50 protein-coding genes, 1 pseudogene and 1 riboswitch are annotated in these 57,671 nt (G+C 68.6%); of the genes and pseudogenes, 17 read left to right on the forward strand and 34 right to left on the reverse strand.

Annotated features, from left to right (window positions below; all coding sequences use genetic code 11):
- The 6 genes from AC1DEY_RS16480 to fabF all read left to right on the forward strand — a co-directional run.
- Positions 1-1,684 (forward strand): transketolase-like TK C-terminal-containing protein (locus AC1DEY_RS16480; RefSeq protein WP_476868908.1); only part of this gene is annotated, 1,684 nt, incomplete at its 5' end.
- A gap of 199 nt (positions 1,685-1,883) precedes the next feature.
- Positions 1,884-3,128 (forward strand): PucR family transcriptional regulator, encoded by a 1,245-nt coding sequence (locus tag AC1DEY_RS16485; RefSeq protein WP_441407656.1) that lies wholly within the window; start codon positions 1,884-1,886, stop codon positions 3,126-3,128.
- Between the two features lie 87 nt (positions 3,129-3,215).
- The gene (locus AC1DEY_RS16490; protein WP_476868909.1) at positions 3,216-4,145 is read left to right on the forward strand and encodes an ACP S-malonyltransferase; all 930 of its coding nucleotides are present in this window, start codon (positions 3,216-3,218) and stop codon (positions 4,143-4,145) included.
- Positions 4,142-5,203, forward strand: coding sequence for a beta-ketoacyl-ACP synthase III (locus AC1DEY_RS16495; protein ID WP_476868910.1), 1,062 nt, complete (start codon positions 4,142-4,144; stop codon positions 5,201-5,203). The genes AC1DEY_RS16490 and AC1DEY_RS16495 overlap by 4 nt, the downstream gene beginning before the upstream one ends.
- Before the next feature lie 202 nt (positions 5,204-5,405).
- Positions 5,406-5,651: an acyl carrier protein gene (locus AC1DEY_RS16500; RefSeq protein WP_079554778.1), complete on the forward strand. Its 246-nt coding sequence runs from the start codon at positions 5,406-5,408 to the stop codon at positions 5,649-5,651.
- Positions 5,652-5,818: 167 nt separating this feature from the next.
- Positions 5,819-7,054, forward strand: coding sequence for a beta-ketoacyl-ACP synthase II (gene fabF / locus AC1DEY_RS16505; protein WP_476868911.1), 1,236 nt, complete (start codon positions 5,819-5,821; stop codon positions 7,052-7,054).
- A gap of 242 nt (positions 7,055-7,296) precedes the next feature.
- Here the strand turns inward: fabF and AC1DEY_RS16510 are convergent, their stop codons facing one another.
- The 5 genes from AC1DEY_RS16510 to AC1DEY_RS16530 form a co-directional block, all read right to left on the reverse strand.
- A complete protein-coding gene (locus AC1DEY_RS16510; protein WP_476868912.1) occupies positions 7,297-7,800 on the reverse strand; it encodes a DUF3145 domain-containing protein in 504 nt (167 codons plus the stop codon).
- A gap of 416 nt (positions 7,801-8,216) precedes the next feature.
- A complete protein-coding gene (locus AC1DEY_RS16515) occupies positions 8,217-9,143 on the reverse strand; it encodes a tyrosine recombinase XerC (protein WP_476868913.1) in 927 nt (308 codons plus the stop codon).
- 78 nt (positions 9,144-9,221) lie between these two features.
- Positions 9,222-10,409, reverse strand: coding sequence for a DNA-processing protein DprA (gene dprA, locus AC1DEY_RS16520; RefSeq protein ID WP_476868914.1), 1,188 nt, complete (start codon positions 10,407-10,409; stop codon positions 9,222-9,224).
- A 48-nt stretch (positions 10,410-10,457) separates the two neighbouring features.
- Positions 10,458-12,002: a YifB family Mg chelatase-like AAA ATPase gene (locus tag AC1DEY_RS16525; protein WP_476868915.1), complete on the reverse strand. Its 1,545-nt coding sequence runs from the start codon at positions 12,000-12,002 to the stop codon at positions 10,458-10,460.
- The gene (locus AC1DEY_RS16530; protein ID WP_476868916.1) at positions 12,003-12,359 is read right to left on the reverse strand and encodes a YraN family protein; all 357 of its coding nucleotides are present in this window, start codon (positions 12,357-12,359) and stop codon (positions 12,003-12,005) included.
- Between the two features lie 254 nt (positions 12,360-12,613).
- On the opposite strand from AC1DEY_RS16530, the gene AC1DEY_RS16535 reads away from it, so the two are divergent.
- Entirely contained in the window at positions 12,614-13,036 is a 423-nt protein-coding gene (locus tag AC1DEY_RS16535; RefSeq protein ID WP_476868917.1) for an HAD domain-containing protein, read from the forward strand.
- A 100-nt stretch (positions 13,037-13,136) separates the two neighbouring features.
- On the opposite strand, the gene AC1DEY_RS16540 is transcribed toward AC1DEY_RS16535, so the two are convergent.
- The 13 genes from AC1DEY_RS16540 to AC1DEY_RS16600 form a co-directional block, all read right to left on the reverse strand.
- Positions 13,137-13,463 carry a DUF2469 domain-containing protein gene (locus tag AC1DEY_RS16540; RefSeq protein WP_018773443.1) on the reverse strand — a complete coding sequence of 109 codons (327 nt, stop codon included), beginning with the start codon at positions 13,461-13,463 and terminating at the stop codon, positions 13,137-13,139.
- A 151-nt stretch (positions 13,464-13,614) separates the two neighbouring features.
- Positions 13,615-14,280 carry a ribonuclease HII gene (locus AC1DEY_RS16545; protein WP_476868918.1) on the reverse strand — a complete coding sequence of 222 codons (666 nt, stop codon included), beginning with the start codon at positions 14,278-14,280 and terminating at the stop codon, positions 13,615-13,617.
- A gap of 10 nt (positions 14,281-14,290) precedes the next feature.
- The gene (lepB, locus tag AC1DEY_RS16550) at positions 14,291-15,319 is read right to left on the reverse strand and encodes a signal peptidase I (protein WP_476868919.1); all 1,029 of its coding nucleotides are present in this window, start codon (positions 15,317-15,319) and stop codon (positions 14,291-14,293) included.
- On the reverse strand, positions 15,320-16,000 hold the full coding sequence (gene lepB, locus AC1DEY_RS16555; protein WP_476868920.1) for a signal peptidase I: 681 nt from the start codon (positions 15,998-16,000) through the stop codon (positions 15,320-15,322).
- A 107-nt stretch (positions 16,001-16,107) separates the two neighbouring features.
- Positions 16,108-16,467 carry a 50S ribosomal protein L19 gene (gene rplS, locus AC1DEY_RS16560; RefSeq protein ID WP_441407644.1) on the reverse strand — a complete coding sequence of 120 codons (360 nt, stop codon included), beginning with the start codon at positions 16,465-16,467 and terminating at the stop codon, positions 16,108-16,110.
- A 234-nt stretch (positions 16,468-16,701) separates the two neighbouring features.
- Positions 16,702-17,571 (reverse strand): tRNA (guanosine(37)-N1)-methyltransferase TrmD, encoded by an 870-nt coding sequence (trmD, locus tag AC1DEY_RS16565; protein ID WP_476868921.1) that lies wholly within the window; start codon positions 17,569-17,571, stop codon positions 16,702-16,704.
- Positions 17,572-18,159: a ribosome maturation factor RimM gene (gene rimM / locus AC1DEY_RS16570; protein WP_476868922.1), complete on the reverse strand. Its 588-nt coding sequence runs from the start codon at positions 18,157-18,159 to the stop codon at positions 17,572-17,574.
- A gap of 135 nt (positions 18,160-18,294) precedes the next feature.
- A complete protein-coding gene (locus AC1DEY_RS16575) occupies positions 18,295-18,537 on the reverse strand; it encodes an RNA-binding protein (RefSeq protein WP_476868923.1) in 243 nt (80 codons plus the stop codon).
- 1 nt (position 18,538) lies between these two features.
- The gene (gene rpsP / locus AC1DEY_RS16580) at positions 18,539-18,964 is read right to left on the reverse strand and encodes a 30S ribosomal protein S16 (RefSeq protein ID WP_026266438.1); all 426 of its coding nucleotides are present in this window, start codon (positions 18,962-18,964) and stop codon (positions 18,539-18,541) included.
- Between the two features lie 218 nt (positions 18,965-19,182).
- Complete coding sequence (locus tag AC1DEY_RS16585) at positions 19,183-19,620, reverse strand: hypothetical protein (RefSeq protein WP_476868924.1); 438 nt, start codon at positions 19,618-19,620, stop codon at positions 19,183-19,185.
- A gap of 424 nt (positions 19,621-20,044) precedes the next feature.
- Complete coding sequence (locus tag AC1DEY_RS16590) at positions 20,045-20,920, reverse strand: VOC family protein (RefSeq protein WP_476868925.1); 876 nt, start codon at positions 20,918-20,920, stop codon at positions 20,045-20,047.
- Between the two features lie 80 nt (positions 20,921-21,000).
- Entirely contained in the window at positions 21,001-22,083 is a 1,083-nt protein-coding gene (locus AC1DEY_RS16595) for an amidohydrolase family protein (protein WP_476868926.1), read from the reverse strand.
- 3 nt (positions 22,084-22,086) lie between these two features.
- Positions 22,087-22,587, reverse strand: coding sequence for a GNAT family N-acetyltransferase (locus AC1DEY_RS16600; protein ID WP_476868927.1), 501 nt, complete (start codon positions 22,585-22,587; stop codon positions 22,087-22,089).
- Positions 22,588-22,664: 77 nt separating this feature from the next.
- Positions 22,665-22,772, forward strand: a riboswitch (TPP riboswitch).
- On the opposite strand from AC1DEY_RS16600, the gene thiC reads away from it, so the two are divergent.
- Entirely contained in the window at positions 22,768-24,588 is a 1,821-nt protein-coding gene (thiC, locus tag AC1DEY_RS16605) for a phosphomethylpyrimidine synthase ThiC (RefSeq protein WP_476868928.1), read from the forward strand. It overlaps the preceding riboswitch by 5 nt.
- On the opposite strand, the gene AC1DEY_RS16610 is transcribed toward thiC, so the two are convergent.
- Complete coding sequence (locus AC1DEY_RS16610; protein ID WP_476868929.1) at positions 24,585-25,319, reverse strand: alpha/beta fold hydrolase; 735 nt, start codon at positions 25,317-25,319, stop codon at positions 24,585-24,587. The two genes, thiC and AC1DEY_RS16610, sit on opposite strands and share 4 nt — an antisense overlap.
- A gap of 70 nt (positions 25,320-25,389) precedes the next feature.
- Entirely contained in the window at positions 25,390-26,979 is a 1,590-nt protein-coding gene (gene ffh, locus AC1DEY_RS16615) for a signal recognition particle protein (RefSeq protein ID WP_476868930.1), read from the reverse strand.
- Positions 26,980-27,131: 152 nt separating this feature from the next.
- On the opposite strand from ffh, the gene AC1DEY_RS16620 reads away from it, so the two are divergent.
- The gene (locus tag AC1DEY_RS16620) at positions 27,132-28,520 is read left to right on the forward strand and encodes a glucose-6-phosphate dehydrogenase (protein WP_476868931.1); all 1,389 of its coding nucleotides are present in this window, start codon (positions 27,132-27,134) and stop codon (positions 28,518-28,520) included.
- A gap of 129 nt (positions 28,521-28,649) precedes the next feature.
- Here the strand turns inward: AC1DEY_RS16620 and AC1DEY_RS16625 are convergent, their stop codons facing one another.
- Together AC1DEY_RS16625 and AC1DEY_RS16630 are read right to left on the reverse strand one after the other, a co-directional pair.
- On the reverse strand, positions 28,650-28,988 hold the full coding sequence (locus AC1DEY_RS16625; RefSeq protein ID WP_028276847.1) for a P-II family nitrogen regulator: 339 nt from the start codon (positions 28,986-28,988) through the stop codon (positions 28,650-28,652).
- Positions 28,985-30,355, reverse strand: coding sequence for an ammonium transporter (locus tag AC1DEY_RS16630; RefSeq protein ID WP_476868932.1), 1,371 nt, complete (start codon positions 30,353-30,355; stop codon positions 28,985-28,987). Before AC1DEY_RS16630 ends, AC1DEY_RS16625 begins: the two co-directional genes overlap by 4 nt.
- 248 nt (positions 30,356-30,603) lie before the next feature.
- Here AC1DEY_RS16630 and AC1DEY_RS16635 point away from each other — a divergent pair, with 248 nt between their 5' ends.
- Entirely contained in the window at positions 30,604-31,854 is a 1,251-nt protein-coding gene (locus tag AC1DEY_RS16635) for an MFS transporter (protein ID WP_476868933.1), read from the forward strand.
- Positions 31,855-32,015: 161 nt separating this feature from the next.
- Entirely contained in the window at positions 32,016-33,728 is a 1,713-nt protein-coding gene (locus AC1DEY_RS16640) for a hypothetical protein (protein ID WP_476868934.1), read from the forward strand.
- 98 nt (positions 33,729-33,826) lie between these two features.
- On the opposite strand, the gene ftsY is transcribed toward AC1DEY_RS16640, so the two are convergent.
- Positions 33,827-35,044, reverse strand: a complete 1,218-nt coding sequence (ftsY, locus tag AC1DEY_RS16645; protein WP_476868935.1) for a signal recognition particle-docking protein FtsY — start codon at positions 35,042-35,044, stop codon at positions 33,827-33,829.
- A 54-nt stretch (positions 35,045-35,098) separates the two neighbouring features.
- A complete protein-coding gene (gene smc / locus AC1DEY_RS16650; RefSeq protein WP_476868936.1) occupies positions 35,099-38,713 on the reverse strand; it encodes a chromosome segregation protein SMC in 3,615 nt (1,204 codons plus the stop codon).
- Positions 38,714-38,982: 269 nt separating this feature from the next.
- On the opposite strand from smc, the gene AC1DEY_RS16655 reads away from it, so the two are divergent.
- The 3 genes and pseudogenes from AC1DEY_RS16655 to AC1DEY_RS16665 form a co-directional block, all read left to right on the forward strand.
- The gene (locus tag AC1DEY_RS16655) at positions 38,983-40,005 is read left to right on the forward strand and encodes a 3-oxoacyl-ACP synthase III (RefSeq protein WP_476868937.1); all 1,023 of its coding nucleotides are present in this window, start codon (positions 38,983-38,985) and stop codon (positions 40,003-40,005) included.
- Entirely contained in the window at positions 39,999-42,665 is a 2,667-nt protein-coding gene (locus tag AC1DEY_RS16660) for an alpha/beta fold hydrolase (RefSeq protein WP_476868938.1), read from the forward strand. Before AC1DEY_RS16655 ends, AC1DEY_RS16660 begins: the two co-directional genes overlap by 7 nt.
- Positions 42,662-43,624: pseudogene (locus AC1DEY_RS16665) on the forward strand (NAD-dependent epimerase/dehydratase family protein); the annotation flags it as partial. The gene AC1DEY_RS16660 and the pseudogene AC1DEY_RS16665, both read left to right, overlap by 4 nt.
- A gap of 96 nt (positions 43,625-43,720) precedes the next feature.
- Here the strand turns inward: AC1DEY_RS16665 and mutM are convergent.
- The 5 genes from mutM to coaD form a co-directional block, all read right to left on the reverse strand.
- On the reverse strand, positions 43,721-44,728 hold the full coding sequence (mutM, locus tag AC1DEY_RS16670) for a bifunctional DNA-formamidopyrimidine glycosylase/DNA-(apurinic or apyrimidinic site) lyase (RefSeq protein ID WP_476868949.1): 1,008 nt from the start codon (positions 44,726-44,728) through the stop codon (positions 43,721-43,723).
- 8 nt (positions 44,729-44,736) lie between these two features.
- Positions 44,737-45,459, reverse strand: coding sequence for a ribonuclease III (gene rnc / locus AC1DEY_RS16675; protein WP_441407624.1), 723 nt, complete (start codon positions 45,457-45,459; stop codon positions 44,737-44,739).
- A 21-nt stretch (positions 45,460-45,480) separates the two neighbouring features.
- Positions 45,481-45,684 carry a 50S ribosomal protein L32 gene (rpmF, locus tag AC1DEY_RS16680; protein WP_056738282.1) on the reverse strand — a complete coding sequence of 68 codons (204 nt, stop codon included), beginning with the start codon at positions 45,682-45,684 and terminating at the stop codon, positions 45,481-45,483.
- Between the two features lie 36 nt (positions 45,685-45,720).
- The gene (locus tag AC1DEY_RS16685) at positions 45,721-46,245 is read right to left on the reverse strand and encodes a YceD family protein (RefSeq protein ID WP_441407623.1); all 525 of its coding nucleotides are present in this window, start codon (positions 46,243-46,245) and stop codon (positions 45,721-45,723) included.
- 174 nt (positions 46,246-46,419) lie between these two features.
- The gene (gene coaD, locus AC1DEY_RS16690; protein WP_390204783.1) at positions 46,420-46,920 is read right to left on the reverse strand and encodes a pantetheine-phosphate adenylyltransferase; all 501 of its coding nucleotides are present in this window, start codon (positions 46,918-46,920) and stop codon (positions 46,420-46,422) included.
- 48 nt (positions 46,921-46,968) lie between these two features.
- On the opposite strand from coaD, the gene AC1DEY_RS16695 reads away from it, so the two are divergent.
- Both AC1DEY_RS16695 and AC1DEY_RS16700 read left to right on the forward strand, forming a co-directional pair.
- Complete coding sequence (locus AC1DEY_RS16695; protein WP_476868939.1) at positions 46,969-48,180, forward strand: aminotransferase class I/II-fold pyridoxal phosphate-dependent enzyme; 1,212 nt, start codon at positions 46,969-46,971, stop codon at positions 48,178-48,180.
- Between the two features lie 2 nt (positions 48,181-48,182).
- On the forward strand, positions 48,183-48,968 hold the full coding sequence (locus AC1DEY_RS16700) for a spermidine synthase (protein WP_476868940.1): 786 nt from the start codon (positions 48,183-48,185) through the stop codon (positions 48,966-48,968).
- Between the two features lie 13 nt (positions 48,969-48,981).
- Here AC1DEY_RS16700 and rsmD read toward each other — a convergent pair whose 3' ends face one another.
- From rsmD to AC1DEY_RS16725, 5 genes are all read right to left on the reverse strand, one after another.
- On the reverse strand, positions 48,982-49,617 hold the full coding sequence (gene rsmD, locus AC1DEY_RS16705; RefSeq protein WP_476868950.1) for a 16S rRNA (guanine(966)-N(2))-methyltransferase RsmD: 636 nt from the start codon (positions 49,615-49,617) through the stop codon (positions 48,982-48,984).
- A 24-nt stretch (positions 49,618-49,641) separates the two neighbouring features.
- Entirely contained in the window at positions 49,642-51,915 is a 2,274-nt protein-coding gene (locus tag AC1DEY_RS16710) for an ATP-dependent DNA helicase RecG (protein ID WP_476868941.1), read from the reverse strand.
- Positions 51,905-52,993: a DAK2 domain-containing protein gene (locus AC1DEY_RS16715; RefSeq protein ID WP_476868951.1), complete on the reverse strand. Its 1,089-nt coding sequence runs from the start codon at positions 52,991-52,993 to the stop codon at positions 51,905-51,907. The genes AC1DEY_RS16710 and AC1DEY_RS16715 overlap by 11 nt, the downstream gene beginning before the upstream one ends.
- A 22-nt stretch (positions 52,994-53,015) precedes the next feature.
- Positions 53,016-54,086 carry a thiamine-phosphate kinase gene (gene thiL / locus AC1DEY_RS16720; protein ID WP_476868942.1) on the reverse strand — a complete coding sequence of 357 codons (1,071 nt, stop codon included), beginning with the start codon at positions 54,084-54,086 and terminating at the stop codon, positions 53,016-53,018.
- Positions 54,087-54,204: 118 nt separating this feature from the next.
- A complete protein-coding gene (locus tag AC1DEY_RS16725; RefSeq protein WP_476868943.1) occupies positions 54,205-56,859 on the reverse strand; it encodes a hypothetical protein in 2,655 nt (884 codons plus the stop codon).
- Positions 56,860-57,069: 210 nt separating this feature from the next.
- Here AC1DEY_RS16725 and AC1DEY_RS16730 point away from each other — a divergent pair, with 210 nt between their 5' ends.
- Positions 57,070-57,645: a YdcF family protein gene (locus AC1DEY_RS16730; RefSeq protein ID WP_476868944.1), complete on the forward strand. Its 576-nt coding sequence runs from the start codon at positions 57,070-57,072 to the stop codon at positions 57,643-57,645.
- Positions 57,646-57,671: the final 26 nt, after the last annotated feature.

Consider the following 57,671-nt stretch of genomic DNA (forward strand, 5'->3'; position numbering starts at 1 on the left):
CCAGGACCTCACCGATGACCAGATCTGGAACCTCAAGCGCGGCGGCCACGACTACAACAAGGTCTACGCCGCGTACAAGGCCGCGACCGAGTTCAAGGGCAARCCCACSGTCATCCTGGCCCACACGGTCAAGGGCTACGGCCTGGGCACCCACTTCGAGGGCCGCAACGCGACCCACCAGATGAAGAAGCTCACCCTCGCGGACCTCAAGGCCTTCCGCGACCACCTGCGCATCCCGATCACGGACGASCAGCTCGAAGCGGACCTCTACCGGCCCCCGTACTACCACCCCGGCATGGACTCCCCGGAGATCCAGTACCTCATGGGCCGCCGCAAGGAACTCGGCGGCTTCGTCCCCGAACGSCGCTCCAAGCACGTCGACGTCACCCTCCCGGATGAGAAGGTCTACGAAGTCGCCAACCGCGGCTCCGGCAAGCAGCAYGCCGCCACCACCATGGCGTTTGTCCGCCTGCTCAAGGACCTCATGCGGGACAAGGAGTTCGGCAMGCGGATTGTGCCGATCATTCCGGATGAGGCACGGACCTTCGGCATGGACGCGTTCTTCCCGACGGCCAAGATCTACAACCCGAACGGCCAGAACTAYCTYTCCGTGGACCGCGAGCTCGTCCTSGCSTACAAGGAGTCCATCTCCGGCCAGATCGTGCACGCCGGYATCAACGAGGCCGGYTCCGTGGCAGCCTTCACCGCCGCGGGCACCTCCTACGCCACCCACGGCGARCCRCTGATCCCGGTCTACGTGTTCTACTCGATGTTCGGSTTCCAGCGCACCGGCGATTCCTTCTGGGCCGCCGCSGACCAGATGACCCGCGGGTTCATCATCGGCGCCACCGCAGGCCGCACCACCCTCACCGGCGAAGGCCTGCAGCACGCCGACGGGCACTCCCCCATCCTCGCCGCCACCAACCCGGCMGTCGTCACCTACGACCCGGCATACGGCTACGAGATGGGCGTCATCGTCCGCGACGGCCTCAACCGGATGTATGGTCCCGRCGAAGCCGGAAAAGAAATTGCCGACAACGMCCCCTCGCGGAACGTGATGTACTACATCACGGTCTACAACGAGCCGATCGTGCAGCCGCCGGCACCGGCGGAACTCGATGTCGAAGGCATCATCAAGGGYATCTACCTGCTGGCGCCGGCCAAGATCGACGGCCCGCGCACGCAGATCCTTGCCTCCGGYGTGTCCGTCCCCTGGGCCCTCGAGGCCCAGCGGATCCTCGCCGAGGACTGGGGCGTCTCCGCCGATGTCTGGTCCGTGACCTCCTGGACCGAACTGCGCCGCGACGCCATGGCMGCCGAGGAAGAAGCCTTCCTCAACCCCGGYSAGCCCGCCCGYGTCCCGTTCGTSACCCAGCAGCTCGCCGGCGCCACCGGTCCGATCGTCGCGGTCACCGACTACATGAAGGCCGTGCCSGACCAGATCCGCCAGTTCCTCCCGAACGAGTTCGCCTCSCTCGGCGCCGACGGCTTCGGCTTCTCCGACACCCGCGCCGCGGCMCGCCGCTTCTTCAAGAACGACATCCACTCCGTGGTGGTCCGTTCCCTGCAGATGCTCGCCCGCCGCGGCGAAGTCGACGCCCAGGCGCCCGCCCAGGCCATCGAGAAGTACCGCCTGCACAACGTGAATGCCGGCACCACCGGCAACGCAGGCGGCGACTCCTAACCTGACGCCCTGCCGGGCCGTGAGGCCAGGCATCGTACTCGACGGCGGCTCYCCACCGATTGGTGGGGGCCGCCGTCGGGCGTTTAACMGTCYTAWCGGCCGTTCCGYCCAAMGCCGCCGGSCGCTGTGACGCAGGACAACGGCAGTTGTAGCCTTCGCACAAATGGAGCTTGGGCGGCGCGCCCCGTATGCTCAATGCATGGCAGAGCCGATCACCACTCCCGAAAAACGCAAGCCGGCCTCGAGGGCGATGACTCCGGAGAAAGCCGARACCCTCAARAAGCTCCGCGCCAGCGTGGGCCAGCTGTCGACGACGACGCTGCGCCAGTTGGAGAAGTCCCTGCCGTGGTACGGCCGGCTGAACTCGGACGAGCGCTCCGCGCTGGGCATGGTGGCCCAGAACGGCATCGCGGCTTTCGTYACCTGGTATGAGCGGCCGAGCTCGCCGTCGTGGATCCTYTCCGACGTCTTTGGCACCGCGCCCACCGAACTGACCCGCTCCATCAGCCTCCAGAAGGCGCTCCAGCTGATCCGGATCGTCGTGGAAGTGGTCGAAGACCAGGTCCCGGTCATAGCCCCGGAAGCGGACCAGTCAGCCCTCCGCGAAGCCGTGCTGCGCTACTCGCGCGAGGTCGCCTTCGCGGCTGCCGACGTCTATGCCCGCGCCGCGGAATCCCGCGGMTCCTGGGACACCCGCCTGGAAGCCCTGATCGTCGACGCCATACTCCGCGGCGAAAACACGGACGCRCTGCGGTCCAGGATCGCGGCSCTGGGCTGGAAGGCGCAGGAGCGCTTCACCGTCATGGTCGGAAATTCCCCGTCCGAACCAAGCGCCAGCTACGTCAGCGAACTGCGGCGCACCGCGGGGCGTTTCGCCGAGGACGCCCTYGTGGGGATCCAGGGCGACCGGCTCATCCTCATCCTCGGMGGTGTCCACGACCGGGAGACCGCGTACCTGAAACTCAGCGAACTCTTCGCCCCCGGCCCGGTGGTCTACGGCCCGGAGGCCGGGTCCCTGCTCGAGGCCAGCGGCTCCGCCCAGTCGGCMTTTGCCGGYCTGACSGCGGCCCGCGCCTGGCCSTCCGCGCCGCGCCCGGTGGCGGCCGATGACCTGCTCCCCGAGCGGGTGATCTCCGGCGACGACGCCGCCCGCCGCTCCYTGGTCAAGAACATCTACCGCCCCYTGCTSGCCGCCTCCAACGGGCTMGTGGAGACCCTCGGCACGTACCTTGAACTGGGCCATTCGCTCGAGGCGACWGCCCGTGAGCTCTTCGTCCATGCCAACACGGTCCGCTACCGGCTCAAGCGCGTCTGCGACGTCACGGGCTGGGATCCCCTGCTGCCGCGGGAGGCGTTCGTGCTCCARACCGCCCTCGTCGTGGGCCGGYTGTCGGCYCCTCCGAAGGCCCCCACGGAGCGGCAGCCTCCCCGCAACGGCTCCTGATCCGTTGTAGACTTCCTACAAACTGACCCAGTGAGCTTGGTGCATGAAAACACGAATGTTCACGCCGTAATTTGGAAAGCTGGTTACGTGCTTGCAATCGTCTGCCCTGGACAGGGCTCCCAGACCCCTGGTTTTCTGGCCCCCTGGCTGGAACTGCCACCCGTCGCAGGCCTCCTGGCCTCCCTCAGCGAAATAGCAGGCATCGACCTCACCGCCCACGGCACYACCTCCGATGAGGAGACCATCAAGGACACTGCCGTCGCGCAGCCCCTGATCGTCGCCGCCGGACTGGTGACCGCAAAGTCGCTCTTCGACGTCGAACTCGGAACCCTTCCGGTGGTCCTCGCCGGTCACTCGGTCGGCGAAATCACCGCGGCCTCGCTGGCCGGTGTCCTGACGGAAACCGAAGCCATGACGTTCGTCCGCGAACGCGCCAACAGCATGGCCGCGGCCGCGGCCGCCACCCCGACCGGCATGAGCGCCGTCGTCGGCGGCGACCCGGCCGAGGTCCTGGCCGCCATCGAGGCAGCCGGCGCCACCGCCGCCAACGTCAACGGGGCCGGCCAGACCGTCGCCGCCGGGACCCTGGAACAGCTCAAGGCCCTGGCCGAGAACCCGCCGGCCAAGGCCCGGGTCATTCCGCTGAAGGTCGCCGGCGCGTTCCACACCTCGCACATGGCTCCCGCCGGCGCGGCCCTGAAGGCCCTGCGCCCGTCGCTGCAGCCGCAGAACCCGCTGGTGCCGCTGCTGTCCAACTTCGACGGCGCGGAAGTCACCGACGGCGGCGCCGCCGTCGACAGCCTGATCGCCCAGGTCTCCCGCCCCGTCCGCTGGGACCTGTGCATGGAGACCATGGTGCAGCGCGGCGTGACCGGCGTGATCGAGCTGGCCCCCGCCGGAACCCTGGCCGGCCTGGCCAAGCGCGGCATGCCCGGCGTCAAGACTGTCACCGTCAAGACCCCGGACGACCTCTCCGCGGCCCTGGCCYTATTTGCAGAATTGGAGGGAGGGGCATGAGCGTTCCCACTCTGAAGCAGGCGCCCGTRCAGGAAAACACCCGCATCATGGGTGTCGGCGCCTACCGGCCCAGCGTGATCGTGACCAACGAGGACGTGTGCCAGTGGATCGATTCCTCSGATGAATGGATCCGCCAGCGCACMGGCATCATCACCCGGCACCGCGCRCCSGCCGATGTCAGYGTGATCGACATGGCCGAGGGCGCCGCCCGCGAGGCGCTGCAGAGGGCCGGCATCGAGGCCTCCCAGCTCGGCGCCGTGATCGTTTCCACGGTCACGCACCCATATGCCACCCCTTCSGCTGCCGCGAGCCTCGCCGACCGCCTCGGCGCGACCCCGGCCCCGGCCTTCGACATCTCCGCGGCCTGCGCCGGCTACTGCTATGGCATCGCCCAGGGTGACGCCCTGGTGCGGTCCGGCGCGGCCGCCTACGTCCTGGTCGTCGGCGCCGAAAAGCTCTCCGACGTCATCGACAACACGGAACGGACCATCTCCTTCCTGCTCGGCGACGGCGCGGGCGCCGTCGTGATCGGCCCCTCCGACACGCCGGGCATCGGCCCTTCGGTGTGGGGTTCGGACGGCAGCAAGTGGGATGCGATCGGCATGACCCACTCGATGCTGGATATCCGCGAGCTCGCCCTGACCGGCAAGCACGGCGCCGCTGTCAGCGACGAAGAAGCGGCAGTGACCGACGCGTCCCTGTGGCCGACCCTGCGCCAGGACGGCCAGACCGTCTTCCGCTGGGCCGTATGGGAAATGGCCAAGGTGGCCCAGCAGGCCCTGGACGCCGCCGGCATCCGGTCCGAGGACCTCGCCGCGTTCATCCCGCACCAGGCCAACATGCGGATCATCGACGAGATGGCCAAGAAGCTGCAGCTGCCCGAGACCGTCAAGATCGCCCGCGACATCGCGGACGCCGGCAACACTTCGGCGGCGTCCATCCCCCTGGCCACCCACCGCCTGCTTGAGGAAAACCCCGAGCTCAGCGGCGGGCTGGCGCTGCAGATCGGCTTCGGAGCCGGACTGGTCTTCGGCGCCCAGGTGGTCGTGCTTCCTTAGGCAGCCACCCGCTTTTCCGAACTAAATACGTTCCGCCCGTTTCACCTTTGCACSGCATGTACTTCGCGTTCAGGGCTTGTCCCCATGCGGTGCACAGCAAGCATTCCCGCACCAAGCCGAACCCTCGGTTTGATTCATTTCCGCCCCCGCATGCAGGCATTCGACCGGCAGGCGGGGGCAACAACTAGAAAAGGAGCCTTCAATGGCTAGCAACGAAGAAATCCTGGCCGGCCTGGCTGAAATCGTCAACGAAGAGACCGGCCTGGCCACCGAAGCCGTCGAGATGGACAAGTCCTTCACCGAGGACCTGGACATCGACTCCATCTCCATGATGACCATCGTGGTCAACGCCGAAGAGAAGTTCGGCGTCCGCATCCCGGACGAAGAGGTCAAGAACCTCAAGACCGTCGGCGACGCCGTCAGCTTCATCTCCAACGCCCAGGCCTAGTCTGGCTTCCGCCGGCAACGGCGGACCCGGTGACCGGTCCGGGCGCTGCAGTAGTGCCCGGACCGGACCACCACCAAGTGCACGACCCCAAAGTTTTCCCCTCGCAGGCCCCGGCCATCCCGTTCGCGGTCCCGGATACGGCAGGCGCACCGACAGAGAGTGATCCCATGGCACGCAAAGTAGTCATTACCGGTCTGGGTGCCACCACACCCATCGGCGGCGATGTCCCCACGATGTGGAAGAACGCGCTCAAGGGCGTCTCCGGCGCGCACACGCTCGAGGACGACTGGGTGGCCAAGTACGAGCTGCCGGTCCACTTCGCCGCACGCGCCTCCACCCCGGCCCTCGATGTCCTGACCCGGGTCGAAGCCAAGCGCATGGACCCGTCCACCCAGTTCGCCGTGGTCGCGTCCCGTGAGGCGTGGGCCGACTCCGGCATCACCGAAATCGACCACGACCGCCTGGCAGTGGCCTTCGCCACCGGCATCGGCGGCGTCTGGACCCTCTTGGACGCCTGGGACACCCTGCGCGAAAAGGGCCCCCGCCGTGTCCTGCCCATGACCGTGCCGATGCTGATGCCCAACGGCCCGGCCGCGGCAGTCAGCCTTGACCTGGGCGCCCGCGCCGGCGCCCACACCCCTGTCTCCGCCTGCGCATCCGGCACCGAGGCCGTGCACGTGGGCCTGGACCTGATCCGCGCCGGCAAGGCAGACGTCGTCGTCTGCGGTGGCGCCGAAGCGGCCATCCACCCCATGCCGATCGCCGCCTTCGCCTCCATGCAGGCACTCTCCCGCCGCAACGACGATCCCGAGCACGCCTCACGTCCCTACGACCGCGACCGTGACGGCTTCGTCATGGGCGAGGGCGCCGGCGCTCTGGTGCTCGAGGCCGAGGAACACGCCCTGGCCCGCGGCGCACGGATCTACGCCGAACTGGCCGGCACCTCGGTGACCGCCGACGCYTACCACATCACCGCCCCGGACCCCGAGGGCCTCGGCGCCACCCGCGCGCTGAAGGCCGCGATGTTCGACGGCCGCATCCAGCCCGAGGACATCGTGCACGTCAACGCGCACGCCACCTCCACCCCGGTCGGCGACAAGCCCGAGTACGCGGCCCTSAAGGCCGCCCTGGGCAAGCACGTGGACARCGTCGCRGTCTCGGCCACCAAGTCGCAGATGGGKCACCTGCTSGGCGCCTCCGGTGCGGTRGARGCCGTGCTGACSGTCATGGCCGTCTACGACCGCAAGGCGCCGGTGACCATCAACCTCGAGAACCAGGACCCGGAGATCCCGCTCGACGTCGTCACGACGGCCCGGGACCTGCCCGCCGGCAGCATCGCCGCGCTGAGCAACTCGTTCGGCTTCGGCGGCCACAACGCCGTGATCGCGGTACGCAGCGTGTAAGTGCTCCGCGCACTCCCCCGCCCATATGACAGATGGCGGCGATGTTCTCAAGGAACATTGCCGCCATCTGCCGTTTGGGTCCTGGTTGGGGCCGTAGTCGTTGATCACGACGCGATCCTGCGCCGGCCGCCCGGGGCCCCTCCCGGAATGAGCGATGGCGGCAATGCTCGTCCTGAACATTGCCGCCATCGCTCATGGGGCGCCTAGCTATGGAGTTGCTGCGGGCAGCCCCTGGCCGGTCCTTAGCCGACCTGGTGGAGCCARCGCACGGGCGCGCCTTCGGCTGCGTGGCGGAAGGGCTCSAGTTCCTCGTCCCAGGCCTCGCCCAGGGCGAGCGAGAGTTCGTGATAGACGGCGGAGGGGTCGCCTGCSCCGGATTCGTAGGCGTACCGGATRCGGTCCTCKGACACCATRATGTTGCCGTGGACGTCKGTGGTGGCGTGGAAGATTCCSAGCTCCGGGGTGTGCGACCAGCGKCCGCCGTCGACTCCCTGGCTCGGTTCCTCGGTGACTTCGTAGCGCAAGTGCGCCCAGCCGCGCAGAGCGGACGCCAATTGAGCCCCCGTGCCCGGCGYTCCGGTCCACGACAGCTCGGCCCGGAACATTCCGGGCGCGGCAGGCTGAGCGGTCCACTCCARGTCCGTCCGCTTGTCCACGACAGACCCTATGGCCCACTCGACGTGGGGGCACAAGGCAGTCGGGGCCGAGTGAACGAACAACACACCTCGGGTCAGTGCAACAGACATTCCATCCTCCATAGCTGTAGGTACGTCTTCCCCAACGACCTCTGCCTGGATGTCTGTCTGTTGCGCGGATCCGAWTTCATGCCGGCGGTCCCTGCCAGACTACTAATATACAACCGGGTTYGAARCTGGGACGTGGTGCATTCCAGCTTCAAGTTCAACTTGAAACTTCCCGGGCGTGAGTTTTATTCTGCCCTACCCCTCCTAATTACGCCAGTGCGATTCGGCGCGTCTTTTCCCGGCGCGCCGTGGCCGGTTGCATGGGSCRCCCGGCGGACCCTGGTCCGCTTGGCGGAGGGCAGATCTATGGGCGGATTCCCGKGCAGGAATCAGGGTCCAATGGCGGGCCCCTGGCGGTCGGACGCGATGGCGGGCCCTTGCCGGGCCCCTGGCGGCCGGACGTGATGTGCCGGCGATCCTCAGGCCCTGGGGTGCGCCTGCTGGTAGCTCTGCCGCAGCCTCTCGACGGACACGTGGGTGTAGATCTGGGTGGTGGCCAGGCTGCTGTGTCCGAGGATTTCCTGTACGGCGCGCAGGTCTGCGCCGCCGTCGAGGAGGTGGGTCGCGGCGGAGTGCCGCAGGGCGTGCGGACCGGTGGCTGCGGTGTCCCCCAACCGCTCCAGCATCTCCTTGACCACGCTGCGGACTTGACGCTGGTCCACCCGGCCGCCGCGTGCGCCCAGGAAGAGGGCGGGGCCGCTGGTTCCGGTGGCCAGGGCCGGCCGGCCGCGGCGGAGCCAGTCGTCCACCGCGAGCGCCGCCGGCAGCCCGTATGGGACCGTGCGTTCCTTGTTGCCCTTGCCGATCACCCGCAGCGTCCTGCGGTCCGGGTCGAGGTCATCCACGTCCATGCCGGCCAGCTCGCCCACTCGGACACCGGTGGCGTACAGCAGCTCCACCATRGCGCGGTTGCGCAAAGCCAGTGGTTCTCCCTCGGCCGAGGCGGCTTCGGCGTCGTCCACGAGCCGGAGGACCTGCTGSTGGTGCAGGACACCGGGCAGGGTCTTCTCCCGCTTGGGCGCCTTGAGCCGCAGGGCAGGGTCGGCCTCGATCAGTTCCTCGCGGACCGCCCAGGCGGTGAAGGCCCGGGCGGTAGCGGCGCGGCGGGCCAGGGTGGCGCGGGACTTGCCGGACTCGCTCTGGGCGCCCAGCCAGCGCCGCAGGGTCCCGAGTTCCAGCCCGGCAAGGTCCTGGACCCCCTCGGTCGCAGCGTGCGCCAGCAGGCTTTCGACATCGGAGAGGTAGGCCCGCACGGTGTGGGCGGAGCGGCCCCGCTCGGCGTCGAGGTAGCGGCCGAAGCGGGTGGCGGCGCCGTCCAGCGGGGCAGGGAGTTTCTGTGTAGACACCTTCCTACTCTGGCATTATTCCCGGGGCATTCAAGGAGCGCTCCGGCGAGCCGCGCCATGCCGGCGGCGCTCATCATGTCAGTTGGCCTTCCCCGAACGTTTCCAGCCGCCGTGCCGGGATTCGGCCAGGCCCAGCAGCCCCAGCCGGCCGAGCCCCGCGCGGACCGACTCCGGGCTCAGTCCGGCCACCGTGGCGAGCTTCTCGACGGAGCTGGTGGTCCGCAGCGGCAGGGCGTCGAGCAAGATTAGGTCCTCCAGGGTCAGTCCGTCGTGGGCTTCCGAGCGGGTTGACTTGTCCGAGGGCATCGCGTCGCCGCTCGGGGAGGCGAGCTCGGCGATTTCCCCCGCATCCGTGACGCACACCGCTCCGCCCTCCCGCAGGAGCCGGTGGCAGCCGGCGGAGTTGGCGCTGTGGATGGACCCGGGCACGGCGCCGACGGCCCGGCCCAGGCTTTCGGCATGATGGGCCGTGTTGAGGGCCCCGGAACGCCACCGGGCCTCGACGACGACGGTGACGGCGGCCAACGCCGCGATGAGTCGGTTACGCTGCAGGAAACGGTAGCGGGTGGGCGCGGAGCCGGGCGGAACCTCAGCAAGGACGGCCCCGTGGTCCGCCACAGCCCGGAGCAGGTCCTCATTTCCGGCAGGGTAAAAGCGGTCCACTCCCCCGGCCATGACAGCGATGGTGGGCATGCCGCCTGTACTTCCGGCCAGTGCCGCCCTGTGGGCGTGGGCGTCGATCCCGTAGGCGCCACCGGAGACGATCGTGAAGCCCCGTTGGGCCAGTGAGTAGGCGAGGTCGCCGGTCACSGACGCCCCGTAGCTGGTGCTGTCCCGGGAGCCCACCAGGGCTATGGTCTTGGCCGCCGGCGGCACCTCCTGCTCCATGCCCCGCCACCATAGGCACAGGGGTTCCTGCAGGCCGAGGTCCGCCAGCTGAAGGGGCCAYAATGCATCGGTGGGAATGATGATCCGTCCGCCGAGCCGCTGCATGGTGGCCAGGTCCCTCTCGGGGGCGAGGTCGGGTACCCGCGGTGCCCAGCGCTTGAGGGCGGCGCCCAGTCCTGACCAGGTGCCGCCGGGGCCGCTGTCCGCCAGGATTCCGGTGATCTCCTGTTCGAGCCCGGGACCGGCGGCGAGTCCGCCGGTGGCGATCCGGAGGGCGTCCTGCGCCCCCGCGGCCTGCACGAGTGCCAGCGCCGCCGCGTCCTGTGGTTCGAACAGTCGGGACAGCGCGGCCCGGGCTGTCCGTTCGTCATCCCTCATCGTGGTTCCTTTCGCGTGGCGGTGGGGGCGTAATTCGTGCCGGCGGGTTCACAGGGAGGCCGCCGCGGCCTGGCGGAGACCCAGCGCCTGCCCGACGTCGTCCGCGTCCGGTGCATCGTGCAGGGACAGATCCGCAACGGTCCAGGCGAGGCGCAGCACACGGTCATAACCGCGTGCTGTCAGCACGCCGCGCTCCAGCGCGTAGTCCAGGATGCGGGTGGTGGGGGCGCCAAGCCGCAGGGCCCCGCGCAGCAGCCGCCCCGGGACTTGGGCGTTGGTTTCCATCCCATACGGCAGCAGCCGGTCCAGCTGACGGCTCCGGGCCGCCCGGACGCGTTCGGCGATGCTGGCGGTCCCTTCCTCCTCCGCGGGCTGGCCGAAACCGGCGAGCGACACCCGCTCGACTTCGAGTTGGATATCGACCCTGTCCARCAGCGGACCGGACATCCGGGCCTGGTACCGGCGGCGCATGGTGGGAGTGCAGATGCAGTCCACCCCTTTGCCCGTTGCCTTGCCGCAGGGGCAGGGGTTGGCCGCGAGGACCAGCTGGAACCGGGCGGGATAGGCCGCGGACCCGGCCGAACGGTGGATGACCAGCTCGCCGCTTTCCAGCGGCTGCCGCAGGGCGTCCAGGACGCCACGGTCATACTCTGGGGCTTCGTCCAGGAAGAGCACGCCGCGGTGTGCACGGGACGCTGCCCCTGGCCGCGGCAGCCCGGACCCGCCGCCGATGATGGCCACGGCGGTCGCGGTGTGGTGCGGGTTCTCGTAGGGCGGACGGCGCAGCAGCTGCACGGAGCCCGACGGCAACGAACACAGGGAATGGATGGCCGTCACCTCCATCGCCTCGGTGTCACCCAGGTCCGGCAGCAGGCCCGGCAGCCGCTCGGCGAGCATGGTCTTCCCGGCGCCCGGCGGCCCCGTCAGCAGCAGGTGGTGGGCCCCGGCGGCAGCCACTTCCAAGGCACGCCGCGCCGCGGCYTGGCCGGAAACATCGCACATGTCCGGCGCCAGGGCAGGGCCGGGGCTAGTACCGGGGCCGTCATCCTCGGGCTCGGGCGCGAAGTCGAGGGCCAGGTCCTGCGGGTCCGCGCCGCAGTCGAAGGCGAGCCGGGCCAGGGTGGCATACCCCCGGACGCGTGCTCCGGGCACGAGCTCTGCCTCCGCGACGTTGGCCCGCGCCACGACGACCTCGGGGTAGCCGGCCCGTACTGCTGCCATCACGGCCGGGAGGATGCCCCGCACKGGCCGCAGCCGGCCGTCCAGGCCGAGCTCTGCAATGAAGACGATGCGGCCCGTGGGGCGGATGTCRTCTGCCGCCAGCAGCACGGCCATGGCGATGGCAAGGTCGAAGCCCGAGCCGCGTTTGGGCAGCGACGCCGGGATGAGGTTGGCCGTGATCTTCCGGCGGCTGAGCGGTATCCCCGAGTTCTGGGCCGCSGAGCGGATCCGTTCTTTGGCCTCGTTGAGCGACGCGTCCGGCAGGCCCAGGATGACGAACGCCGGGAGGGTCTGGCCGATGTCGGCCTCGACCTCCACGATGTAGCCGTTGAGGCCTACCAGGGCCACGGAATAGGTCCGTCCCAGGGACATCTAGCCCACACCCTTGAGGTGCTCGACGGCAGGCTCGCCAATGCCGTCGTCCAGCACGGCGACGACGTCCACGCGGCACAGCGGCGCCCGCAGCCCCTGGACGCGGCACCACGCCGCCGCGAGCCGGTGGAGCCGGGCCAGCTTGTCCGCACCGACGGCCTCGAACGGATGCCCGTACGCGAGGGATCTTCGGGTTTTCACCTCGGCRATGACCAGTGCGTCGCCGTCGAGCGCGACAATGTCGATCTCGCCCTCGGGACAGCGCCAGTTCCGCTSCACCACCCGCATGCCCTGGGCTTCCAAGTAGCCCGCCGCGAGGTCCTCCCCTCGCCGGCCCAGCACATCCTTAGCTCTCATGCCTCCATCGTGGAGCGCAGCCACGGACGAACACAGGGCACAATTTGGCTATGTGGAAACCTGGCAAACCGAGGAATCTGCCTGCCATATCACGGACGAGCTGTGCGCGGCCGATCAGTTCGACGCGGCGAGACCCGGTACTACATCCAGCAGTGGTTACACGGGCACAATCCAAATGATACGAGTGTCCGAAGCGCGTTCAGCAGTGCGGCCCATAATCAAAGCCGGCGAGGCGAACTGTGGGAGCAACAGGAATGAAGGTACTTTTCCTCGATATTGATGGAGTCGTCAACCGCGTGGGTACGAGACAGCGCTTTCGGGGCTTCATGGGCATCGATCCTGTCTTGGCATCCAAGGTCGGCAAGATAATCCTCGACACTGACGCAGCCATYGTCCTTACGTCCACATGGCGGCACTTCCAAGGCGGCCGTGAAGAAGTCGACCGACACGTTTACAAGACCTTTGACGTCACTCCGACAGCAGACACAGGTTTTCGTGGCGAGGAGGTGAAGATGTGGCTGGACCAGCATCCGGAAGTTACRCGGTATGCAATTGTCGACGATGACACTGACTTCTATGCCGGTCAGCCCTTGTTCAAAACGAGCTGGCARACGGGAATCACCGACGAGGTTGCGCAGCAGGTAACAGAATTTCTAAACAGAGGAGATAACCCRTGAGGGAACATCTACCAACGCTGCGCCGAAGCGGCGTTGACAGGACGTGTTGAYGCGATTGTSAGCCAACGAAACGTAGCAATCGGGCGTTAGGAAACCAGGCTCAGTTGCCCAGGTCCTCGACCTTGGGCAGGGCGAGTTCCTCGCTGCGCGGCAGTTCCTCAACGTTGACATCCTTGAACGTGATGACGCGGACGCTCTTGACGAACCGGGCCGAGCGGTACACGTCCCACACCCAGGCGTCCTGCAGGGTCAGGTCGAAGTAGACCTCGCCGTCGGCGCTGCGCGCCTGCAGGTCCACGTGGTTGGCAAGGTAGAAACGCCGCTCGGTCTCGACCACATAGCTGAACAGCCCGACGACGTCGCGGTATTCGCGGTAGAGCTGTAGCTCCATGTCGGTCTCATAGTTTTCAAGGTCCTCGGCACTCATGGTTCCATCTTGCACCATCCRGCGCCGGCCGCGCGCCACGGCCCTGCCGCCGCTCCGCCAAGGCGTTCCGCCGAGGCGCTCCGCCAAGGCGTTCCGCCGAGGCGCCCCGCCGATCCGGGCAGCACCTGCCCGGGCCGGCCGCACCCGCGCGCTAGAGCAGCTGCCAGCTGACCCTGTGGTAGGGCGTGGGACCGGCGGCCCGCAGGGCCTCCTTGTGCGCCGTGGTGCCGTAGCCCTTGTTCTCGTCCCAGCCGTAGGCCGGGTATTGGGTGTGCAGCTCGCACATCATCGCATCGCGCTCGACCTTCGCCAGGATGCTCGCCGCGGCGACGCTGAGGCACTGCATGTCCGCCTTGACCAGCGTGTGAACGGGGGCGTCGCAGCCGGGTTCCGCGGGGGCATCGTCAAACAGTGAGGGCTGCAGATCCGGCGAGAGCCAGTTGTGGCTGCCGTCCAGCAGGACCACCTCGGGCCTAACACCCGTGGCCAGGACGGCGAACCAGGCGCGGTTGCCGGCCAGCCGGAGGGCGCCGATGATCCCGAGCTCGTCAAYCTCATTCGCGGACGCATGCCCGACGGCGGACGCGACGCTCCAGTCCCGGACCAGCGGCACCAGCCGCTCCCGGTCCGCGACCTTGAGCAGCTTGCTGTCCCGGACATCGGCCAGAAGCTTCTGCTGTTGCAGGTCCACGACGACGATCCCCACGCTGACGGGCCCGGCGAGGGCACCGCGGCCCACCTCGTCGATGCCCGCGAGGAGCCGGGCGCCGGAGCTGCGGAAGCGGTGTTCGTAGTCGAGGGTGGGGGCGACGGACATGGCGGGAGGCTTACTTTCCGTTCGGGGCCGGCACGCTGCGGAAGACGTTCGGATAGTTGTCGAGCGCGGACATCCTGTTCAGCGGCCAGGCGATGACGGCGGCTTTGCCTTCGATGTCGGACTCGTTGACGAAGCCGCCGTTGGTGTCCATGTGGGCGCGGGAATCCGCGGAGTGGTTGCGGTTGTCGCCCATGACCCAGACCTTGCCCGCGGGCACGACGACGTCGAAGTCTTTGACCTGGGGAATCTCCGCGGCGTTGATGTAGGTCTCGTCCAGCGGCGTGCCGTTGACGGTGAGCTGGCCGCCGGCGTCGCAGCAAACCACGTGGTCGCCGGGGAGGCCGATGACGCGCTTGACGAGGTGCTGTTCGGAGTTGTCCGGCAGCAGGCCGACAAAGGTCAGGCCGTCCTGCACCCAGGTGAACGGGCCCTTCGTCTTCTCCGCTGCGGGGGCCAGCCAGCCCTGGCTGTCCCGGAACACCACGACGTCCCCGCGTTGGAGCGCCATGGGCTCGGGCACGAGGAGGTTGACGAAGATGCGGTCGTTCACGTCCAGGGTGTTGACCATGGATTCAGACGGGATGTAGAAGGCCCGGAACAGGAAGGTCTTGATCAGGAAGGACAGCACGATCGCCACGATGACTACTGTGGCAACCTCCTTCAGCCACAGGAACAACGGGCTGTGCCCTTCACGGGCTTGCGCCCTCCGTGCCCGCCGGGAGGATGGCTCGGCGTGGGCGGGCCCGGAGGGCCGCTCCCTGCCGCTCCGATCAGCCCGCCGCGCTCCGGCGCTTTCGCCCTGCGACGGCCCAGGCGGCGACGYCGGCGCAACAGCCGGCRCAGCACCGTCACCGTTTCCTGCMACCGCACCTGCACCCTGGCSGGCTTCCGCMCCGGCGKCGGGCTCGTCCGCGACCCGYGCCTGCGGCAGCCGGGTGGTGGGGTGTTCCGCCGGCTCGTCCCCGGGAATCGCCGAGGCRGTAACCCGGGGTCCGTCCTGGCCCTGCGGATCAGGAGTGCGCGGTTCGGTYTCGGGCATCTACTGTCCGTTCGTCGTCGTCGTTGTCGCGGCYGGTTCGGGCCGCGCTACTGCTGCAAATCTATCAAGCGGCCAGATGATCTGTACCGGCCTGCCGATCACGCGTTCCAGCGGCACCATSCCGCCGCCKGGGGCGCCGAGGAGGCTCCGGGAATCGGCCGACATGGAGCGGTGGTCCCCCATCAGCCAAAGCCGCCCGGCCGGCACCTCAACACTGAATTTCATYTCGCTCGGGGTGTCCCCCGGGTACACATAGGGTTCCGCAACTTGCTGGCCGTTGACTGTGAGCCGGCCGCCGGCGTCGCAGCACACCACGCGGTCGCCGGGCAGTCCAATGACGCGCTTGACGTAKGTYGTGTCGCTGCCCGCGAGGCCAAGCCAGTGTCCGGCGTCGGMGAKGGCATCCACGACGGGGCCGTTGCCRCTGTTGAGCGGGGCGAAGGAGCCGCGGCCGTCGAAGACGACGATGTCTCCCCGGCCCAGGGGCTCAGCCTGGAAACCGGTGCGCGCCACCACGATCCGGTCCCCGGTGMGCAGCAGCGGTTCCATGGARGCGGACGGGATGAAGTAGATGTCCAGCCACAGCGAGCGGACCACAGCGCTGATGGCCACGGCGAGCACCAGGGCCAGCAACGCAAAACGCCAGCCCGGTTTCCTGGGCTGGCGTTTTGGCTGTTCCATGTTCCGTATCCCCTGGCGCTGTTGTGAACTAATGTGCGCTGTTGCGGATAGTTCCGGCAACAAGCCGGGGACGGTCCGTGGACCCGCGGTAAAAGTCCCGGAGGGACTTACTTGCCGGTCTGGAAGTCSCGCTTTTCCTTGATCTTCGCGGCCTTACCACGCAGGTTACGCATGTAGTAAAGCTTGGCGCGGCGCACGTCACCCTTGGAGACGAGCTCGACCTTGTCGATGATCGGGGAGTGCACCGGGAAGGTACGCTCTACGCCGACACCGAAGGAGACCTTGCGGACGGTGAAGGTTTCGCGGACGCCATCGCCCTGGCGGCCCAGGACGAAGCCCTGGAAGACCTGGACGCGGGAATTCTTGCCTTCGATGATGTTCACGTGAACCTTGATGGTGTCACCCGCGCGGAACTCGGGAACATCGGTGCGCAGCGAGGCTGCATCTACGGAATCGAGGATATGCATTGATCCACTCCTGGTGAACGCCACAGGTCACTCACGTTGGGTTACGGCGGTCAAGCCCGGGAGCCTTGGCCGCCCGGAAATTCCGCCGAAAGTTTGTCGATCCGGCCCTGTCAGGAATAGACGGGACCGGGGTGCCCGGCTGTTGGCAGCGCTCCCCCTGTGGCAGGTTCGCGACCCAGCAGGCACAAGKMCTAATTTTGCCACATTTTCTGCGGGTTAGCCCAATCCCGGCGGTTAGGCGTCGGGACGGCGCACCAGGTGGCCGTCGACGACGTCGTACCCCAGGTCCGCGAACGCCGTGCGGTCCGCGCGGGGCAGCTTGCCGGCGTCGAACTCCGCAAGGAGGTCGGGGCGGCGTTCGGCGGTGCGCCGGTACTGTTCGTGCCGGCGCCACTGGGCGATCTTGCCGTGGTTGCCACTGAGCAACACCGCCGGGACGTCACGGTCCCGCCAGCTGGAGGGCTTGGTGTAGACGGGGTACTCGAGCAACCCGTCCGAGTGGGACTCCTCCACGAGGGACTCGGGGTTGCCGACGACGCCGGGCAGCAGCCGCCCGATGGCCTCCACCATGGCCAGCACGGCGACTTCGCCGCCGTTGAGCACGTAGTCCCCCAGGCTCATGGGCCGGACGGTGAAGTGGTCCGCGGCCCATTCCAGGACCCGCTCATCGATACCCTCGTACCGGCCGCAGGCGAAGACCAGCTGGTCCTCCTCGGCGAGTTCGTGGGCTGTGGCCTGGGTGAACCGCTCCCCCGCCGGCGACGGGACAATGAGCACGGGCTTGCCGGCGGACCCGACTTCCCCGGCGTCGTTGGCTTCGGTGGCTTCGTTGGCATGTTCGCCGGCAGCGTCTGTGCCTTCGGCGCGCCCGGCGGCCACGAGGGCTACGGCGGTGAGCGCCTGCGCCCAYGGCTCGGGCTTCATGACCATGCCGGCTCCGCCGCCGTAGGGGGTGTCATCCACCGTCCGGTGCCGGTCGGTGGTGAACTCGCGCAGGTCATGGACCCTCAAGTCCAGCAGGCCGTCCTGGCGGGCCTTGCCGATCAGCGACAGTTCCAGCGGGGCCAGGTACTCCGGAAAGATGCTGACGACGTCGATTCTCATCTACGCGTTGCCCTGCTCGTCGAGGTCCCCGGCGGATGCGCCCTGCGCTTCGGGCTTCTGCTGCTCGGGCGCCTCGTCGGTGTTGACCTCGAACAGTCCGGGCGGCGGGGTGACGAGGACGTACTTTTCGCCCACGTTGACCTCGGGGACGATCTGCTCGACGAACGGGATCAGGACTTCCGCGCCCTCGGCCGTGGTGACCACCAGCAGGTCCTGGACCGGCAAGGTGTGCAGCGCGGAGACCTTGCCGACGACGCTGCCGCCGACCCGGACCTCCAGGCCCACGAGCTCGTGCTCGTACCAGCCCTCATCGTCGTCGTCGGCGCCGATGTCCTCGGTTTCGATGAAAAGTTTCGCCCCGCGCAGGCCCTCTGCCTCGTTGCGGGTCTCAATCTCATCGAAGGCCAGCAGCAGGATGTCTTTGTTCCAGCGGGCGCTGAACACCGTCAGCGGCCCGGCCGAGGCAGGCTCCACGATGAACTTCGTGCCGGGGACAAAGCGGTCGCCGGGCGCGTCGGTGAGCACCTGGACGGTCACTTCGCCGCGGATGCCGTGGGGCTTGCCGATTCGTGCCACCTGGAGCTGCATCTGTTCCTCTGTTCGGGGTTGGTGAATCTGTACTGCTGGTGCGTAAATACAGGAAAGTAATAGGGGAAAACAGTCCGGCCCCTCCACCGTTATCTGGTGAAGGGGCCGGACTTAAGACAAGTACTGCTGAACGCGTTACCGGCGGCGGTCGGTGTCGACGACGTCGACCCTGACCGRCTCGCCGTCCGCCAGCGCCGCAACCACAGTGCGCAATGCGCGTGCGGTCCGGCCCTGCCGGCCGATCACCCGTCCGAGGTCGTCCTGATGAACGCGCACCTCGAGGGTTTCCCCGCGGCGGTTGTTCTTCGCACTGACCTTGACGTCCTCGGGGCTGTCAACAATCCCGCGGACCAGGTGTTCGAGCGCTTCTGCCAGCAATTTACTCAGCCTCGGTGGTCTCTGCTTCGGCGGCGTCGGCGGGAGCCTCGGCAGCTTCGTCCTTCTTGGCCTTCTTGGTGATGGCTTCCGGGATGATCACGGAACCCTTTTCCGGGGTAACGAAGGCAGCCTTGGGAGCCTTGGTCTTCAAGGTTCCCTCCTGGCCGGGSAGACCCTTGAACTTCTGCCAGTCACCGGTGATCTTGAGGATCGCGGCAACCTGCTCGGACGGCTGTGCGCCGACGCCGAGCCAGTACTGGGCACGGTCCGTGTCGACCTCGATGTACGAGGGCTCTTCGGTCGGGTGGTACTTGCCGATCTCTTCGATGGCACGGCCATCACGCTTGGAGCGTGAGTCCATGACGACGATGCGGTAGTACGGTGCGCGCATCTTACCGAAGCGCTTAAGGCGAATCTTTACGGCCACTTTTGTGGTCACTCCTGTTTCTGAAACGGGGTCGAGCCCGGCGTTCTGCACCCGTGGGGCGGGCCGTACTTGGGGGTTCTAAAGGACAAGATCCGGACGCGGAGAGAGGGGCCACGCAGATCGAGTACCTGTTCATTGTGCCAGATCACCGGCAGGATTTCGACTTGACACGGGCCCAGCCCGGCGGAACGGGTCCTGCAGGGGGCGATCCGGGCCGGTCAGGAGGTCCAGACGTAGAGACCGGACTTGGTGGCGGGGTCCACTCCGGCGGCGAGCTCGGCGATCCGGCGGACATAGCCCCGGGCCGCGTCCGGACCGAAGGGCATGTCCTCCTCGGCGGCCCAGTTGGCCGCGACGTCCTCGAGGACGTCCCCTTCCCCTTCGGTTTCGTAGCTGAGCAGCTCCGCCAGCGTGCGGATCATCGCGGCGGGCACGCCAAGCAGCGAGTCGCTGGCCACGTCAACCATCGCCAGTTCGTAGTCCGCGCCGGGGGCGTGCACGGCCACGCCGGCGAGGTCGCCCAGCCGCTCCACCTCAAAGTCACTGATGTCCGGGATGCGAACGGCCTCCGGCGTGGCCGGGCCGCCGCCTTCGAGTGCGCCGGCGCGCTTGAGGGCTCCTTCGTGGGTGGACACAAAGATTTCGGTGAATCCCATGCAGCTCGTCCTTAGGGTTCGGCGGTACGTGGTCCGCTGTTTTCGCACGTCACTTCAGCCTAGCGCTTCGGCCCGGCTGCGCCTGGACTGGACATGCCCTCCGCTGGCCGCGGCCAATGGACATAGCGGCACTATGTCCACTCGTGGCCACGGCAAATGGACATGTCCCGCGGCCCGGCCAGCCACACGGGGACACGGGACACGGGGACACGCCCACTGCTGGCCCCGGCCACGCGCCCGGGCTGGCCCTGACACGCCGCCACCTCCCGCGGATATGCCCTCCGCTCGCCCCGGCCAATGGACATATAGGCGCTGTGTCCACTGGTGGCAGCGGCAAATGGACATGTCCCTCGGCCCGGCCAGCCGGATGGGGACATGTCCACCTCTGGCCCACTGCGCTGGGCAAGTCCCTCAGGGCTCGGACTTAGCGAACCGCGACGCGGATCCGGTTGCGCCAGGGGTCCTCGAAGCGCAGCTCGGCGCCGGTGTGGTGCGAGTCGACGCCGGCGGCTTGGAGCCGCTCCGCCAGGGCTCCGACGTCGTCGCCGGACGGCACTTCGATCAGCACCTCGCCCAGGCCCAGCGTGTCGCGCCGGGGGCCGGCACCGCGGCTGTTCCACACGTTCATGGCCATGTGGTGGTGGTAGCCGCCGGCCGAGACGAACAATGCCTGACCGTGCCAGCCCGCGGTCTTCTCGAAGCCGAGCGTGCCGACATAGAACTCTTGCGCCGACGCGACGTCGCCCACCTGCAGGTGGACATGCCCGACGCCGGCGGCGGCCTCGCGCTGGCCGGCCACGGACGCCTCGGTCAGGTGCTGCTGCAGGTAACGCTGCGGCGGCAGGGCGAGGCTGTCCATGACGACGTTCTTGCCCTCCCAGGACCAAGCCTCCCGCGGCCGGTCCCAGTAAAGCTCGATGCCGTTGCCTTCGGGGTCGTTGAAGTAGAAGGCCTCACTGACGAGGTGGTCCGCGCTGCCAGTGAAGGACTGGGGCTCGTACTGGGCGGCGCTGGCGATGGTGGCCGCCAGGGAGTGCTGGTCCTCGAAGAGCAGGGCGGTGTGGAACAGCCCGGCCTCGCCACGGGAGGGCAGGTTCAGGCCCGGCGCGGGGGCCAGATGGACCAGCGSTTTCTGCCGGCGGCCAAGGTAGAGCCCGCCGTCCTGTTCGGCCACCGCCTCCAAGCCGAGGGCGCGCTGGTAGTAATCGGTCATGAGCTTCATGTCGCCGACCTTGAGCATCACGGTGCCCATGGTGAGTTCGGCAGGGAGGAGGTCCTGGGTGCTGGCTTCTGCGGTCATTGAAACGCTCCGGTGTTCTGGGGCCACCGGCTCTCGGTGACCTGTCATAGAGTTAAATTACTTGAAGCTTCAATTTATTCCTAGCGGATGAGGTGGCCGCGCAACACAATGTGCTTGAGTTGCCGCAGCGTCGCCGGATTTTTCCGCGGATCCTCTGGCGTGACCAGGACATCGGCGCTTGCGGCTTCGCCGATGGAGTCCGCGCCGAGCCASGTCCTCGCGGACCAGCTCGCRGYGTCGAGGGCGGCRGCGGCGGGMAGGCCGGCTGCGTGCAGGGCCTGGATCTCGTCGACAATCCGGCCGTGGCTGATGACRCTGCCGGCGTCGGTSCCGGCATAGATGGCCAGCCCGGCCTCGTRGGCTTCGAGGACCCGCTCGGCGCGCCGCTCCCACAGCGAGCGCATRTGGGCGGCRTAGCGSGGAAACTTGGCCTCCGCCCGCGCCGCGATGTCCGGGAACGTGGCGATGTTGATCAGGGTGGGCACGATCGGGACGCCCTGTTCGAGGAAGCGCGGCAGGTGCCGCGGCAGCAATCCGGTGGCGTGCTCGATGCAGTCGATCCCGGCGTCGAGCATGTCATCCAGGGTGTTTTCGGCGAAGCAGTGCGCGGTGACGCGGGCCCCTTCATCGTGGGCGGCCTGGATGGCGTCCTTGACCGTGCGGGCCGGAAAGCTGGCGGCGAGGTCGCCGACGTCGCGGTCGATCCAGTCCCCCACCAGCTTGACCCAGCCATCGCCTGCACGGGCCTGCTTCCGTACGGCCTCGACGAGATCGCCGGGCTCGACCTCGACGGCCAGGCCGCGCAGGTAGCGCCGGGCCCTGGCGATGTGCCGGCCGGAGCGGATGATCCGGGGAAGGTCCTGGCGCTGCTGGAGCCAGCGGGTGTCGTGGACGGCGCCGGCATCGCGGACCAGCAGCGTCCCGGCGTCGCGGTCCGCCAGGGCTTGGGATTCMGCGGTGGCCTCGGAGACGTCCCCGCCCGGGCCAAGGCCGATGTGGCAGTGTGCGTCCACGARCCCGGGCAKGACCCAGCCGTCCAGCACGCGGTCCGGCGCGTCGGCGGGACGGTCGAAGGTCAGCAGGCCGTCCACCGCCCAGAGCCCGCGGCGTTCCTGGTCCGCCGCGGTGAGGATGGGGCCGGTGAACTCGATGATGCTGGTCATGGCCTACAGCCTAATCCGCATGACGATCCGCCGGCCCAGCCCATCCAGGCCCAGTTGCGCTTCGTGGATCCGCAGGGCGSCCAATGCCGGCCCCGGCTCGGCGAGTTCCTCAAAGCCGCAGCTTGCGTAAAACGGGGCATTGAACGGAACGTCCGCGAAAGTGCACAGCGTCATCCATGCATAGCCCCGGCCSCGGGCCGCGTCGATGGCCGMGTGAACCAAGGACCGCCCAATCCCCCGTCCGGCAGAGTCCGGATGTACGGAGAGTTGTTCCAGGTGGGCCTGGCTGCCGACTTCGTCCACGCGGGCGAATCCCACAGGCGGGCTTCCGGCGACCAGTACGAAGAGCGGCTCAACCGGCGTCGTCATTTCCGGGGACGGGAGCGCCTGGTTCCCCAATGCCGCTTCAAGGAGGCGGTCGGCCGCGGCCTCGAGAACCGGCAGCGCCGCGAGGTCTTCCGGCGTCGCCGTCCTGGTGCGGGGCACGGSCCYGGGCAGAGTCACWATTCCACGCTAACACTGCCGCCTGGCCGGKTGCCGTCACACTCGGCAGGCTTCCRGWGGGCCTGTGGTAGCTTCGTYTACGACCACACGGGTGCCCTTGCAGGGGCTGAGATCGGGCTAGCGCAGCCTGCGACCGTTGAACCTGTCCGGGTAATGCCGGCGAAGGAAGTGAGTAATCCTTTGAGCACCACAGAAACACAGCACAGCCCTGCCCAAAAGAAGCCAGCAGTCACTACCCAGTCGCTGAAGTCCCACTCGCTGGCCTTCACCGCGGATCCGGAGCACGGCATCCGCGTCCCGGTGACCGAGATCGCCCTGGAACCCTCCCCGGGCGGTGTCGCGAACGCTCCGTTCCGGGTCTACCGCACGGCCGGCCCGGGCAGCGATCCGGTCCGCGGGCTGGAGCCGTTCCGGGCTCCCTGGATCGAGGCGAGGGCGGACACCGAACCCTACGCCGGCCGGGAACGGGAGCTTCTCGATGACGGCAAGTCGGCGGTCCGCCGGGGTGCGGCGTCGGCCGAATGGCAGGGCGGGCGCCCGGTGCCGCGCCGCGCCGTCGAGGGCAGGACCGTCACGCAGATGCGCTACGCCCGCGACGGCGTCATCACCCAGGAAATGCGGTTCGTCGCGCTGCGCGAGAACTGCGATGTGGAGCTGGTGCGCAGCGAGGTGGCCGCGGGCCGCGCGATCATTCCTAACAACGTCAACCACCCCGAATCGGAGCCGATGATCATCGGCAAGGCGTTCCTGGTGAAAATCAACGCCAACATCGGCAACTCGGCCGTGACCAGCTCCATCGCCGAGGAGGTCGACAAACTCCAGTGGGCCACGCAGTGGGGCGCGGACACGGTGATGGACCTCTCCACCGGTGATGACATCCACACCACGCGCGAGTGGATCATCCGCAACTCCCCCGTGCCCATCGGCACCGTCCCGATCTACCAGGCGCTGGAGAAGGTCAACGGTGAGGCCAACGCCCTAACCTGGGAGATCTTCCGGGACACCGTGATCGAACAGTGCGAGCAGGGCGTGGACTACATGACCATCCACGCCGGGGTGCTGCTGCGCTATGTGCCCCTGACGGCCAACCGGGTCACCGGCATCGTCTCCCGCGGCGGCTCCATCATGGCCGGCTGGTGCCTGGCGCACCACCAGGAGAACTTCCTGTACACCCACTTCGACGAGCTGTGCGRAATCTTCGCGAAGTACGACGTCGCGTTCTCCCTGGGTGACGGGCTGCGGCCCGGCGCGACGGCGGATGCCAACGACGCGGCGCAGTTCGCCGAGCTGGACACCCTGGCCGAGCTCACGCAGCGGGCCTGGGAGTTCGATGTGCAGGTCATGGTGGAGGGTCCCGGGCACGTGCCCTTCCACCTGGTCCGGGAAAACGTGGAACGCCAGCAGGAACTCTGCAAGGGCGCACCCTTCTATACGCTCGGGCCGCTGGTCACCGACATTGCGCCCGGTTATGACCACATCACCTCGGCGATCGGCGCCACCGAGATTGCCCGCTTTGGCACCGCCATGCTCTGCTACGTCACGCCCAAGGAGCATCTCGGGCTGCCGAACAAGGATGACGTGAAGACCGGGGTGATCACGTACAAGATCGCCGCCCATGCCGCCGACCTCGCCAAGGGCCACCCCGGCGYCCACGARCGAGACGACGCSCTSTCCAAGGCGCGGTTYGAGTTCCGCTGGCGGGACCAGTTCGCCCTGTCCCTYGACCCGGTGACGGCCGAGGCCTTCCACGACGAGACGCTTCCCGCGGAGCCGGCCAAAACCGCGCACTTCTGCTCGATGTGCGGTCCCAAGTTCTGCTCCATGCGGATCAGCCAGGACATCCGGGATGAGTACGGTACCGGCAACTATGGTTCTGTCGATTCGCAGGCTGCCCTGGCGCAGATGGCGGCCGGGATGCGGGCGAAGAGCAGCGAGTTCCTCGCCTCCGGCGGCAAGGTCTACCTGCCGGAGCCTGCCGTGGGCGGACCGACAGCGTCCTAGCAGGCCCGGGCGTGCTGGTGCCGGCTGACCTCGGCGATGAACGATCGGATCGTCCGGTCGCCGTCCGTTGAATCCTGGGGCCGGTGCCCGCCCGCGGCCGTGCGGTGCAGGGCGCCGGTCTCGCGCAGGTAGCCGGCGATTTCCTCATACAGCGGTTCCCAGCCKCCGGTSAGGACCAGCGTCGGSACGCCCGGSACGATTTGCAGCGGCGCCTCCCACGGCGGGGCCTGCARCCKCAGCCGGCGCGCCGCGCGGAGCGCCTCCGGCGTCGTGGCCCCCGGGGCCTCGGCCGCGAACGCGCGGCGGATGAACTCGCGCTGGAAGTCCTCGTCGCTGAGGTTGTGCCGGACATCGTAGAGCGGCTGCATAAGGGCCCGGTGCGCGGCGGTGGCCGGGAGTTCCGCGGTCAAGGACAGGCAGGCCGGCTCCACCAGGGTCAGCGACTGGACGAGGTCGGGCCGTTCGACGGCGGCCATCATGGCGGCGATGGCGCCCTGCGAATGGGCCACCACATGGCCGCCGGCCTCGCCGCGGCCATCGTCCGCCAGCGAGGCGAGCACGATGGCGGCGTCGGCGGCGAAGTTGGTTTCCAGCGGTTCCGCGACGGCATCAAAACCGTGCCTCCGCAGGAACAGGGCGTCGTAGTCCAGCGCCATTCCGTGCTGCTTGGGCCAAGCGGCGGCGCCGAAGCTGCCATCCCCGTGGACGAAGACTACGCGCTGCTTGAACATTGTCTAACCCTATGGCACATCAGTGCTGATGCCGCCGGCGACACAGTCCCGGCGGCATCAGCAGCTGCAGCTACTTGCTGCCGCCGAGGAACTTGTCGAAGCCCTTGGGCAGGTTCAGCTGGGACGGATCGAASTCGCCGCCCTGCTGGCCGAACGACGCTCCGGTGGGCAGGGCCTTGGCGCCGGCGGCACGCCGGGCCTCGGCGTCGCGCAGTTCCTGCGCGGCCTTGGCCGGGTTGCCGGAGCGTGCCTTCTTCTTGGGCGCGGATTTGGCTCCCTTGCGGGCACCGCCCCCGCCGCCCATCCCGGGCATCCCCGGCATTCCGGGCATGCCGCCGCCGGCAGCCATCTTCTTCATCATCTTCTGGGCCTGGGCGAAGCGCTCCAGCAGGCCGTTGACCTCGGAGACGTGCACGCCCGAGCCGCGGGCGATGCGGGCCCGGCGCGAGCCGTTGATGATCTTCGGGGCCACGCGCTCGTGCGGGGTCATGGAGCGGACAATGGCCTCGACCCGGTCGATCTCGCGCTCGTCGAACTGCTCGAGCTGCTGCCGGATGTTCTGCGCACCCGGCATCATCATGAGCATTTTCTTCATGGAGCCCATGTTGCGGATCTGCTGCATCTGGGCGAGGAAGTCATCGAGCGTGAAGTCTTCCTGGTCGGCGAATTTCTTCGCCATCCGGGCCGCTTCGTCCTTGTCCCAGGACTTCTCGGCCTGTTCGATCAGGGTGAGCACGTCACCCATGTCCAGGATGCGCGAGGCCATCCGGTCCGGGTGGAAGAGCTCGAAGTCGTCCACGCCTTCGCCGGTGGACGCGAACATGACCGGCTTGCCGGTCACCGATGCGACGGACAGCGCGGCACCGCCGCGGGCGTCGCCGTCGAGCTTGGACAGCACGATGCCGGTGAAGTTGACGCCTTCGTCGAAGGCCAGGGCGGTGTTGACGGCGTCCTGGCCGATCATGGAGTCGATCACGAACAGGACTTCGTTGGGGACGATCGCGCGGCGGATCTGGCGCGCCTGCTCCATCATGTCCGCGTCGACGCCGAGACGGCCGGCGGTGTCCACGATCACGACGTCGTGCAGGGTGCGTTTGGCTTCCTCGACGCCGGCACGGGCGACGGCGACCGGGTCACCGGCGGGGTGGTCCAGTTCGGTGGAGGTGGCACCCGGGTGCGGGGCGAACACGGGAACGCCGGCGCGCTGGCCGACCACCTGCAGCTGGGTGACGGCGTTGGGGCGCTGGAGGTCACAGGCCACCAGCATGGGGCTGTGACCCTGGGACTTGAGCCACTTGGACAGCTTGCCGGCCAGGGTGGTCTTACCGGCACCCTGGAGACCGGCCAGCATGATGATGGTGGGGCCGGTCTTGGCCAGGCGGATCCGGCGGGTCTCGCCGCCGAGGATCTCGACGAGTTCCTCGTTGACGATCTTCACGATCTGCTGGCTCGGGTTCAGCGCCCCGGAGACCTCGGCGCCGAGGGCACGCTCGCGCACGCGGCCGGTGAACTCCCGGACCACGGGCACAGCGACGTCGGCGTCCAGAAGGGCACGCCGGATCTCGCGGACTGTGGCGTCAACGTCCGCCTCGGTCAGGCGGCCCTTGCCACGCAGATTCTTGAAGGTTGCTGTCAACCGGTCAGAGAGTGAATTGAACACGCGCCGTGCACTTCTTTCAGTGGATGTACAGGTGGCGGCCGGTGCGGCACGCCAGCGTCGCGACTGGTGTTCGCCTGGGCGAACCGCCACGACAACAGGACTCGACTATCTAGGGTACCAAGATGCGCCTTCAAGATGGCATGCTGGCTTAGGTGACCAGCCAAACAACTGTAAAAACCCTGCTCATCCTGGGCGCCTCCGGCGATCTTACCGGCAGGCTCCTGTTGCCGGGGCTGGCCCGCCTGGTGGCCCGGGGCCGCGCCGACGGCCTCACCCTGGCCGGAGCCGGATCGGACCCCTGGACGCCGGAGCAGTGGCTGGGCCGCGTCGAGGACTGCTTCGCGGACGAGGACGCCCAGGCCGACGCCCACGGCAAGCGGGAACTCAAGCGGATCCGGCAGGACAGCACCTACCACCAGCTCGATGTCACGGCCGAGGGCCAGCTCGCCGGGCTGCTGGCCCGGCTGGAGGGCCCCGTGGCCGTCTATTTCGCCCTCCCGCCGCGTGTCAGCCAGCTCGCGTGCGAAGCGCTCGCGCCGGAGGACGTGCCCGCGGGAACCCGGCTGGTCATGGAGAAACCGTTCGGCTCGGACGAGCAATCCGCACGGCACCTGAACAGGACGCTGGCCGCACTGGTCCCGGAGGACCACATCCACCGGGTGGACCACTTCCTCGGCAAGGCCACGGTCCTGAACATCCTGGGCCTGCGCTTCGCGAACACCTTCCTGGAGCCGGTGTGGAACCGGCAGCACATCGAAAAGATCGAGATCATTTTCGATGAGGACCTCGCCCTCGAGGGCCGCGCCCGCTACTACGACGGCGCCGGGGCCCTCCGCGACATGATCCAGAGCCACCTGCTGCAGATCATGGCCCTCATGGCCATCGAGCCGCCGGCCTCCGTGGACGAACGCGACCTCCGCGATGCCGTGGCCACGGTGCTGCGGGCCAGCAGCATCCAGGCCCCGTACCGCCAAAGCACCCGCCGGGCACGGTACACCGCGGGTTCGATCGACGGCCGGAAAATTCCGGACTACACCAAGGAGGACGGCGTGGACGCGGCCCGGGGCACCGAGACCCTGGCCGAGGTTCAGGTGCAGATCGGGAACTGGCGCTGGCAGGGCGTGCCGTTCATCCTCCGCTCGGGCAAGGCACTGGGCAAGAAACGCAAGGAGGCCGTGGTGACCTTCCGGCCGGTGCCGCACCTGCCCAAGGGCTTCACCGGTGTGGACGCCCCCAACCAGCTGCGGATCGGTTTTGGCCCGGACACCCTGCAGTTCGACGTCGACGTGAACGGCCCGGGCGATGTCCTGAGCCTGGACCGGGCCACGCTGCAGGCCGAGCTGAGCGCCTCCGGGCTCCTCCCTTACGGCGAAGTGCTCGAGGGCGTCCTGACCGGTGACCCGCTGCTCTCGGTGCGGGCCGATACGGCCGAGGACTGCTGGCGCATCCTGGCGCCGGTGCTGAAGTCCTGGACCGCGGGGCACGTCCCGCTGGAGGAATACCCGGCCGGGACCGCGGGCCCGGACGGCTGGCCGGCCTAGCAGTGAGGAACAACTAGCAGAAACCCCCAGCAGCGGACACGACAAAGCGGGCCGGATGCCTCAGGCATCCGGCCCGCAGTGTCAGCGCCGCGTTATCTGTTCCCAGTACCGGGGCGGAGCGGGGAGCAGCTAGATCGCTGCCGAACCGCGCTCTCCGGTGCGGACCCTGACAGCCTCGAACACATCCATCGTCCAGACCTTGCCGTCGCCGGCCCGGCCGGTATTCGAACTGGCGATGATGACATCGAGGATGTCGTCCGCCTGTTCGTCGGTGGCCAGGACTTCGACCCGGATCTTGGGCAGGAGGTCCACGTTGTACTCGGCGCCGCGGTACACCTCGGTGTAGCCGCGCTGCCGGCCGTAGCCGCTGGCTGCGCTGACGGTGAGGCCCTGCACACCGTAGGCTTCCAGGCCTTCGCGGATAGCCTCAAGCTTTTCCGGACGGACGATTGCTGTGATCAGTTTCATGCCCCCACACTTTCCTTACCCGTTGCGTTGTGCTTGCCGTTGGACGAGACGTCCACCGGCGTTTCGGAGACTGTGTCTTCCTCCACCTGCGGCTTGCCGGTGATCAGTTCGTGCAGCGGCTGGAAGCTGCCGCCGTGCCCGCCGACGCCGAACTCGTAAGCGGTCTCTGCGTGCAGGCTCAGGTCCACACCGACGACTTCCTGTTCCTGGGAGACCCGGAAGCCCATGAGCTTGTGGATCGGGAAGGCGATGATGAAGGTCATGACGGCTGTGAAGGCGATGGCCATCAGGGCCGCGAGGGTCTGGGCAACCAGCTGCGTGGTGCCGCCGCCGTAGAACAGGCCCGCAGCGCCCTGGGTCGGGGTGGCGAGGAAGCCGATCGCCACGGTGCCGATGACACCGGAGACGAGGTGGACGCCGACGACGTCGAGCGAGTCGTCGTAGCCGAACTTGAACTTCAGGCCGACGGCGAGGGCGGAGGCCAGACCGGCCACGACGCCGAGGGCGATCGCGCCGAGCGGGGAGACGTTGGCGCAGGCCGGGGTGATGGCGACGAGGCCGGCGACCACGCCGGAGGCTGCACCGAGCGAAGTCGGGTGACCGTCACGGTAGCGTTCCACGGCGAGCCAGCCGAGCATGGCGGCGGCCGGGGCGGCCAGGGTGTTGATCCAGATCAGGCCGGCCTGCTCCACGGTCGCAGCGGCACCGGCGTTGAAGCCGAACCAGCCGAACCACAGGATGGCGGCGCCGAGCATGACGAACGGAATGTTGTGCGGGCGGTGGTTCGGGTCCTTGCCGAAGCCCTTGCGGTTGCCGATGATCAGGACCAGGATCAGGCCCGCGACGCCGGCGTTGATGTGGACCACGGTGCCACCGGCGAAGTCGATGACCGGCGCGAACGTCTGGCCGAACCAGCCGCTGGCGGAAAACAGCCCGCCGCCCCACACCATGAACGCGAGAGGTGCGTAGACGAGGGTGGCCCAGATGGGGGTGAAGACCACCCAGGCGGAGAACTTGGCGCGGTCAGCGACGGCGCCGGAGATCAGGGCCACCGTGATGATCGCGAAGGTGGCTGCGTAGCCGACCTTGAGCAGATCAGCAGGTTCGGTGAACCCGTGCAGTCCGAAGTGGCTGAACGGGTTGGCGAAGATCTGGAAGAAGTTGTCCTCGTTGCTCGTAGCCATCGAAGCGCCCCACAGGACCCACATGATGCCCACGGTTCCAATGGCGACGAAGCTCATCATCATCATGTTCAAAGCCGACTTGGCGCGAGTCATGCCGCCGTAGAAGAATGCCAGGCCCGGGGTCATGAACAGCACGAGTGCCGCGGCGACCAGGAGCCAAACGAGACCTGCGGTGAGTTCCATGGTCTACGTCCTCTCTTGCAATAGGTGCGGACTAGTCCGCCGGTCCCAACGCATTATTTGCGTTCTACAACGAGTTTCGCGGGGCTGTGTTTCGCTGGCGGAGGATTTAGATTGCCGGGTTGTTACAAGAACCTCCCGGACGTAAATGGTGCATCTCACACTTGTTACGGTTATGTTTCATCGGTTTAATTCCGCGCTTGAAAGAMCCGCCGCCAGCCGGCCCCGTATCAGCCAAGGACGAACGCATCATGAGCAACACCTCCCGCCCCGCCGGCGAAGCCGCAGCCACGGTTCCCTCCCCGGACCCGGGGCGCTCCCGGCTGCCCCGGGACATCAAGGTGATGTTGGTGGCGGCGTTCCTGATCGCCATCGGTTTTGGCCTCGTCGCACCCGTTCTCCCGCAGTTCGCCACCACGTTCGACGTCGGCGCGACGGCGGCCGCCGTGATCGTGAGCATCTTCGCGTTCATGCGGCTCGTCTTCGCCCCGGCGGGCGGCGCCCTGATCGTGAAGCTGGGCGAACGGCCCGTCTACGTCGCGGGCCTGCTGATCGTGGCGGCGTCGACGGCGGCGTGCGCGTTCGCCCAGGACTACTGGCAGTTGCTGGTCTTCCGCGGCCTGGGCGGGGCGGGCTCGGTGATGTTCACGGTGGCGTCGATGGCGCTCGTGGTCCGGCTCGCGCCGCCGGAAAGCCGCGGCCGGGTCTCCGGGGCCTACGCCTCAGCGTTCCTGATCGGCAACGTCTGCGGCCCGATCGTGGGCGGCCTGCTCGCCAGTTTTGGCCTGCGGGTGCCGTTCCTTGCGTACGCGGCGGCCCTGGTGCTGGCGGCCCTCGTGGTGCAGACCCAGCTCAGCCACGTCCCGGCCGCCTCGCGCCAGGCCGGAGCGAAGGCCCCGGCGATGGAACTCAAGGACGCGCTGCGGGACAGCGCCTACCGGGCCGGCCTGTTTTCGAGCTTCGCCAACGGCTGGGCCACCTTCGGCGTGCGGATGGCCACGGTGCCGCTCTTCGCCGTCGTGGCGCTTGGCGCGGGCCCGGAATCGGCTGGCTGGGCCCTGGCCGTGTTTGCCGGCGGAAACGCGGTGGCCCTGACGTTCTCCGGCCGCCTCGCGGACACCCTGGGCCGCAAGCCGCTGCTGCTGGCCGGGCTGCTGGTTACCGGCACGGCCACCGCGGCCATCGGGTTCACGCACCAGTTGCCCTGGTTCCTGCTCGCCTCCGCGTGTGCCGGGATCGGCTCCGGGCTGCTGGGCCCGGCCCAGCAGGCCGCCATCGCGGACGTGATCGGCAACGAGCGCTCCGGCGGCCGCGTCCTCGCGGTCTTCCAGATGGCCTCCGACAGCGGGGCGATTGTGGGGCCAGTGGTGGCGGGGCTGCTGGCGGACCGGCTGGGCTACGGATGGGCCTTCGGGGTCACCGGCGGCATGCTGTTGGCCGCCGCCGCCGTGTGGTTGCCGGCCCGCGAAACGTTCCGCCGGCTGGCCCCGGACCCCGCCTGACCTGCGGCGTTGCCGCCACGGGTCCGAAGTGCAGGGAGCCGCGTCCACGACCCTGTCCAGATACTTGTCCTGGACCTTGCTCCGGACGTTCCGGTCAGCGGCGGCCGCCGCCCTTGGCTAAGCTGGGGGCACGTGCCACAATCTTCCGGAGGTAATCCCCCATGGCCAGATTCGACTCTTCCCCCGGGAAAGCCGATAGCCCCAACCCCGCCGATCCCGCGAACGCGGGACGATCCGCAGGAAAAACAGCGGGGAAAAGGAAGCGCGCACGGCTGATCGCCGGCGCCGGAATCGTCGCCGTCGTCGCCGCAGCGGCGGTGCTGGCTCCAATCGCCCTCGGCAACCCGGCGCCCACCCCGCCGGCCGCTTCCGAACCGGCGCAGTCCACCCCGGCGCCCACTCCCGCCGAGGTGGGACCCGCGGTCACCTCCTACCAGCAGCCGGGTCCGCCGGCCGGGTCGCCTCTGGAAAAAGTTGAGCCCCTCAAGCTCGACGTCTCCAACGACCTTGTGGGCACCTCCCTGAACAAGGGCCTGACGGGAATTTCCCTGGAGGCCACGGACCTGGCCGACCCCGATCTCAGCAGCGGCAACGCGTCGATGGTCAAGCTCCTCAAGGAGATCGACCAGCCCGTCCTGCGCTTCGGCGGCAACGCCGTGGACCGGCGCTTCTTCTGGACCTCCACGGGCGAGGCTGTCCCCGGTGACTACAAGGGCGACAAGACGCACCCGGTCAAGGCCGTCGGCCCGGCAGACCTGGCCCGGCTAAAGACCCTGCTGGAGGCCAGCGACGCCAAGGTCAGCCTCACGGTGGACCTTGGCCATTACAACCCGGCCCGGGCCGCGGACATGGTCAAGAACGCCTCGGAGATCTTCGGCGACCGGCTGCTGAGCATCACGGTGGGCAACGAGCCCAACGGCTTCGTCTTCAACGACGTCAAGACCGGCAGCGGCTACAGCCTGGAGCAGTACGTCCGGGAACTGAAGGACTACGCCAACGCCATCTATGCCGTGGCCCCCAACGTGCCGATCTCCGGGCCAGGCGCCTATGACCAGAAGTGGTGGCAGCCGTTCATCGATGCGGACATTCCGCAGAAAAAGATCCTGTCGTTCCATAACTACCCGCTCTACAGCTGTGACGGCAGTGACCCCAAGGGCTCGCCCACCATGGCCAACCTGATGAGCCAGCTGATGCACGACCGTGCCGCTGACTATCAGCAGTCGGCCATCAAGGTCGGACAGGCCGCGGGCCTGGAAACCTGGCTCCCGGAAACCGGGATCGCAGCCTGCCCCGGCTCCAACGAGACATCCCGCACCCACGCCTCGGCCCTGTGGGCGGCTGACTATTCCCTCAATGCCGCCCAGCTGGGCATCACCCGGATTGGCTTCCACAGCTCCCTGCTCACGTGCAAGGGCGGCCCGCCCCTGTCCGCCATCTGCAGCGCCGGCGCTTACCCGTTCGGCAATGGCCAGATGTCCGGTCGCGCGAACTTCTTCGGCATCTCCATGGTGGCCGAGCTCGAGGCCGGCAAGTTCATGAAGCTGAACAGCTCCGGAGGCGGCCTGGCGTTCAGCTATGCGCTGCAGAACGCTGACGGCAGCACCAGCGTGGTGATCGTCAACGAAAACGACCCCGAAAAGGCCGCGCAGACCGACGTCACCCTGAACCTGCCGGGCAAGCCGGTGACCGGAACAATGACCCAGCTCAGCGGCCCCAGCTACAAGGCTGAGGACCAGACCGTCATCGACGGCGCCAAGACCGAGCCGACGCCCCTCGCCAAACGTGCCACGGTGCCCGGGTTCGCGTACAAGTCCCAGGCGCAGCAGTTCAAGCTGACCGCGGGAACAGTGACGGTTCTGAACTTCAAGTACTAGCCGCTGCAAGGCAATTACTTCAAGGAAATAAAGTGTGCCCCGGTCCTTCTGAAGGACCGGGGCACTCTTTGTTGCCCAGCGTGTTGTTGCCCAGCGTGCTAGTTCAGCAGCGCATCCACGAAGCCTTCGGCGTCGAACGGCGCGAGGTCGTCGGCGCCTTCGCCCAGGCCGATCAGCTTCACCGGGACGCCGAGGGACTTCTGGATGGCGACGACGATGCCGCCCTTGGCGGTGCCGTCCAGCTTGGTCAGGACGATCCCGGTGATGTTGACCACCTCGGAGAACACCCGGGCCTGGTTGAGCCCGTTCTGGCCGGTGGTGGCGTCCAGGACCAGCAGCACCTCGTCGACTTCGGCAAGCTTTTCGATGACGCGCTTGACCTTGCTGAGCTCGTCCATGAGGCCCACCTTGTTCTGCAGGCGCCCCGCGGTGTCGATCATGACCACGTCGACTTCCTGGTCGATGCCGGCCTTGACGGCCTCGTAGGCCACCGAGGCCGGGTCGGCACCGTCGATGTCCGACTTCACGGTGGGCACGCCGACGCGCGAGCCCCACGTGGCCAGCTGCTCGGAGGCGGCGGCCCGGAAGGTGTCCGCGGCGCCCAGCAGCACGTCCTTGTCCTCGGCTACCAGCACGCGGGCGAGCTTGCCCACGGTGGTGGTCTTGCCGACGCCGTTGACGCCCACCACCATCATGACGGCAGGCTTGCCGTCATGCCGCTCGATGTTCAGGCTGCGGTCCATGGTGGGGTCCACGAGCTTGATCAGTTCCTCGCGGAGCAGGGCCTTGACGTGCTCGGGGTCCCGCGTGCCGATCACCTTGACGCGTTCGCGGAGGGCGTCCACGAGCTGCATGGTCGGCTCGGTACCGAGGTCGGCCAGCAGGAGGGTTTCCTCGACTTCATCCCAGACGTTTTCGTCGATCTTGTCCGCCGAGAGCAGGGCCAGCAGTCCCTTGCCCAGGACGTTGTTGGACTTGACCAGCCGCTCGCGCAGCCGGGCGAGGCGTCCGGCCACCGGCAGCGGGGTTTCGACGGGCACGGTTTCCAGGCCGGCGGCGTCGTCCGGAACCTCGACAACTTCGGTTTCGTCCAGCCCGACGGAGTCCGGCGCGGTCCTTGCCGGTGCCGCCGGCGCAGGCGCGGGACGGTCCTCCACCAGCGTTCCGGCCCCCGGAGCCTGCACGGGGTCGTTTTCGTCCCGCGTGCCGAGATACTTCCTGGTGGTCTTCCGGGTCTTCATAAGCACCGGGATCAGCAGGCCGAGGACCACCAGGACAGCGAGAATGGGCAGAATAATGGGGAGGATGTCGTTCACTCCCCTAGCTTCTCACAAACCCCAAATGGGCCGTGGCCAGCGATTACGTTCTGCTTAGACCTCAGCACCGAGCCGCTGGCTGATCACCGTGGAAACGCCGTCGCCGCGCATTGTCACGCCGTACAGCGCGTCGGCGACTTCCATGGTGCGCTTCTGGTGCGTGATGACGATCAGCTGGCTGGATTTGCGGAGCTCTTCGAAGATGGTGATGAGCCGGCCCAGGTTGGTGTCATCGAGGGCGGCCTCGACCTCGTCCATGACGTAGAAAGGCGAGGGCCGCGCCTTGAAGATGGCCACCAGCAGCGCCACGGCAGTCAGGGAACGTTCTCCGCCGGAGAGCAGCGAGAGGCGCTTGATTTTCTTGCCGGCCGGGCGGGCTTCCACTTCGATGCCGGTGGTGAGCATGTCCGAGGGGTCGGTCAGGACCAGCCGGCCCTCGCCGCCGGGGAACAGCCGGGCGAACACGCGGACAAACTGCCGGGAGGTGTCCTCGAACGCTTCGGCAAAGACCTTCTGGACGCGGTCGTCGACTTCCTTGATGATGTCCAGCAGGTCCTTGCGGCTGGATTTCAGGTCCTCGAGTTGGGTGCTGAGGAACTGGTGGCGCTCCTCGAGCGCGGCGAACTCCTCGAGCGCCAGCGGGTTGACCTTGCCGAGGGCCGAGAGGTCGCGTTCGCCGCGTTTGAGCCGTTTCTCCTGCTCCTCCCGGACGTAGGGCTTGCCCTCGGCGATTTCGCGACCGTCCTCGTCCACCGGGGTGCGCAGGGCGGCCCACTTGTCCCCCGGGTCGTCGGCCGGCACCGGGACGGGCCGGTCCGGACCGTAATCGGCCACCAGCTGTTCGGCAGTAAGGCCGAGCTCCTCCACACTCTTCAGTTCCAGCGCCTCGATCCGCAGCCGCTGCTGCGTGCGGGCAAGCTCGTCGCGGTGCACGGAGTCGGTGAGTTCGGCCAGCTCGCGGGCCAGGACGTCGTTGCCGCTGCGGACCCCGGCAAGGTCACGCTCCATGGCTTCCCGGTGTTCCTCGGCGCCGTCCCGATCGCGCCGGGCCAGTTCCACGGACACGTCGATGAACCCGATCACCTGCTGCGCGGCATCGGCGACGGCGGCGGCGCGCCCGGCCTGGAGCCGTCGGCGGCGGGCCCGTTCCGCGGCTTCCTCACGGGCGCGGCGCTCGGTGGCGGCGGCCCGTTCCAGCGATGCTGCCCGGTTCCGGGTGGCCGTGAGTTGCTCCTCGGCGCTGCGCAGGGCGAGCCTGGCCTCCATTTCGGCCGTGCGGGCCAGCGAGGCGGCCAGGGCCAGGGCGTCGCGGTGCTCCGGGGAGGGTTCCTGCTCCTCGGGGGCTTCGGTGGCAGCGGCAAGCCGTGCCGTCACGGCTTCCAGGGCGGCCTGCTCGCTGGCAATCTGGGCCTCGGCCCTGGCCAGGGACGCGGCCAGCCGGTCGCTCTCCCCGACAGCGCTGCGCAGCACCGCGTTCAGATGGCCCAGGCGTTCGGCAACGGCGGCGAGTTTCGCGTCGGAGTCGTGCAGTTTTGCGAGGGCCGCGTCCGCGCGGTCTTCAGCTTCGGCACGCCGGGCCCGGGCGGTGGAGAGGGCGAAGCGGTTGCGTTCGAGCCCGGCGGTGACCGTGGCCAGTTTCGCGGCGGCGTCGTCGACGGCGGCCTGGACCTCCAGGAGCGACGGCGCCGACGCGGAGCCGCCGGTCACCGCTAGGGCCGTCAAGACGTCCCCCGCCCGCGTCACGGCGGTGAGCTGCGGATGCGCGGCAATCAGCTGCGCCGCCGCATCCAGATCGTCGACGACGGCGATGCCCGCCAGCAAGGCGGGAAGCGGCAGCCCGGCGGCGTCCGGATCCGCGGCGGTAACCAGCTCGGCGGCCCAGCGTGCGCCGGCGGGAAGCGCAGCTGGAAATGTTGCCCCGGCGCGCGGCAACGTCCCCGCCGGGCCGTCGGCGAGCAGCAGCGCGGCGCGGCCGGCGTCGTCCTCCCGCAGCAGTCGCACGGCCGCGGCGGCCGTTTCCTGGTCCCGGACCACCACGGCATCGGAGGCACTGCCGAGTGCGGCGGCGACTGCGGCCTCGAATCCGGCCTCCACCGTGATCATTGCCGCCAGGGATCCCAGGACACCGGCGCCCAGTTCCCCGGAGGCCGCCCCGAGCACGTGCCCGGAACCGTCTTTGCGGTTCAGGCCGAGCTGGAGGGCATCGCGGCGGGCCACGAGGGCGCCGCGTTCCCGCTCCCCCTCACGCTCGGCCGCTTCCAGTTCGGCGATCCCGGCGATCACGGCGTCCAGGGCTGTGCTCGCGGCCTCGTAATCGGCGTCGAGCGATTCCTCGCCGTCCTCGACCCCCGCCACCTGCGTTTCCAGGGCCGTGAACTCGCTCTGCGCCTGCCGGCGGCGTTCCTCGCCCGCCTTCTGCGATTCGCGGAGGCGGCCGAGCTCGGACTGGGCAGACTCGACGCGGGATCGTGCGGCACCGACCTGTCCGGCGAGCTTGGCCCGGCCTTCGCGCCGGTCCGCGGCGGCCCGGAGCAGTGCCGCGAGCCGCTTGTCCTCGGCGGCGGCGGCCTGTTCGGCGTCCTGCTTGGTAGCTGTCGCGGCGTCGAGGGCTGCTGTCCGGTCCAGGATCTGCTGTTCCAGCCCGGCCTGTTCGTCACGGACACGGGCGGCCTGCTTCTCCAGCTGGTCCGGATCCCGGCCAGTGTCCGGAACCACATCCGCGGAGCCAAGCAGCCGGCGGCGTTCCTCGGCAAGGGAGCCGAGCGAGCGGAGCCGTTCGCGCCCGGTGGAGAGCGCATACCAGTTCTCCCGCGCGGCGTTCAGCGCCGGCGTCGCCTCGGCCGCGAGCCGTTCCAGGGCGGCCTGGCGCTGCCGGCCGGCGTCGAGCTCGCGTTCGACGACGGCGCGGCGTGCCTTGAGTGCGGATTCATCCGCGACGTCCTGCGCCAGCGCGGACTGCAGCCGGACCAGGTCGTCGGCCAGGAGGCGTGAGCGGGCGTCGCGGACCTCGAACTGGACGCTCTGGGCACGCCGGGCCACTTCCGCCTGTTTGCCCAGCGGGGTCAGTTGCCGCCGGATTTCGCCGGTGAGGTCGCTGAGCCGGGACAGGTTGGCCTGCATGGCCTCGAGCTTGCGGACCGTTTTTTCCTTGCGGCGGCGGTGTTTGAGGATGCCGGCGGCCTCCTCGATGAAGCCGCGCCGGTCCTCGGGGGTGGCGTGCAGGACCTTGTCCAGCTGGCCCTGGCCGACGATCACGTGCATCTCGCGGCCCAGGCCCGAATCGGAGAGCAGCTCCTGGATATCAAGCAGCCGGCAGCCGGCGCCGTTGATGGCGTACTCCGAGCCGCCGGTCCGGAACAGGGTGCGCGAGATCGTCACCTCGCTGTACTCAATGGGGAGGGCGCCGTCGCTGTTGTCGATGGTCAGCGAGACGTGGGCGCGGCCCAGGGGCGGGCGGCCCGAGGTGCCCGCGAAGATCACGTCCTCCATTTTGCCGCCGCGGAGGGTTTTGGCTCCCTGTTCGCCCATGACCCAGGCCAGCGCGTCCACCACATTGGATTTGCCCGAACCGTTGGGGCCCACCACGGCGGTGACGCCCGGTTCGAATTCGAAGGTCGTCGCTGAGGCGAACGACTTGAATCCCCGGACGGTCAGGCTTTTGAGGTGCAAGGTGTTTCGGGTCTCCTGCTCGGCGGACTGGGCCCGCTGTTCGACGTAGCCGGTTCGGAAAGGACGCGGGTGTTCGGGGCGGCCCCTGATACCTATAATCTACTGCGCCGCGGCGGTCATTCCGCGCAGAACCCGCGCGAAGCCGCCGCAGTTGGCGGCGGAAAAATGCGGGAACTGGCCTGCACGGGGCATAGTTAAGCTCTTGGGCCTGCGCTTGAAGGTGCGGCCAGCCGCGGGAGCGCAGTACGGACACGAACAGGGGCCAGATTTTGGTAGGGAATGCAACATTCCGGCACAGCAACACCGCCTTACTCTCGGTAAGCAGCGTCGAAGCTCCGACGATCGTCAGTTCCACGGATTTCGACCACCGGCTGGCTTCGACCCTGCGTCGGCTTAAGGTCCCCCCGAAGCTGCTCGAACGGGTCGCCGGCATCACGCACCGGCGCTGGTGGGCACCCGGGACATCGTTCGACGACGCAGCTATCGAGGCCGGCGCCAAGGCCCTGGCCGAGTCCGGCATCGAAGCGTCCGAGATTGGCCTCCTGATCAACACCTCCGTCACGCGGCGCAATCTCGAACCGTCCGTCGCGGTGAAGATCCATCACGGACTAAGCCTGCCGTCCTCGGCCATGAACTTCGATCTGGCCAACGCCTGCCTCGGATTCGTCAACGGCATGACGCTGGCGGCCAACATGATCGACTCGGGCCAGATCAAGTACGCGATGATCGTCAACGGCGAGGACGCCCAGGCCACGCAGGAGGCCACCTTGGCCCGGCTGCAGCGGCCCGAGACCACCCGCGAGGACTTCAACCGCGAGTTCGCCACCCTCACCCTCGGCTCCGGAGCCGCTGCGGCCGTCCTGGGCCCGGCGGACGAGCACCCGGGGGCGCACCGGATCCTTGGCGGCGTGATGCGTGCCGGCACCGAGCACCATGAACTGTGCGTGGGCGGCATCGACGGCATGGCCACCGACACCAAAGGCCTTCTGGACGGTGGACTGCAGCTCGTCCTCGACGCCTGGCACGAGGCCCAGCCGGAGTGGAACTGGGCCTCGATGGACCGCTACGTCACGCACCAGGTGAGCAACGCCTACACCCAGGCCATCATCGACGCGATCGGCCTGGACCCGGACAAGGTTCCGATCACGTTCCCGCATTGGGGCAACGTTGGCCCGGCCTCCCTTCCCATGACACTCGCGGCCGAAGCGCAGACCCTCGTCACCGGGGACCGCGTGCTGTGCATGGGCGTCGGCTCCGGCCTGAACACTGCCATGGTGGAAATCGCTTGGTAGCCGCCGACTGGCCCGGCGTCGACCCCGAGTGGTCGCGCGAAATCGACGTGGCGTCCTCCTCCGCCGCGGATGGGTCCGCGGCCGTGCGCCGCTGGCACGTGCTCGATAACGGCGCCCAGCTCTCGCGCCGCGGCCTGACTCCCGCCGGCACCCTGCTGTGCGTGCACGGCAACCCGACGTGGTCTTATCTGTGGCGCACCCTGCTGGCCGCCGGTTCGGACCCCGCGCATCCGTGGCGCGTGGTCGCCGTGGACCAGCTGGATATGGGGTATTCCGAGCGCACCGGCACGTTCCGGCGGCTCGAGGACCGGATCAACGACCTCGGTGATCTCACCGCTGCCCTCGGCCTGGACGGGCCGGTGGTCACCGTCGGCCACGACTGGGGCGGGGTGATCAGCCTGGGCTGGGCGTTGGCGCATCAGCAGCAGCTGGCAGGTGTCGTGCTGACCAACACAGCCGTCCATCAGCCAGCCGGCGCCGGCATCCCCCCGGCGCTCCGGCTTGCCCTGCACCCTGCCGTGCACCGCTGGGGAACGACGACGTCGGACACCTTCCTGCGGGTGACGCATTCCCTGGCCCACCCGCCGCTGGCCACGGACGTCCGCACGGCCTTCAAGGCCCCCTACCGCGGAGCCGGCCGGCGCGCAGGTGTGGGGAACTTTGTCGCGGACATCCCCGCCGACGCGTCCCACCCCAGCTTCCCGGCGCTCAGCCGCGTCGCCGCTGGGTTGAGCGGGCTGGGCGTGCCGGCCCTGATGCTCTGGGGTCCGCGGGACCCGATCTTTTCGGACCGGTACCTCAAGGACCTCACCGGCCGGCTGCCGCAGGCGAAGGTGCACCGCTTCGAGGGTGCCGGCCACCTGGTCGCGGAAGACCGGGACATCGCCGCTCCGGTCTTCGAGTGGCTTGCCGGGCTCGGCCGGGACAGCGCGACCGTGCCCCCGGGGCACGGCACCGATGGTCCGGGCGATGACGTCCCGCCCCTGTGGGCGCCGCTCACCGCGCTGGCGGCCGGGCCCGACGGCGGGGACACCGCCGTCGCGGAAATGGCCGCGGACGGCAGCGTCGCCCGCTCGCTCAGCTGGCAGGAGCTGGAACGGAATATCGCTGCCGTCGCGGCGGGCCTGGCGGAAGCCGGCGTAGGCCACGGCAGCCGTGTGAGCCTGATGGTTCCGCCAGGTGTGGACCTGACAGTGGTCCTCTATGCCTGCCTCCGGCTGGGCGCGGTGGTGGTCGTGGCCGACGCCGGCCTGGGCACCCGCGGCCTGAGCCGCGCGGTGAAGGGCGCCACCCCGGATTTCCTGATTGGGATCGACAGGGCGCTGGCGGCTGCTTCGGTCCTAGGCTGGTCGGGGCGGCGCATCAGTGTGCGGGACCTGCCGGCCGCCCGACGCCGCCTCCTCGCCGTCGAGACCTCCCTCGCCGCCCTCGCCCGGCGCGGAGCCAGCCTCAACCCGGAGCTCCCGGACCGGGGCCCGGCCCCGGACCCGGAAGCCGACGCCGCGGTACTCTTCACCTCCGGCTCCACCGGTCCCGCCAAGGGGGTGCTGTACACGCACCGGCAGTTGGCCGCGATGCGGGATACCGTGGCCGCGACGCTGGGGATCCGCCCGGGCGCACGCCTGGTGGCGGGCTTCGCGCCGTTCGCCCTGCTGGGACCGGCGCTCGGGGCCGTCTCGGTGACGCCCGCCATGGACGTCACCGTGCCCCGCACCCTGACGGCCCGCGCTCTGGCGGACGCCGCGGCTGCCATCGACGCCACGGTGATCTTCGCCTCGCCCGCGGCGCTGCGCAACGTCCTCGCCACCCAGGGCGGGGTGGGCCCGGCCGGGCAGGAAGTCCTGGGCCGTGTGGAACTGCTGCTCTCCGCCGGCGCACCCGTCCCCGAACCCCTCCTCGCAGAAGTGCAGAGGCTGCTGCCCCGGGCCTCGCTGCACACCCCGTACGGGATGACCGAGGCGCTCCCGGTCACCGACATCAGCCTCGAACAGATCCGTGCCGCCGAGGCCGACGCCGCCGCCGGAACCGTGGCGGGGGCCGGCAACGGCGTGTGCGTGGGCTGGCCGGTGCGTGGGGCCCGTGCGGCTGTCATCCCGCTCGCCGCGGACGGCACCGCACCCGGGAACGAGCCCATCACGGAGGCGGGAGTGACCGGCGAGATCCTCGTCAGCGCCCCGCATGTGAAGGAAACCTACGACAGGCTCTGGCTGACCCAGCGCGAAAGCGTCCGCACGGCCGGGTGGCACCGCACCGGCGACGTCGGGCACTTCGACGCCGTCGGCCGGCTTTGGGTGGAAGGACGCCTCGTGCACGTCGTGACGGCGCCGGGCACCGTGGTGACGCCCGTCGGCGCCGAGCAGGCCATCGAACGCCTGGACGACGTCGGGCTCGCCGCCGTCGTCGGGGTCGGTCCGTCCGGGACCCAGGCCGTCGTCGCCGTCGTCGAGACTGTTCCGCCGGCCCGCCGGGCCGGGCCCGCCGCGCCGCAGCTCGCCGGCCGCGTACGGGACGCGGCCCGTCAGGCAGGCGTCAGTGTCTCGGCCGTGCTGGCCGTCCCCTCCCAGCCGACCGATATCCGCCACAACGCCAAGATCGACAGGACCCGCCTGTCACGGTGGGCTTCGGCGGTGCTGGCCGGCGGCCGTCCGGGCACGCCGTGAGGGTCCTGGTCACCGGCGCGAGCGGCCTGCTCGGAGGCGAAGTGGCMCGGCTGCTGGTCCGGCAGGGCCACGCCGTCACCACGTTCCAGCGCCGTCCCTCGGGCGTCCACGGCGCCGCAGATGTSCTGGGCTCCGTCACRGACGACGACGCMSTCCGCCGCGCCGTCGCGGGCGCCGAGGGTGTCATTCACCTGGCCGCGAAGGTCTCCTTYACCGGCCGCGCCGCGGATTTCGATGAGGTGAATGTCGAAGGCACCCGCCGCCTGCTCCGTGCCGCCCGCGGGGCCGGTGTGCGGGACCTGGTGTTCGTTTCCTCCCCGTCCGTGGCCAACTCCGGCGCCGCCATCGCCGGGCTGGGTGCCGAGCCGGCGGACCCGGTCCGCGCGCACGGCGACTACTCCCGCACCAAGGCCGAGGCCGAACTGCTGGCGCTGGCCGMGGACTCGCCGGATTTCCGCGTCGCGGYGGTGCGCCCGCACATCGTCTGGGGCCCCGGGGACACGCAACTGGTGGAACGGGTGCTGGAGCGTGCCRGCCGCGGCCGACTKCCGCTGCTCGATGCCGGGGCGGCCCTGATCGACACCACGTACGTGGACAATGCCGCCTCGGCCATCGTCGCCGCGCTGCACCGCATGGAGCACGTCCAYGGCCGGGCGCTCGTGGTCAGCAACGGCGAACCCCGCCCGGTCGGCGAACTTTTGGCGGGCATCTGCGCCGCGGCCAACGTCCCTGCGCCGTCGTGGACGGTGCCGGGCGGGCTCGCACGGGCGGCAGGATCGGTGGTGGAGAAGTTCTGGTCCCGGTCYGGCCGGGCCGGGGAGCCGCCGATGACCCGGTTCCTCGCCGAGCAGCTCTCCACCGCCCACTGGTTCGACCAGCGCGAGACMCGTGAGCTCCTCGACTGGACGCCCGCCGTTTCGCTGGACGAGGGCCTGGCCAGGCTGGCGGAGCACTACGGTCCACTTTSAGCGGCCGGGGTTTCAGCGGCCGGGTTTGCAGCGGCCGGGTTTGCAGCGGCSGGGKTTTCAGCGGCRGGGGTTCAGCGCCCGGGCTCCCTACCAGCGGCCGTTCCGSGGCCKSGGCTGGCAGACRGGRCAGGTGTASGAGGAWCGGTTCATGAACTGTTCSCGCTTSAKCAGGCTGASMCGGCCSGCGGCGGCGCAGCGCTTGCAYTCSWGGCCCTCCCGGCCGTAGGCGTTGAGCGAGCGGTCGAAGTACCCGGAGGCTCCGTTGACGTTGACGTAGAGCGAATCGAAACTCGTGCCGCCGGCGGCCAGCGCATCGGTCATGACCTCGCGGGCGGCCTCGAGGACCCGCAGCGCGTCGGCCCGTCGCAGGGTGTCCGTGGGCCGGGCATAATGCAGCTGCGCCTTCCAGAGGGCCTCGTCMGCGTAGATGTTGCCGATCCCCGAGACCAGGCCCTGGTCCAGCAGCGCSCGCTTGAGCCCGGTCTTGCGTGMCCGCAGCCGCCGGTAGAAGTCGTCGAAGGAAAAACAGGGATCCAGCGGGTCCCGCGCAATGTGCGAGGCTTCTTCGGCGATGAGGGGCAGCGGCGWTTCGGCGAGGCCGCCCGGACCGCCGTCGTCGGTGGGGACCAAAGAGGTCAGGAACAGGCCGCCGAAGATGCGCTGGTCCACGAACCGGAGCTGCTCGGGCATGCCCTCGGAGGGGCTCAGCCGCAGCCTGACCTTCAGGTGTTTTTCGTCCGGGACGCCGGGGTCCTGCATGAGCAGCTGGCCGGACATGCCAAGGTGGGCCATGAGGGCGACGGCGGGGGCAGGCCCTGAGGACGGGAGGTCCGTTCCGGACGGGAGATCCATGCCGGGCGGGAGATCCATGCCGGGCGGRGCCGGCGGKCCCGCCAGCGGCATCCAGAGGAACTTGCCGCGGCGGACCACRTCCAGCACGCGCGCGCCCTCAAGGTTKCCGGCAAAGTCTTCCGGGCCGAGGGCRTGYCGGCGSAKGGAGCGSGGATCCAGCACSTCRACGGASGTGATGGTCCGGCCRCGCACCCAGYTSACCAGGCCGCGCCGGACCACCTCSACCTCRGGCAGTTCAGGCAAGGCGCTGCCTAGCTCCCGGTCTGGGGCTGGAGCTGCTGGGGATCGGGCGCGGAGGGTGCGGTGAGCCGGCGCCAGGCGTCGGCGGCGGCYTCCTGCTCGGCTTCCTTCTTGGAGTTGCCGGTTCCGGTGCCGTAATCGGTGCCGCCGATCCGAAGCACGGCCTCGAACGTGCGGGCATGGTCCGGTCCGGAGCCGTCCACTGCGTAGTTGATGGTTCCGAGCTGCCGGCTGGCCGCCAGCTCCTGGATGCTGGTCTTCCAGTCGGTTCCCGCGCCGAGGGCGGCCGCGTCCTTCAACAGCGGACCGACCAGCCGCATGACCAGCTGCCGGGCCGTCTCGATGTCGTTGGAGAGGTAGGTGGCGCCGATCAGCGCCTCCATGGTGTCCGCCAGGATGGAGGCCTTGTTCTTGCCTTCGGTGAGCTTCTCGCCCTGCCCGAGGTAGATGTAGTCGCCCAGCCCGATGCTGCGGCCGATGCCGGCCAGRGCCCGGGTGCTGACGACGGCAGAGCGGCGCTTGGCCAGGTCGCCTTCGGGCAGCGTGGGGTTGTCGCGGTACAGCGCGTCCGTCACGGAGAATCCCAGRATGGAGTCGCCCAGGAAYTCGAGCCGTTCGTTGGTGGGGATGCCGCCGTTTTCGTAGGCGTAGGAGCGGTGTGTGAGCGCAAGACGAAGCGTCCCGGCGTCAATAGTGACACCGAGACGCTTCAGAAGCTCTTCAGTTGAAGACATCTTTTTCAGCCTGTCGGCGGATTAGACGTCTGCGACCTTGCGGCCCTTGTATTCAAGGAACAGCGCGGTGCCAGCCGAGTCGGTAACGACCTTTGCCTGGTGCGGCAGGCTGTAAACAACCTGGCCGTTCTCTACGGTCTTCACCAGGTGGGGGGCAGTTGCCTTCCACTGGGAGCGGCGGGCGCGGGTATTCGAGCGAGACATTTTCCGCTTCGGGACAGCCACGGCTAACTCATTTCTCTCTAGAAAAACACTTACAAATCAGTTTTGCCGGTCAGGCTTAGCCAAGTCAGCCAGGGCGGCCCAGCGAGGATCTACGACCTCGTGGTGATGCCCCGGCTCGTCTTCCAGGCGTACTCCACATTCGGAGCAAAGGCCCTGGCAGTCTTCCCGGCACACCGGCTGGAACGGCAGTATGGTGACAACTGCGTCCCGCAACACCGGCTCAAGATCGATCAGATCGTGCTCGACTCGACGTTGCTCTTCTTCGTCTTCCTCGTCGGAGAACACAGCGTCCTCGTAGAAGAAAAGTTCTTGCACATCGACCTCTTGGTCATACGCAAGGGGATCCAGGCATCGGCCGCATTCGCCAGTTACTTCAACGAGCGCGGTTCCTGATACCAGAATTCCTTCGTGTACGGCCTCAAGCCGCAGGTCCAGCTCGACATCCGAGCCTTCCTGCACGCCAATGAGCGCCACGCCAAGATCCCTTGGCGCGGGTACATGTTCCGTCAGCGTTCGCATGCTTCCCGGACTGCGTCCGAGGTCCTTGACGTCGAACGCCAAGGGCGAACTAGCATCTCGTTTAATGAGAACTCCTGTTGAACATATGACCGACGTACCATCTTAGCCTGAACTTCCGGACGGACTCAAACCGGGGGCACGCCTGCGGTTCTCACCACAAACGGGCCTGGATTCGGGCCGCGCAACCGGCAGCAGGCCGCCGAGTACCGGTCAAGCTTACACTTTGCGCGCCCGGTTCTGGACCGGCTCGCCCGGGGCCAGCCGTTTCAGCACGGAACGGGGCACAAAGTCCGAGATGTCCCCGCCCAGGGCGAAGACCTCTTTAATGAGGGTGGAGGACAGGTGCAGGTAGTGGCTTTCCGCCGGCAGGAACACYGTCTCGACGCCGGTCAGCTGCCGGTTCATGGTGGCCATCGGCAGCTCGTAGTCGAAGTCCGAGGASGAGCGCAGGCCYTTGACGATCGCGGAMACGCCGCGCTGCCGGCAGTATTCGGCCAGGAGCCCCTCCCCCACGGGTTCCACCACAATCCCGCGCAAGGAGGCGAACGTTTCYTTGGCCATGTCGATCCGCTCTTCAAGGCTGAAGCGGTACTTCTTGGCGTAATTSGTGGACACGGCCACGATCACTTCGTCRAAGAGGCCCGCGGCACGGGCGATGACTTCCAGGTGTCCATTGTGAATGGGGTCGAAGGAGCCAGGGCAYACAGCGCGTCTCATGCTCCGAACCTACCGTATGGGCGCAGCGGGGCGGGATAACATGGCTGAATGTCGCAGCTCCCTCCCCAATTCCCGTGGCAGCGCGCCGCGACCGGCGCCAACCTGCTCTCCCCCGACGGTTCYCTGGGCGTCACAATCTTYGAGGAGATGACCACCCTGGCRCTCAGCACGGGCGCCATCAACCTCGGCCAGGGCTTCCCGGACGAGGACGGGCCCKTGGAGATCAAGGAGGCGGCCCAGGCCGCCATCGCCGCCGGAGCCAACCAGTATGCGCCCGGCAAAGGCATCCTCCCCCTGCGGGAGGCGATCGCAGTCCATCAGCAGCGGTTCTACGGRCTCACCCCCGACCCGCACACCGAGATCATCGTCACCACCGGCGCCACAGAGGCCATCGCCGCCTCGCTGCTCGCGCTGGTCGGCCCGGGAGATGAGGTGCTCACGTTCGAGCCGTTCTACGACTCCTACGGCGCCATCATCGGGCTCTCCGGYGCCACSCACGTCACCGCCCCGCTCCTKGCCCCGGATTTCATGCCGGACCTGGCYGCGCTGGAGGCCGCGTTCAGCGACCGCACCAAGGTGGTGCTGATCAACAATCCGCACAACCCCACCGGCGCAGTGTTCCCCCGCGAGGTGCTCCAGCGCGTCGTCGAACTGGCCGAAAAGTACGACGCCGTGATCGTCACCGACGAAGTGTACGAGCACCTGACCTTCGGCGTGCGGCACATCCCGGTGGCCACCCTGCCCGGCGGGGCGGAGCGTACGCTGACCATTTCCTCGGCCGGGAAGACCTTCTCCTTCACCGGYTGGAAAATCGGCTGGGTCTCCGGACCGGAGCASCTCGTGGCCGCCGCCCGGACGGTCAAGCAGTTCCTGAGCTACAGTTCCGGCACCCCCTTYCAGGCMGCGATCGCGGTGGGGCTGGGCCTCCCGGACGAGTTCTACACCGGGATTGCCGACACCCTCCGGTACAAGCGCGACATCCTCAGCGAGGGACTCCGCGCGGCCGGCCTCGATGTCCTGACCCCGCAAGGGACCTACTTCGTYAACGTGGACACCTCACCGCTGGGGATCACGGACTCCGTKGAACTGGCCCGCCGGCTCCCGGCCCTCGTGGGCGTCGCGGCGATCCCGGTRCCGGTYTTCTGYCACCCCGACGGCGCCGARCGCACCCGCAGCCTGCTYCGCTTTGCTTTCTGCAAGCAGCTCCACGTGCTGGAGGAGGCCGCCGAGCGGCTGGCGACCCTGCGCGACAGGCTGTGAGCATGGCGGAGCAGCACTCCGGGGCCTCGCGCTTCCTGCGGACCACCGGACAGCACGCCACCATCGAGCCTGATCCCTTTACCGACGGCGGCTTCGTGCTGAGCATCGGCGGCGCGGAACAGTCCCACGTCAACCTGGCCGATCCCGCGGATATCTTCTACGAATACCTGCGCAGGATCGGGCATGTGGTGGACCTGGCCGCCCCGTGGGGCGAGCCGATCACCGCGCTTCACCTGGGCGCGGGCGCCCTGACCCTSGCCCGCTACATCCAGGCCACCCGKCCCGGCTCGGTCCAGTATGCSGTGGAGCTGGAGCGGGAACTGCTGGACTTCGTGCTGGCCCAGCTGCCSCTGCCGGAGGGAACCCAGCTGCACACKRTAATCGGCGATGCCCGCGACGCCCTTGCCGGRCTTGCGGCGGAACTGCGGTTCGACGTCGTGATCCTGGACATCTTCTCCGGGCCGGAGGCACCGGAACACATCGCGTGCACYGAGTTYTACCAGGAGGCCGCGGCACGGCTGACRCCGCGCGGGGTGTTGGTTGTCAACGTGGGCGACGARCCCGGGCTKACCCTGGTCCGCAGCCAGGTCGCGGCGATGCGCCGCGCCATGGCAGACGTCTCGGCCTTCGCGGAGGCCGGCATGTTCACCGGCCGGTACCCCGGCAACATCATCCTGACCGGAACCCAGGGGCCTTGGCCGGAGGTCTGGACGACGGCGCTCACGGCGCGCGGCCCGCATCCGGCCAGGCTGCTCGCCGGCGTCGAGCTGGATGTGCTGGCCGGCTAGTCCTTCTGGCCGGCTAGTCCTTTTCGGCCGCGGCGTCCGCCGCTCCCACAGCTTCCRCGGCGTCCACGGCTTCTGCGGCGTCCACGCCGGGTTCGGCGAACCARAGCCGGGTTTCGCCGTACTTCTTCTCGGCAAACCGTTCCATGTTYTCGGGCCATTCGGGCTCGGGYGACCGGGATGAGCGTTCCACCACCACGACGGCCCCCTCGGAGAGGTGCGGCACTAGTTTGGCCAGGACGGCCCTGAGGGCCGGTTCGTCCAGGGGATAAGGCGGGTCCAGGAACACCAGGTCCCAGCGCGCGTCGTCGGCGRTCCGGTCCAGGAAGGATTCAACCTTGGAACGGTGCACGGAGACCACCTTGCGGCCSGTGACMGTRTTGACCAGGTCCGCGTTCCGCTGGCAGACGGCGCTGGCCTTGGCATCGAATTCGACCAGGTCCACGGAGTCGGCGCCGCGGCTGCCGCTCTCCACCCCGAGTGAGCCGGAGCCCGCGTAYAGATCCAGGACCCGGGCRSCGGCAATRACGTTGAAGGCGTCCAGCCGGGAGAACAGCGCTTCCTTGACCCGGTCCGTCGTGGGCCGGGTCAGGTTCCCGGTGACRTTGGCGAGCGKGCTGCCGCCGGCGGCGCCGGCAATGATCCGGCTCAWGGCTTCTGCCCTTGGCGTGTRGTCCTAGCCGCGTTCAAGGAACGCCTCCTTCTCGGGGTTCAAGTATTCGTCGATTGCCGCCGCGAGCCGGGGCTGTGCCGCCAGCGACGGATCGGCCGCCACGATCCGCTGGGCGTCCTGCCGGGCCCGGGCGATCACGTCCTCGTGTTCGAGCACGCGCAGCAGCTTCAGGGTGGACCGGCCGCCGGACTGCGAGGCGCCCAGGATGTCGCCCTCSCGGCGGAGCTTGAGGTCCTCCTGGGAGAGTTCGAAGCCGTCCGTGGWCGCRGCCACSGCGTCGAGCCGGCGCCGGCTCGGATGACCCGGYTCCAGCGTGGTGACCAGCAGGCAGGTCCCSGGCAGCCCGCCGCGGCCMACCCGGCCGCGCAGCTGGTGGAGCTGGGAGATGCCAAAGCGGTCCGCGTCCAGGATCACCATGAGCGTGGCGTTGTGCACGTCCACGCCGACCTCAATGACCGTGGTGGAGACSAGCAGCTTGGTCTGGTTGGCGGTGAAGGAGGCCATGGTCTCGGAYTTCAGCACCGGGTCCTGGCGGCCGTGCAGCGGCGCCACACTCACCCCGGCMAGCGCCGGCTCGTCCCGGAGGTGKTCCACGACGCCGGTGACGGARGCRAGTTCCCGCGCKCCGTTCTCGCCYTCCAGRTCCGCRGCGGACGGTTCGGCCTCGCCCGGGCTGAAGTCGCCGTCGTCGTCGGTGCCGATCTTGGGGCAGACCACGTAGACCTGGTGGCCGGCGTCGATCTCCTCCCGCGAGCGGGACCAGATGCGGGTGGCCCAGGCCGGGTGTTCCGCGAGCCCCACCACGTGGGTGGAGATCGGRGCGCGGCCRGCGGGGAGTTCGTCCAGGACGGAGGTTTCGAGGTCTCCGAACACGGTCATGGCSACGGTCCGGGGAATCGGGGTGGCGGTCATGACCAGCAGGTGCGGCGGTTTGCTCGCCTTGGCGCGGAGGGCGTCGCGCTGTTCCACGCCGAAGCGGTGCTGTTCGTCCACCACGATCAGCCCGAGGTCGTAGAAGGAGACGTTCTCGCTGAGCAGGGCGTGCGTGCCGATCACGATTCCYGCCGTCCCGGAGGCCGCGTCCAGCATGGCCTGCTTCCGCGCCGCGGTGGGCATGGAGCCGGTGAGGAGGGTGACCTGGACGGCGTCCTCGCCGAACCCGCCGAGCAGCCCGTCCCGGGAGAGCGGTCCGAGCGTGCGCCGGATGGATTCATMGTGCTGGGCCGCRAGGACTTCMGTGGGGGCCAGCAGGGCGGCCTGTCCCCCGGCGTCCACCACCTGGAGCATGGCGCGCAGTGCCACGATTGTCTTGCCGGAGCCCACCTCGCCCTGGAGCAGCCGGTTCATCGGCGAGTCCTGKGCRAGCTCGTCRGAGAGGGTCTTTCCGACKGCGGCCTGGCCGGCGGTCAGGGTRAACGGCAGCTGGCGGTCGAAGGCGGGCAGCAGCCCGTCCRCTGCCGGGCGGCGGGCCGTTGCCTCCTCKGCGGCCAGTTGGGCGCGGCGCCGCGCCAGGGCCGCCTGCAGCACCAGGGCCTCCTGGTAGCGGAACCGGTCGCGGGCRCGCTGRTAGTCCGCCGGSGTTTGCGGGGCGTGGATCAGCCGGTAGGCGTCCGCGACCGGYAGGAACTTCTCCCGSGCCGCSACTTCGGCGGGCAGCGGGTCTCCRAGGGCCTCCAGCTCCACGGTGTCCAGCAGCGTCGAGATGACCTTTTGGATGGACCAGCTGGTGAGTTTCGCGGTGGCCGGGTACACCGGGATCGGCATGGCGGCGAGCTTCTCCGGATCCATGCCGGGAGTGTCGGGGTCCTCGTCGAGCAGCAGGAAGTCGGGGTTGGTCAGGCCGAGRGATCCGCCGTACCGGGTGACCTTGCCGGAGAACATGGCGCGCCGGCCCGGCTGGAGCTCGGCCTTGGCCCGGAACCCGTTGAAAAAGCTGACCTTCAGGGTGCCCGGAAGCGCGCCGCCGGCCCGGCCGGAAGCGRCTCTGTCCGTCCCGGTTCCGGGGCTCCCGGCGTCGTCGGAGATCACGACGTCGGTGAGCGAGCCCCGCCGGGCGCGCATTTGCCGGGTGCTGTTGGAAACCACCCGGGCGATCAGGGTCACTTCCTCATCCAGCGGGACCTCACTGATGGGGGTGAGCTCGCCGCGGCTGAGGTAGCGGCGGGGAAAGTAGTTCAGGAGCCCGCCGACAGTGGTGATGCCAAGATGTTTTTCGATGACGGCCGCGGAGCGCTTGCCGATSCGGCGTTCCAGGCCCAGTTCAAGTTCAGCGTGCATGTCCGTCGGGGTTTCGGGTTTCGGCGGCGAGYRCMGGRGGAACGTTGGCGGCAACGGTGGCGGSCTCTGCCTGCGGATCGCGCGGCACTGCGAGCTCGCTCACGGAAATGTCCGTGGGSTCGCCCAGGGAKCGGATCAGCGCGACGGCGGGTTCGGCATCCAGGACGTGGACGTGGACGCGCCAGCGGTAGTGCCCGGCYTCATCCGCGCCGCCGCCGACCTGGCTCATGATCACCGAGTCGCCCATTTCGTCGAGCCGTTGGCGCATCATGGCCGCGTCCAGCGGGGACAGGGAAATGGTGCACATGACCTCGACGCCCTCGTCCCGCGGCATGCCGACGTGGATGTGCGGGTCCTGGACGTCATAGCCGTGCAGCCCGTCCAGCAGCTCGCTCTGGAGTTCYTCGCCCAGCACGGCGGAGCGGAGGCAGTCCAGGATCAGGAGCATGCCCACGCCGCCGGCGTCCACCACGTGGGCGGCCTGCAGGGCATCGAGCTGCTCTTCGGTGCGCACCACGGCGGCCAGGGCCGCCTCGACGGCGGCATCCAGGGCCAGGCCAAGGGTCTGGTTGCTGTCRTCTCCGTCGTGCGCGGAATCCACGGCGGCCGCGGCCCGGGCGGCGGCCTCCATGACGGAAAGCATGGTGCCKGGCACCGGATCGCTCAGCGCGGACCAGGCCCGGATCTGGGCCCGGTTCAGKGCTGCGGCCAGCAGCGGCGAGCTGATCCGGGTGTGCCCGGCCAGCGGTTCGGCGGCGGCGCAGAGRAACACGGCAAACAGGGTTCCGGAGTTGCCGCGGGCTTGTTCCATGGCRACCTGGCCGGCCCGCGCCARGACGGCRCCGACGTCGTGCAGGGACGGGTCCGGCGCCGCGTGGTGGGACTGGGCAGYGGCCGGGGCCGACGTCGGGGCTGCGCCACCTTCGACGACGGCGTCCGCGGCGTGGGCCGCKGCACGGACRGTGAGGTAGAGGTTTGTGCCGGTGTCACCGTCTGCCACGGGAAAGATGTTGATGGCGTTGAGGCGGTCGCTGTGGTTCCCGAGCGTTGTCTCCGCCTTGCCCAACCACCGCTTCATCGCTTGCGCGTTGGCGGCAATCTTAGTCTGCAAAGTGATCCCATCCCACAGCGTCAGCGGGCCTGCCCGCGATCGTTACTCCCGTGCTTTCGGTTGGTGCAGGGGCCTCTACCGAGCCTATCGCAGTGAAACCGGGMGGGAGCTGAACCTCCKRGGGGAATGTGGCCAGCAGCCCGTGGTCTTCGCCKCCGCCGAGGACCCAGGACAGCGGGTCTGCTCCCAGCAGCTCCGACGCAGGCAGCAGCGCAACGGCCAACTCCTTCATGGCTGCGGCGTCAAGGTTCAGCATTGCGTGGCTGGCGGCCGCCAGGCGGTTTCCGTCCCGGACCAGTCCGTCCGAGATGTCCATCATGGCTGTTGCGCCGGCTCCACGCGCCAGGGGTCCGGCCGCGAGCGGCGGCTGCGGCTTGCACTGGGTGTCCAGGAGGGAGCGCTGGCCGGCGGTCAGGTCCCCCACCGGGATGTCGGATTCCAGCAGCGCCAGCCCGGCGGCGGCCCGGCCCACTGTTCCTGCCAGGGCCAGAGTGTCGCCGGGCCGGGCTCCGGACCGCAGTACGGCTTCCCCGCCGTCAAGGGTCCCCAGGATCGCCACACTGACCGCCAGTTCGCGGCCACGGCCCAGGTCTCCCCCGGCCACCGCGCAGGCTTCCGCACCCAGCCCCCTGATTCCGGCCATGAGGCCGTCGGCGAAATCTTCCACCCAGGAGACGGGGGTTTCCGGCGGCATGGTCAGGCTCACCACCAAGGACGTGGCCCGGGCTCCCATGGCATTGATGTCACTGAGGTTTTGGGCGGCGGCCTTCCAGCCGACATCGTACCCGGTGGTCCGGTAGCCGTTGTTCCATTCGAGCCGGAAGTCCTGGTCCACCACCTGGGTGTCGATGCTCACCACGGTCCTCCCGTCCGGCGCGGCGACAATGGCGGCGTCGTCCCCCGGCCCCAGCAGCAGGTACGCCGCCGGCTCCGTCGCGCCGGTGGACTCCGAGAAGGCGGGATCCACGGCCCTGAGGCGCGGGAAGATGCGCTCCAGCAGCTGGGACTCCGAGAGGTCCGCAACGGTCAAGGCGGTGTCCGCCGGCACGGATTGGGGCACAGGAATTTCAGGTACAGGAATATCAGGCACAGGAGTTTCAGGCACAGCCCTACGCTACCGCGAGGCACCGACACCGCCGAACGGCTGTGCGGCCGGCAAGGACACCGGCCGCAACGGGCTAGAAGGTCGCCTTGAGGCAGCCGAGCCGGGTGTTCCCGGACGACATCCCCGCGACGCCCAGCCCCCACGCGCACACCGTGTACACGCCGCGCTTGGTCACCGGAATGACAATCCGGTAGCCATGGTTGCCGGAGACCTGGAAAATCGAGTTGACGTCGGCCCGGTACCGGCTGGCCACGTAGGCCGTGCCCTTGGTGGTGCCGTCAGGCGAGGTGACATATAGATGGACGGGAGCGTTCGCACGCGTCATTCCCGGGTCCAGGGCCCAGCCGCTGGCCACCAGCGCGGATCCCGTGCCGCCGAGCTGGACCTTGACGGACTCCAGGTACCCGACCGGCGCGGGGGTGGCGGCAACACTCACTGTGGAGCAGCCGAGGAGGCTGTTGCCCAGTGGGAAGACGCTGACCGCGATGCCGTAGGCGCAGATTTTGTAGTTGCCCGGTATGGTGACCGGCAGCGCCACCCGGTAGCCGTGGTTTCCCGTKGTTCCCATGACCTGGTTGACGTCCGCGCGGGACTGGTTGGCGGTATAGGCGGAGCTCTTGGTCACTCCCTTGGGGTCGGTGACGTAGAAGTCCACCGGGATGGACGCGGCCGGGGTTCCGCGATCCAAGGTCCACCCCGTGACGGTGATGGTTGCCGTTGGCGCGTCTGTCTTGACCACGGTGCTCTCCAGGAAGCCGGAGGGCGCGGGGGTTGCAGTCGTCGTCACGGTTGTGCAGCCCAGGAGGCTGTTGCCCTGGCTGAACGCGGTGACGGCGATGCCGTAGGCGCACACCTTGTACGCCCCGCTCATCGTCACGGGGATGTCCGAGGTGAAGCCGTGGTTCCCGGTGACGGACATCACCTTGTTGACGTCGCTGCGGCTCTTGTTGGCTGTGATGGCCTTCGATGTCGTCTTGCCAGCCGGGTCCGTCACATACAGGTGGACCGGGATGGACGCCGCGGAAGTCCCGGGGTCATAGCTCCAGCCCGTCGCCCGCAGCACCGTCACCCCGTTGGCCCGGGTGAGCACCAGCGACTCGAGATATCCGCCGGTCGGAGCCGACCCGGCCAGGGTCAGGGACCGGCAGCCCAGGTCCGCGGTCTCGACGCTGCCCAGCGCGTAGACGCAGACCTTATATACCCCGGCCTGGGTCAGGTTGAACGAGCGGGTGAACCCGTGGTTGCCGGTCACCTGCATGATTTTGTTGACGTCGGCGCGGGCCTGGTTGGCGGCCACGGCGTAGCCCGTTGCGGTGCCGCCCGGCGGGGTCACGTAGATGTGGACGGTGGACGATGCCGAGGAATTGGCGGAATCGTACGCCCAGCCGGCGACGTCCAGGCTGGCCTTGGTGCCGGAACGGTTGATGGCCATCGATTCGACGTAGCCCTTGGCAGGCGCCCCCGGCGGACGGATGGTGACGGTGGCTGCGGTGTTGGTCACCGAATCGATGCTCACCTTGGTGCCGGCGTGGGTAGTGAATGTCTGCCCGGCCTGCCAGGCCTGAGTGTTCGAATAGTAGCCGTTGAAGGCGGAGGCTCGGGTATCGGGCGGCAGCAGGATCGAGGAGTTGCCTCCGCCCTGCTGGGTGATCTTCACGCCTCGGTTTCCGGCCTGCGCGATCACGGCGTCATAGCCCACGGGAGCCCGGAGCTCGAGGTAGTAGACCTCGCCGGATTTCGGGTCCGTGAACTTCACGGCCCGGTTCGCGTCGTCGCCGGCCCAGGGCTTCAGGGTCACCTTGCGGGGTCCGGCCACCGCGCCCAGGTTGGTGATCTCGTTACCGTTGCCGAACCGGCCCATTTCCCACAGGCTGGCACTGATTTCCGGCATCAGGTCCCAGTGCGAGATCCCCATGAGGTCCAGGTTGTCCCCGTACGTCTTGATGCTGCAGGTGGGATCGGCGAACCCTGCAAAAGGCCCGGCGGCGACGTCCATGGCCCCGCTGCCGCACAGCAGGCTGTTGGCGTGGTCCATGCCCAGGGCGTGCCCGAACTCATGCGTCAGCACCGGGGTTGCCAGCCGGCTGTTCTGCGGCATCAGGATGCGCCCGCCCGTGGTCCCGTTGCTGTAGGTCATGCCCGCGGTGCCGTTGCTCAGGTAAGCGCCGGGGATGAAGATCACCAGCGCGGTATAGGCGCGCTGCGTCCACCCCAGTTCCTGCGAGACCGTGTCCACGATCTGCGCCGGCGTCTGGGTGGATCTCGCGGCGGACTTGTGAAGTACGCGGGTGGAGGTCAGGGCAATGTCCACCCTGCCCGCGGTGGCGTGTGCCCAGTACCGGTTGGCCGCACTAAGGGAAGCCTTCGCCGCGGCGATCGGCACGGCCGCGTCMGTTTCCGCTGCCGTCTTATCGGCCAACTGCACCGTCACCAGGGTGGTCTTCAAGGTGCCCGCCAGCGGAGCGCTGACGTAGGTGTATTCCGCCTTCGCCCGGTTGGCCGGCGGTTCGGGCCGGACAAAGTCATCCACCGCCTGTCCCTGGGGACTCGGGTCCGACACCGCCGGAACAGCGCCCACCGATGCAGCGCCCGTGGAATGCGCAGCCGTCGACGCCGGGACCACCAACTGCGTGGCCGGAACTTGCACTGCGGCCACAGCGGTCTGGGGCAAGGCTGCTGCCAGCATCACGGCGGCAATCAAGGTTGCCGCTATGTTCAGTTTTCGCAAGATTGCTCGCTTAGGGGTGGGACCTCAGGTGGTGACCTGGCGGTGGGAGCGACGGAAGGTGCCTACAGCATAAACGCCAATTCACGTCTGTCACCCCACTAACTTTGATCCCTGTAATCACAACTGCATCACGCATTTTTCTTAGCAAGTTCTTGCGCAGGATCTGCGCACCATTTCGCCACCCGAAAACTGCGTGCCAAACTCTTAGCCGTGCCTCATTCCGTCACCGCGGTGAATACCGCCACCCGCAGGGTGCTTGCCTTCGCCGTCGGTGGCCTCATCCTGTACCTGGTCATTGCCGTTCAACTCTTCGTCAACGTGGATCCGCTCAGCGTCCACCGGACCGACGCCGTCATCATGCTCGGCGGCGCAGCCAGCGAACGCCTTCCGGTGGCCCGCCAGATCCAGGCTGAATACAACATCCCGGTTTTGGTGATCTCCCACACGGATACGTTCGGCAACCGTGCGGCGGATGAGACGTGCAATTCCACAGTCTTTCCGAACCCCAGCGTCATCTGCTTCCGCCCCCCGGACATGGACACACGGGGCGAGGCCCAGGCCATCTCCCGCTTGATCAAGGCCAACGCCTGGAGGTCCGTCACGGTTGTGACCTCGAGCTACCACGTCACCCGCGCGGGCCGGCTAATCAAACAGTGCACGGGCGCGGATGTACAGATGGTTGCCTCACATCCGGACCTTGACCCGGGCCAATGGATACGGCGGTTTGTGATCGAAACGGGGGGCCTGATCGACGCTTCCCTCAGACCGGAATGCGCGAAACGGTGAGCGGAAATGTAACAATTGAACCTCAT

Source organism: Arthrobacter sp. 05T47 (assembly GCF_056395825.1).

Excerpts from the sequence above, each read along its gene's own strand:
- AC1DEY_RS16500 (WP_079554778.1), top strand. The coding sequence starts at position 5,406 with ATGGCTAGCAACGAAGAAATCCTGGCCGGCCTGGCTGAAATCGTCAAC.
- AC1DEY_RS16540 (WP_018773443.1), bottom strand. The coding sequence starts at position 13,463 with ATGAGTGCCGAGGACCTTGAAAACTATGAGACCGACATGGAGCTACAG.
- rimM (WP_476868922.1), bottom strand. The coding sequence starts at position 18,159 with ATGCAGCTCCAGGTGGCACGAATCGGCAAGCCCCACGGCATCCGCGGC.
- AC1DEY_RS16585 (WP_476868924.1), bottom strand. The coding sequence starts at position 19,620 with ATGGGATTCACCGAAATCTTTGTGTCCACCCACGAAGGAGCCCTCAAG.
- AC1DEY_RS16625 (WP_028276847.1), bottom strand. The coding sequence starts at position 28,988 with ATGAAACTGATCACAGCAATCGTCCGTCCGGAAAAGCTTGAGGCTATC.
- AC1DEY_RS16630 (WP_476868932.1), bottom strand. The coding sequence starts at position 30,355 with ATGGAACTCACCGCAGGTCTCGTTTGGCTCCTGGTCGCCGCGGCACTC.
- AC1DEY_RS16635 (WP_476868933.1), top strand. The coding sequence starts at position 30,604 with ATGAGCAACACCTCCCGCCCCGCCGGCGAAGCCGCAGCCACGGTTCCC.
- AC1DEY_RS16640 (WP_476868934.1), top strand. The coding sequence starts at position 32,016 with ATGGCCAGATTCGACTCTTCCCCCGGGAAAGCCGATAGCCCCAACCCC.